The organism is Microcystis sp. MC19 (assembly GCF_003019735.1).
Taxonomy (GTDB): domain Bacteria; phylum Cyanobacteriota; class Cyanobacteriia; order Cyanobacteriales; family Microcystaceae; genus Microcystis.
Genome location: NZ_CP020664.1, coordinates 287,522 through 344,733 on the forward strand (window position 1 = coordinate 287,522; position 57,212 = coordinate 344,733).

55 protein-coding genes and 4 pseudogenes are annotated in these 57,212 nt (G+C 44.5%); 28 read left to right on the top strand and 31 right to left on the bottom strand.

The features are described 5' to 3' along the window. Window positions 1-91 precede the first annotated feature (91 nt). The 5 genes from crtD to B5D77_RS01455 all read right to left on the bottom strand — a co-directional run bounded on the left by crtD (window position 92) and on the right by B5D77_RS01455 (window position 4,428). Entirely contained in the window at window positions 92-1,600 is a 1,509-nt protein-coding gene (gene crtD / locus B5D77_RS01435; RefSeq protein WP_106908138.1) for a C-3',4' desaturase CrtD, read from the bottom strand. Window positions 1,601-1,806: 206 nt separating this feature from the next. Next, window positions 1,807-2,733 (bottom strand): homoserine kinase, encoded by a 927-nt coding sequence (thrB, locus tag B5D77_RS01440; RefSeq protein WP_008201489.1) that lies wholly within the window; start codon window positions 2,731-2,733, stop codon window positions 1,807-1,809. Between the two features lie 2 nt (window positions 2,734-2,735). After that, a complete protein-coding gene (locus tag B5D77_RS01445) occupies window positions 2,736-3,446 on the bottom strand; it encodes a superoxide dismutase (RefSeq protein WP_008201487.1) in 711 nt (236 codons plus the stop codon). Window positions 3,447-3,563: 117 nt separating this feature from the next. Then, window positions 3,564-4,238: a TIGR04283 family arsenosugar biosynthesis glycosyltransferase gene (locus B5D77_RS01450; RefSeq protein ID WP_008201485.1), complete on the bottom strand. Its 675-nt coding sequence runs from the start codon at window positions 4,236-4,238 to the stop codon at window positions 3,564-3,566. Continuing rightward, a complete protein-coding gene (locus tag B5D77_RS01455; protein ID WP_106908139.1) occupies window positions 4,225-4,428 on the bottom strand; it encodes a hypothetical protein in 204 nt (67 codons plus the stop codon). The genes B5D77_RS01450 and B5D77_RS01455 overlap by 14 nt, the downstream gene beginning before the upstream one ends. 41 nt (window positions 4,429-4,469) lie before the next feature. Here B5D77_RS01455 and B5D77_RS01460 point away from each other — a divergent pair, with 41 nt between their 5' ends. Further along, entirely contained in the window at window positions 4,470-4,886 is a 417-nt protein-coding gene (locus tag B5D77_RS01460; RefSeq protein ID WP_106908140.1) for a CoA-binding protein, read from the top strand. Window positions 4,887-4,933: 47 nt separating this feature from the next. On the opposite strand, the gene B5D77_RS01465 is transcribed toward B5D77_RS01460, so the two are convergent. Beyond that, a complete protein-coding gene (locus tag B5D77_RS01465) occupies window positions 4,934-6,787 on the bottom strand; it encodes an iron uptake porin (RefSeq protein ID WP_008201480.1) in 1,854 nt (617 codons plus the stop codon). A gap of 388 nt (window positions 6,788-7,175) precedes the next feature. Between B5D77_RS01465 and B5D77_RS01470 the strand changes: the two genes are divergently transcribed. Continuing rightward, window positions 7,176-7,562 carry a hypothetical protein gene (locus B5D77_RS01470; protein ID WP_008201472.1) on the top strand — a complete coding sequence of 129 codons (387 nt, stop codon included), beginning with the start codon at window positions 7,176-7,178 and terminating at the stop codon, window positions 7,560-7,562. A gap of 272 nt (window positions 7,563-7,834) precedes the next feature. On the opposite strand, the gene B5D77_RS01475 is transcribed toward B5D77_RS01470, so the two are convergent. Next, window positions 7,835-9,211 carry a cobyrinate a,c-diamide synthase gene (locus tag B5D77_RS01475; RefSeq protein ID WP_106908141.1) on the bottom strand — a complete coding sequence of 459 codons (1,377 nt, stop codon included), beginning with the start codon at window positions 9,209-9,211 and terminating at the stop codon, window positions 7,835-7,837. A gap of 756 nt (window positions 9,212-9,967) precedes the next feature. Here B5D77_RS01475 and pckA point away from each other — a divergent pair. Beyond that, entirely contained in the window at window positions 9,968-11,647 is a 1,680-nt protein-coding gene (gene pckA / locus B5D77_RS01480; RefSeq protein ID WP_008201466.1) for a phosphoenolpyruvate carboxykinase (ATP), read from the top strand. Window positions 11,648-11,962: 315 nt separating this feature from the next. Here the strand turns inward: pckA and B5D77_RS01485 are convergent, their stop codons facing one another. From B5D77_RS01485 to B5D77_RS01525, 8 genes are all read right to left on the bottom strand, one after another. Next, complete coding sequence (locus B5D77_RS01485; protein ID WP_008201464.1) at window positions 11,963-13,186, bottom strand: NAD(P)/FAD-dependent oxidoreductase; 1,224 nt, start codon at window positions 13,184-13,186, stop codon at window positions 11,963-11,965. 21 nt (window positions 13,187-13,207) lie between these two features. Continuing rightward, window positions 13,208-13,906 (bottom strand): urea ABC transporter ATP-binding subunit UrtE, encoded by a 699-nt coding sequence (urtE, locus tag B5D77_RS01490; protein ID WP_008201463.1) that lies wholly within the window; start codon window positions 13,904-13,906, stop codon window positions 13,208-13,210. 47 nt (window positions 13,907-13,953) lie between these two features. After that, window positions 13,954-14,700, bottom strand: a complete 747-nt coding sequence (gene urtD / locus B5D77_RS01495) for an urea ABC transporter ATP-binding protein UrtD (RefSeq protein WP_002777291.1) — start codon at window positions 14,698-14,700, stop codon at window positions 13,954-13,956. A gap of 163 nt (window positions 14,701-14,863) precedes the next feature. Then, window positions 14,864-16,018 (bottom strand): urea ABC transporter permease subunit UrtC, encoded by a 1,155-nt coding sequence (gene urtC, locus B5D77_RS01500; protein WP_106908142.1) that lies wholly within the window; start codon window positions 16,016-16,018, stop codon window positions 14,864-14,866. A 3-nt stretch (window positions 16,019-16,021) separates the two neighbouring features. Next, window positions 16,022-17,182, bottom strand: coding sequence for an urea ABC transporter permease subunit UrtB (urtB, locus tag B5D77_RS01505; RefSeq protein ID WP_106908143.1), 1,161 nt, complete (start codon window positions 17,180-17,182; stop codon window positions 16,022-16,024). A 94-nt stretch (window positions 17,183-17,276) separates the two neighbouring features. Next, window positions 17,277-18,593, bottom strand: a complete 1,317-nt coding sequence (gene urtA, locus B5D77_RS01510; protein ID WP_008201455.1) for an urea ABC transporter substrate-binding protein — start codon at window positions 18,591-18,593, stop codon at window positions 17,277-17,279. A gap of 358 nt (window positions 18,594-18,951) precedes the next feature. After that, window positions 18,952-19,227 (bottom strand): TMEM165/GDT1 family protein, encoded by a 276-nt coding sequence (locus tag B5D77_RS01520; protein WP_002732425.1) that lies wholly within the window; start codon window positions 19,225-19,227, stop codon window positions 18,952-18,954. A gap of 344 nt (window positions 19,228-19,571) precedes the next feature. Then, window positions 19,572-19,904 (bottom strand): TMEM165/GDT1 family protein, encoded by a 333-nt coding sequence (locus B5D77_RS01525; protein WP_008201452.1) that lies wholly within the window; start codon window positions 19,902-19,904, stop codon window positions 19,572-19,574. Between the two features lie 195 nt (window positions 19,905-20,099). Here B5D77_RS01525 and B5D77_RS01530 point away from each other — a divergent pair, with 195 nt between their 5' ends. Continuing rightward, window positions 20,100-20,705, top strand: coding sequence for a VWA domain-containing protein (locus tag B5D77_RS01530; protein ID WP_008201450.1), 606 nt, complete (start codon window positions 20,100-20,102; stop codon window positions 20,703-20,705). A 49-nt stretch (window positions 20,706-20,754) separates the two neighbouring features. On the opposite strand, the gene glgA is transcribed toward B5D77_RS01530, so the two are convergent. After that, complete coding sequence (gene glgA, locus B5D77_RS01535; protein WP_008201448.1) at window positions 20,755-22,182, bottom strand: glycogen synthase GlgA; 1,428 nt, start codon at window positions 22,180-22,182, stop codon at window positions 20,755-20,757. 584 nt (window positions 22,183-22,766) lie between these two features. Continuing rightward, the gene (locus tag B5D77_RS01540; RefSeq protein ID WP_002738864.1) at window positions 22,767-23,096 is read right to left on the bottom strand and encodes an NAD(P)H-quinone oxidoreductase subunit M; all 330 of its coding nucleotides are present in this window, start codon (window positions 23,094-23,096) and stop codon (window positions 22,767-22,769) included. A 101-nt stretch (window positions 23,097-23,197) separates the two neighbouring features. Between B5D77_RS01540 and B5D77_RS25625 the strand changes: the two genes are divergently transcribed. From B5D77_RS25625 to B5D77_RS27600, 8 genes are all read left to right on the top strand, one after another. Next, window positions 23,198-23,461 (top strand): isopentenyl pyrophosphate isomerase, encoded by a 264-nt coding sequence (locus B5D77_RS25625; protein ID WP_159036928.1) that lies wholly within the window; start codon window positions 23,198-23,200, stop codon window positions 23,459-23,461. Window positions 23,462-23,530: 69 nt separating this feature from the next. Continuing rightward, window positions 23,531-23,800, top strand: a complete 270-nt coding sequence (gene rpsO, locus B5D77_RS01555) for a 30S ribosomal protein S15 (protein ID WP_002738807.1) — start codon at window positions 23,531-23,533, stop codon at window positions 23,798-23,800. A 24-nt stretch (window positions 23,801-23,824) separates the two neighbouring features. Next, window positions 23,825-24,289, top strand: a complete 465-nt coding sequence (locus B5D77_RS01560; RefSeq protein WP_008201436.1) for a PAM68 family protein — start codon at window positions 23,825-23,827, stop codon at window positions 24,287-24,289. A gap of 58 nt (window positions 24,290-24,347) precedes the next feature. Then, entirely contained in the window at window positions 24,348-25,403 is a 1,056-nt protein-coding gene (gene aroF / locus B5D77_RS01565) for a 3-deoxy-7-phosphoheptulonate synthase (RefSeq protein WP_106908145.1), read from the top strand. Window positions 25,404-25,467: 64 nt separating this feature from the next. Next, a complete protein-coding gene (locus B5D77_RS01570; protein WP_106908146.1) occupies window positions 25,468-26,121 on the top strand; it encodes a Uma2 family endonuclease in 654 nt (217 codons plus the stop codon). Window positions 26,122-26,128: 7 nt separating this feature from the next. Then, a complete protein-coding gene (locus B5D77_RS01575) occupies window positions 26,129-26,785 on the top strand; it encodes a Uma2 family endonuclease (RefSeq protein ID WP_106908147.1) in 657 nt (218 codons plus the stop codon). Window positions 26,786-27,165: 380 nt separating this feature from the next. Beyond that, the gene (locus tag B5D77_RS01580; protein WP_106908148.1) at window positions 27,166-28,569 is read left to right on the top strand and encodes an SUMF1/EgtB/PvdO family nonheme iron enzyme; all 1,404 of its coding nucleotides are present in this window, start codon (window positions 27,166-27,168) and stop codon (window positions 28,567-28,569) included. A 144-nt stretch (window positions 28,570-28,713) separates the two neighbouring features. After that, window positions 28,714-28,845, top strand: a complete 132-nt coding sequence (locus tag B5D77_RS27600; protein ID WP_256386903.1) for a hypothetical protein — start codon at window positions 28,714-28,716, stop codon at window positions 28,843-28,845. A gap of 22 nt (window positions 28,846-28,867) precedes the next feature. Here the strand turns inward: B5D77_RS27600 and aspS are convergent, their stop codons facing one another. Continuing rightward, window positions 28,868-30,655, bottom strand: coding sequence for an aspartate--tRNA ligase (gene aspS / locus B5D77_RS01590; protein WP_106908149.1), 1,788 nt, complete (start codon window positions 30,653-30,655; stop codon window positions 28,868-28,870). A 202-nt stretch (window positions 30,656-30,857) separates the two neighbouring features. Between aspS and B5D77_RS01595 the strand changes: the two are divergent. From B5D77_RS01595 to B5D77_RS01610, 4 genes and pseudogenes are all read left to right on the top strand, one after another. Next, window positions 30,858-31,001, top strand: a pseudogene (locus B5D77_RS01595) (RNA-guided endonuclease TnpB family protein); the annotation flags it as partial. Window positions 31,002-31,038: 37 nt separating this feature from the next. Next, a complete protein-coding gene (locus B5D77_RS01600) occupies window positions 31,039-31,821 on the top strand; it encodes an aldolase/citrate lyase family protein (protein ID WP_106908150.1) in 783 nt (260 codons plus the stop codon). A gap of 133 nt (window positions 31,822-31,954) precedes the next feature. Further along, window positions 31,955-32,035, top strand: coding sequence for a DUF2281 domain-containing protein (locus B5D77_RS27895; protein ID WP_071821284.1), 81 nt, complete (start codon window positions 31,955-31,957; stop codon window positions 32,033-32,035). A gap of 66 nt (window positions 32,036-32,101) precedes the next feature. Then, window positions 32,102-32,677, top strand: coding sequence for a Uma2 family endonuclease (locus B5D77_RS01610; RefSeq protein WP_002783255.1), 576 nt, complete (start codon window positions 32,102-32,104; stop codon window positions 32,675-32,677). Between the two features lie 1,055 nt (window positions 32,678-33,732). Here the strand turns inward: B5D77_RS01610 and B5D77_RS01620 are convergent. Further along, on the bottom strand, window positions 33,733-34,560 hold the full coding sequence (locus B5D77_RS01620) for a DUF3598 family protein (protein ID WP_008201416.1): 828 nt from the start codon (window positions 34,558-34,560) through the stop codon (window positions 33,733-33,735). Between the two features lie 37 nt (window positions 34,561-34,597). Between B5D77_RS01620 and panD the strand changes: the two genes are divergently transcribed. Continuing rightward, window positions 34,598-35,017, top strand: a complete 420-nt coding sequence (panD, locus tag B5D77_RS01625) for an aspartate 1-decarboxylase (protein ID WP_106908152.1) — start codon at window positions 34,598-34,600, stop codon at window positions 35,015-35,017. Window positions 35,018-35,090: 73 nt separating this feature from the next. Next, window positions 35,091-36,278 carry a TRC40/GET3/ArsA family transport-energizing ATPase gene (locus B5D77_RS01630; protein WP_008201412.1) on the top strand — a complete coding sequence of 396 codons (1,188 nt, stop codon included), beginning with the start codon at window positions 35,091-35,093 and terminating at the stop codon, window positions 36,276-36,278. Between the two features lie 349 nt (window positions 36,279-36,627). Here the strand turns inward: B5D77_RS01630 and B5D77_RS01640 are convergent, their stop codons facing one another. Further along, the gene (locus B5D77_RS01640) at window positions 36,628-37,374 is read right to left on the bottom strand and encodes a cobalt-precorrin-6A reductase (protein ID WP_106908153.1); all 747 of its coding nucleotides are present in this window, start codon (window positions 37,372-37,374) and stop codon (window positions 36,628-36,630) included. 535 nt (window positions 37,375-37,909) lie between these two features. On the opposite strand from B5D77_RS01640, the gene B5D77_RS01645 reads away from it, so the two are divergent. Together B5D77_RS01645 and B5D77_RS01650 are read left to right on the top strand one after the other, a co-directional pair. Beyond that, the gene (locus B5D77_RS01645) at window positions 37,910-38,572 is read left to right on the top strand and encodes a choice-of-anchor R domain-containing protein (RefSeq protein ID WP_106908154.1); all 663 of its coding nucleotides are present in this window, start codon (window positions 37,910-37,912) and stop codon (window positions 38,570-38,572) included. A gap of 667 nt (window positions 38,573-39,239) precedes the next feature. Further along, the gene (locus tag B5D77_RS01650) at window positions 39,240-40,688 is read left to right on the top strand and encodes a family 10 glycosylhydrolase (protein WP_106908155.1); all 1,449 of its coding nucleotides are present in this window, start codon (window positions 39,240-39,242) and stop codon (window positions 40,686-40,688) included. A gap of 6 nt (window positions 40,689-40,694) precedes the next feature. Here the strand turns inward: B5D77_RS01650 and B5D77_RS01655 are convergent, their stop codons facing one another. From B5D77_RS01655 to B5D77_RS01675, 5 genes are all read right to left on the bottom strand, one after another. Next, complete coding sequence (locus tag B5D77_RS01655) at window positions 40,695-42,899, bottom strand: tyrosine-protein kinase domain-containing protein (protein ID WP_106908156.1); 2,205 nt, start codon at window positions 42,897-42,899, stop codon at window positions 40,695-40,697. 117 nt (window positions 42,900-43,016) lie between these two features. After that, window positions 43,017-44,231 carry a polysaccharide biosynthesis/export family protein gene (locus tag B5D77_RS01660; protein WP_106909938.1) on the bottom strand — a complete coding sequence of 405 codons (1,215 nt, stop codon included), beginning with the start codon at window positions 44,229-44,231 and terminating at the stop codon, window positions 43,017-43,019. A gap of 131 nt (window positions 44,232-44,362) precedes the next feature. After that, on the bottom strand, window positions 44,363-45,109 hold the full coding sequence (locus tag B5D77_RS01665; RefSeq protein ID WP_008201402.1) for a cyanoexosortase B system-associated protein: 747 nt from the start codon (window positions 45,107-45,109) through the stop codon (window positions 44,363-44,365). Continuing rightward, complete coding sequence (crtB, locus tag B5D77_RS01670; RefSeq protein WP_106908157.1) at window positions 45,102-46,007, bottom strand: cyanoexosortase B; 906 nt, start codon at window positions 46,005-46,007, stop codon at window positions 45,102-45,104. Before crtB ends, B5D77_RS01665 begins: the two co-directional genes overlap by 8 nt. 37 nt (window positions 46,008-46,044) lie before the next feature. After that, a complete protein-coding gene (locus tag B5D77_RS01675; protein WP_106908158.1) occupies window positions 46,045-47,184 on the bottom strand; it encodes a DegT/DnrJ/EryC1/StrS aminotransferase family protein in 1,140 nt (379 codons plus the stop codon). Between the two features lie 181 nt (window positions 47,185-47,365). Here B5D77_RS01675 and B5D77_RS01680 point away from each other — a divergent pair, with 181 nt between their 5' ends. Then, window positions 47,366-47,980, top strand: coding sequence for a molybdenum cofactor guanylyltransferase (locus B5D77_RS01680; RefSeq protein ID WP_106909939.1), 615 nt, complete (start codon window positions 47,366-47,368; stop codon window positions 47,978-47,980). Here the strand turns inward: B5D77_RS01680 and B5D77_RS01685 are convergent. Beyond that, entirely contained in the window at window positions 47,933-49,198 is a 1,266-nt protein-coding gene (locus B5D77_RS01685; RefSeq protein ID WP_106908159.1) for a J domain-containing protein, read from the bottom strand. The two genes, B5D77_RS01680 and B5D77_RS01685, sit on opposite strands and share 48 nt — an antisense overlap. Before the next feature lie 105 nt (window positions 49,199-49,303). Here B5D77_RS01685 and B5D77_RS01690 point away from each other — a divergent pair, with 105 nt between their 5' ends. Further along, window positions 49,304-49,855 (top strand): transcriptional repressor, encoded by a 552-nt coding sequence (locus B5D77_RS01690; protein ID WP_002737956.1) that lies wholly within the window; start codon window positions 49,304-49,306, stop codon window positions 49,853-49,855. A gap of 4 nt (window positions 49,856-49,859) precedes the next feature. Here B5D77_RS01690 and B5D77_RS01695 read toward each other — a convergent pair whose 3' ends face one another. The 4 genes from B5D77_RS01695 to B5D77_RS01710 all read right to left on the bottom strand — a co-directional run bounded on the left by B5D77_RS01695 (window position 49,860) and on the right by B5D77_RS01710 (window position 51,943). Next, window positions 49,860-50,282 (bottom strand): SufE family protein, encoded by a 423-nt coding sequence (locus B5D77_RS01695; protein WP_008201386.1) that lies wholly within the window; start codon window positions 50,280-50,282, stop codon window positions 49,860-49,862. A gap of 198 nt (window positions 50,283-50,480) precedes the next feature. Then, entirely contained in the window at window positions 50,481-50,828 is a 348-nt protein-coding gene (locus B5D77_RS01700; RefSeq protein ID WP_008201384.1) for a type II toxin-antitoxin system PemK/MazF family toxin, read from the bottom strand. Between the two features lie 3 nt (window positions 50,829-50,831). Next, window positions 50,832-51,047 (bottom strand): hypothetical protein, encoded by a 216-nt coding sequence (locus tag B5D77_RS01705; protein ID WP_002790182.1) that lies wholly within the window; start codon window positions 51,045-51,047, stop codon window positions 50,832-50,834. Between the two features lie 107 nt (window positions 51,048-51,154). Continuing rightward, on the bottom strand, window positions 51,155-51,943 hold the full coding sequence (locus B5D77_RS01710) for a PEP-CTERM sorting domain-containing protein (RefSeq protein ID WP_008201380.1): 789 nt from the start codon (window positions 51,941-51,943) through the stop codon (window positions 51,155-51,157). A gap of 199 nt (window positions 51,944-52,142) precedes the next feature. Here B5D77_RS01710 and B5D77_RS01715 point away from each other — a divergent pair, with 199 nt between their 5' ends. Both B5D77_RS01715 and B5D77_RS01720 read left to right on the top strand, forming a co-directional pair. After that, entirely contained in the window at window positions 52,143-52,832 is a 690-nt protein-coding gene (locus B5D77_RS01715) for a DUF3782 domain-containing protein (protein WP_106908160.1), read from the top strand. 23 nt (window positions 52,833-52,855) lie between these two features. Beyond that, window positions 52,856-53,689 carry a Uma2 family endonuclease gene (locus B5D77_RS01720; RefSeq protein WP_008201376.1) on the top strand — a complete coding sequence of 278 codons (834 nt, stop codon included), beginning with the start codon at window positions 52,856-52,858 and terminating at the stop codon, window positions 53,687-53,689. 28 nt (window positions 53,690-53,717) lie between these two features. Here the strand turns inward: B5D77_RS01720 and B5D77_RS01725 are convergent, their stop codons facing one another. Further along, on the bottom strand, window positions 53,718-53,945 hold the full coding sequence (locus tag B5D77_RS01725; protein ID WP_002737694.1) for a DNA-directed RNA polymerase subunit omega: 228 nt from the start codon (window positions 53,943-53,945) through the stop codon (window positions 53,718-53,720). Between the two features lie 226 nt (window positions 53,946-54,171). On the opposite strand from B5D77_RS01725, the pseudogene B5D77_RS01730 reads away from it, so the two are divergent. The 4 genes and pseudogenes from B5D77_RS01730 to B5D77_RS01745 all read left to right on the top strand — a co-directional run. Continuing rightward, window positions 54,172-54,423 (top strand): annotated as a pseudogene (locus tag B5D77_RS01730) (hypothetical protein); the annotation flags it as partial. Between the two features lie 10 nt (window positions 54,424-54,433). Then, window positions 54,434-55,300 (top strand): annotated as a pseudogene (locus B5D77_RS01735) (RNA-guided endonuclease InsQ/TnpB family protein); the annotation flags it as partial. Window positions 55,301-55,426: 126 nt separating this feature from the next. After that, window positions 55,427-56,518, top strand: coding sequence for an ISAs1 family transposase (locus tag B5D77_RS01740; RefSeq protein WP_106908162.1), 1,092 nt, complete (start codon window positions 55,427-55,429; stop codon window positions 56,516-56,518). A gap of 261 nt (window positions 56,519-56,779) precedes the next feature. Next, window positions 56,780-57,100: pseudogene (locus B5D77_RS01745) on the top strand (zinc ribbon domain-containing protein); the annotation flags it as partial. Window positions 57,101-57,212 lie beyond the last annotated feature (112 nt).

Consider the following 57,212-nt stretch of genomic DNA (forward strand, 5'->3'; position numbering starts at 1 on the left):
AGTTATCAGTATTCAGTTATCAGTATTCAGAAGATTGCTTTTATTTATTCTTCCCAATTCATAATTCATAATTCATAATTCATAATTACGGCTAACTAGAAGCTAATAATTGATTCTCAATCTGTCTAACTACCGTTAGTGCCGAATAGCTGACTCCGGCAGTGCCTTCTCCCGGATGGGTGGAATCTCCCACTAACCAAAGATGGGGGATCGGAGTGCGCGTCGCTACGCCAAAAGGGCCAAAAGTGGACAGTCTTTGACCAATACCGCCGACAATGCCCTGATTTCGCCCCGTAAACCGTTCAAAAGTGCGAGGTGTAGCTGATTCGATATGAACGATGTGATCAGGATTAAGATGGAAATAATTACCGAGACGCTCGATCGCCTCTTGGGTGTATGCTGCTTTTAATTGCTGATAATTATCTTCTCCTTTTCGCCACCAAAGACTGGTATCGGTGAAGGAAGAAGCAATAATCGTCGCTTTTCCCTCTGGGGCGCGGCCATCCCCTTCTTTACTCACGGAAACAAACAAAGAGTTATTTTCGCCGATTATGCCATCGTAATCGTAGAGGAATTGCAAATGGGGGGGACAATCGGGGGGAATAGCAGCGCGATCGACTCCTAAGTAAACCACAAAAGCAGCGGACGCGGGGGGAAGTTTTTCGATTCTCCGGTGATAAAGACTGGGAATGGCTTCGCGATCGATTAATTGTGGTAAATTTTGGATCGGGATATTAGCCACAATCTCATCGGCCATTTCTGGATATATTTGACCATTTTTTTGATTTCTGACGATAATTCCCGTGGCTTTTCCCTTTTCTGTCAGTATTTTTTCTACTGTGTGGCGCATTTGCAATTTACCGCCGTATTTTTCCAAAGCTGCTACTAGGCGATCGCTTAATACCTGCATACTACCCTGAAGGTGGGATAAGCCTTGGGGAGACTGAGAAACTGCCAAAGCGGTGGCGGCATAAAGTAAAGCGGTTTCATCGGCAGTAACTTGGGAATAAAGCTTTAACTGAAGATCAAGGAAGGTTTTTAGGCGTTTATCCCTCTCTAAGCCGTATAATCGCAGAGCATCTCCCACAGTCATCAAAGTAAAGGGGAAGGTAATGGCAGTATCTAAACGCAAAGCGGCGATTAATTGCCCTAAATCCCACCAGTTGCGCGGGGGTAAAACTGGATCGCGACTTTGAAAACGCCAACTTGCTTGAAAGAGTTTTTGTAATAATTGCCAAAAAGGTTCGCTGCCCGGAAATTGTTTTTGTCTTTCCTCTTGCCACTTGTGCCGATCGCGCCAGACATTTATCGGAGTGGTTTCCCCCGGCAGAAAAACGGCACAGGCAGGATCGCAGGGGACAGAATCGGGTAAATCTATCCCTAATTCGGCAAAAATGCGCTGATGAATGCCCCCTACTTCTAATCCTGCCACTTGAGTTGCCCCCACGTCAAAGGTAAAACCCCGACGGGAAAAAGTCGAGGCACAACCTCCGGGGACAACCGCCTGATCATATACTGTGACTTGATAACCTCGACGCGCCAATAATGCCGCCGCCGTTAGTCCGCCAATCCCTGCACCAATAACGGTAATTTGCGTCATTTTCTTAATAATTAGGGTTTGCTGAAAAAGTTTGTTGGTGGCGTTAGGAGTCAGGAGTCAGGAGTCAGGAGATAGGAGTCAGGAGTCAGGAGTCAGGAGGCAGGAGGCAGCTTTTTTCTCCCCACTTCCCCACTTCCCCACCTCCCCAATTCATAATTCATAATTCATAATTCCCACACCCCACTTCATAATTCATAATTCATAATTTATAATTCATAACAGTTTACCCGCGCCCCTAGGGTATCTAAAGCCAAAATTTTGGCGCTGGAGTTAATCCCCACTTCCTCCCAAGCATTGGTCATCTCTGTGGCTGTTTTTTGGGCATTGTCGGGGTTAGTTAAAGCCAATAGGCTCGGACCTGCGCCACTAATTACCATCCCGTAAGCACCCCCATTAATGGCGGCTTTTTTCACCTTTTCGTAACCCGGGATCAAAGATTGGCGATAGGGTTGATGCAGTTTATCCTCTAGGGCAATTCTCAGCCAATCGCCGTTACCCGTCTCCAATCCCCGCAATAATAAACCCAAGCGGGAAATATTGAAAATAGCCTCCTGACGGCTAATTTTTTCTGGTAAAACCGCCCTAGCTTTTTCCGTAGCCAGCTCAAAATCGGGAATCGCCAAGACGGGAATGAGATTTTTTTGCCAAAATACTTGACAAATAGCCCAATTTGTGCTATATCCTGCCGATAGCTGACAGTTGCCCCGCAAAGCTGGCACCACATTATCTGGATGTCCCTCCAATGCGATCGCTAATGCTTCGATTTCCCCCATAGATAAAGGATTTCCGGCGCATTGATTGGCGGCCAATAACCCACCGATAATAGCAGTGGCAGAACTACCTAAACCTCTAGCCAGAGGAACCCCTAAACCGATCTCGATGGCGATAGGGGGCGGATTCTGTCCTATTTTTTGATAAACTTGCAAAAAAGAAGTATAGATTAAATTATCAGCCCCTTGGCTAACTTTAGCTGATTCATTTCCCTTGACACTAATGCTGACAGGGTTAGCTGTCGTTGCCGGCAGCAGGGTAAAAGTAAACTGATTATATAGGGTTAAGGCCGCTCCGAGACAATCGAAGCCGGGCCCAATATTAGCAGTGGTAGCGGGAACTGTTACCGTAAAAGTTGTCATCGTTAAGCTTTTGCCTGAAGATAGCGGCGATTTACCTCCTCCCAGTTAACCACATTCCACCACTGTTTTAAATACTCAGCCCGTTGATTACGATATTTTAAGTAATAGGCGTGTTCCCAGACATCATTGCCCATAATTGGCTGTAATCCCTTCATTAGCGGGCTATCTTGGTTAGCAGTGCTGGTAATTTCTAGTTTTCCTGACTTATTTAAAACCAACCATGTCCAACCACTACCAAAAAGTTTAGTACCAGCTTGGTTGAAAGCGTTTTTAAATTCCTCGAAACTGCCAAATTTAGCGATTATTGCCGCTCCTATTTCTCCTGTTGGTTCGCCACCGCCATCGGGGGACATAATCTGCCAAAACATCGTATGATTAAGATCGCCGCCGCCATTATTGCGGATAGTGGTGCGAATATCGGCTGGCAAAGAGTCAAGTTTTGTAATTAATTCTACTACTGTTTTTTTCTGCAATTCTGGATATTTTGCCACTGCCGTGTTGAGATTATTAACGTAGGCTGCATGGTGTTTATCGTGATGAAATTGCATCGTTTCCTTATCAATATAAGGTTCTAGGGCATCATAGCTATAGGGTAGGGCAATAAGACTATAGGGACCGGTAGCGGCAAAAGCGGCACGGTTAAAACCGGCAAGAGTGGCTGTGCCAAGGGTGGCACCTAAAAGATAAAGAAATTGACGGCGATCAAGAGACATATTCTCAGAGCAGATGTTCCGATTATTAATTATCCTATCGATCGGTACTTCGGGAGACAAAAATTTTTATCGAGAGACTCCCAGAAGTAATCAGAATCTAGCGGCAGTTCTCCCTAATTACCATAAACGATAAAAACTTTTCAACAAACTAGGCGGAATTTTTAGATAATAACCAATAATAACTAATTGATTAACTAAGGTGGTTTTGCCAACTCCTAATTTTTGCCAACGTCTTGCCGAGGTAATCACCGGAGCAGCAACTATGGCTATTTTACCCCTTTTTTTCAATCTTTGTATTAATTCAAAATCTTCCATAATTGGCAACTCAGGAAAACCGCCTAAATCGGCAAAAATTGAGGCTTTTAAAAATATTCCTTGATCTCCGTAGGGAAGGGAAAGCCAGCGAGAACGCCAATTAACTAATTTTTCCACTAAACGCAGGTTTTTTTCCTCTCCATCAATTTTTAATTCAAAGGCTGCCGCTACTATCGCAGATTGGGATAAAGTATTGATAATTTGTTCTTGATAATTTTGGGGAAGTAAAGTATCTCCGTGCAGAAATAATAAAATATCTCCTTTCGCTATTTTTGCACCTATATTCATCTGAAAAGCACGACCTTTACCAGAAGAAATAATTACTTTTGCTCCCAATTGTTCGGCTATTTCTTTAGTTTTATCTGTACTTCCCCCATCGACAACAATAATTTCTACTCCTTCACCTATCTGTTTTAACGTTGCCGCAATTCTTAACTCCTCATTAAGAGTCGGAATGATAATACTAAGATAATTCATGAGGTTTTGTACTAACTAAAGTCAGAGGATTTAGGGGCGACCATCGGGTAAATTTGCCTACAGATACCGAGGGATTGATTGGGATGTTTAATAACTGTTTTTCCTGTAGAAAAGTTAAACATTGCTGCCAGTTCTCCACAGTGGCTAAAGCTGCCGTCAAAAGTCGATGCCAAATTAGGTTACACTTCATCTTTATGGGAAACGAAACTCTGTTCTAAGATAGGTGGGACAATGCCAAATATTAAAGGAGACGATGGTGCGCTCAAAACCATCTTCAGCAATAGTAAAATTATCGCAGTGGTCGGGCATTCTGAGAAATCGAGTCGCGCCAGCTATCAGGTAGCCAAATTCCTGCAAGCGGTGGGTTATCGAGTCTATCCGGTCAATCCGATGGTCAAGCAAATTGATGGTCAAAGTTGCTATCCTTCTCTAGAGGCTATCCCCGAACCCGTGGATATTGTTAACGTTTTTCGTCATCCTGATTATCTACCCGAAATTGTCGAGTCAGCTATTGCTGTTCAGGCTGCTACTCTTTGGACACAATTGAAAATTTATCACCCAGTTGCGGAAAAAAAAGCGATCGAGGCAGGTTTAAATGTGATTATGGATGCTTGTATCCAGATAGAATACCAGCGTTTATTTCCCTAAAACAAAACCCCACCGATGGTGGGGTTTCGGGTTTAATTTAGGAAATCCTAGAAGGTAAAGGTGCCGCGAAGGGTCCCAATCCACTCGTTACCAGTGCCTTTGAACTGTTCAGGTGCAGAAATCCAGATGACACCGGGGGTGATAGAAATATTGTCGGTGACTTGGTACTTGTAGAACAATTCAACGTGGTAGGGAACGATGTTAGATACTTTTAGCCCCATGTCTCGGAAGCTTAAGTGACCGATGTAGGGCTGCGCACCAGCAAATAGACCTAAGATATTTCCTTCTTTACCCAAGTCGGGGAAGGCAATACCAGCACCGTAGGTCCACACTTCCGCATCACCGAGACCGAGTAAGCGCACGGTGGAGTAGGAACCGAAAGCACTCAAGCTGGCGAAACCAATATCCACCGCACCGGTTAAACCGTAGCTATTGGATACTTTGGCTCCGAAGTTGAAGAAACCGACTTCATCCTGTAGGGTGACGCTACCCGGATCGTTGCCGTTGACGTTGAGCAGGGTATTTAACTGAGTTTGGGAAAGGTTAGCGGCGGAAGTACCCGTTACACCACGAGTACCACCGTTACCGAAGATAGCGGTGTCAGCACTTTGGTAAGCGTTAACGTAGGTAAAGCCAACGTTCAAGAAGTTGAAAAGATTGGCGTTAATCTGTGCTAAAGCGGCGTAGTCACCGTTAAAGAGACCGTTGCCCGGATTGGGGTCAGCAGGGGAAGTAGCACCACCGGCTAAGTAACCTAAAGATAGGGAAGTCGGACCGACAATGCTTTGGAGGAAGCCTAACTGTAGGCTAACACCGGCCCCAGAACCACCACCGATACGGTAGATGGGGTTTTCGGAAGCGAAGGTAGATAGCGCACCATTACCACCGTCGAAGTCTTCAAAGAAGGGATTAGTGGTGGGAACAAAGTCATTCCAAATACCACCCCAAGCGGCAACATAGGTATTGAAGCGACCAAAGTAACCTAAGTCAATCGGGGTATAGTAGGCCAACCAGTCGAGAACCACATCGCTACCGTTACCGGCCGCGGTCCAAGTTTGGAATAGGGAAGGGCTTTGCAGATTATCGAATCTGACGGAAGCGGGATCACCATTTTGTAGTGTGGTGGTCGATTTGTAATCAAATCCAAAGGGAGTGGCACTACCCGCCGCTAAACGAGTTTTCAATACGTCCTGACCGGTGAAGCTCGTGTTTAACAGCAAACGAGCGCGGTATTGCATGGCGGCCTGGGAAGCGGGGCTACCAGCACCGACCGTATCGGTAACGGCGAAGATGACTTCCCCGGCTAATTTGGTGGTGGTGGAGAATTGATTATTTTCGAGGAAAGAAACCCGGCTTTCTAAGTTGTCAACTCTAGCTCCTAAAGCTGCTAACTCGGCTTGGAACTCATCCATCAAGCGCTTGAGAGCATCTAAGTCTTCTTTGAGGACGTTGACACCATCTTGAATTAAACGTTCCATCACGTTTAAGCAAGCGTTTAAACCAGCCGCAAATTCCCAACGGGTTAAAGCTCGGTCGCCGCGGAAGGTGCGATCGGGATAACCGACAATACAACCATAGCGCTCCACAAGGCTTCTTAGGGCTTCATAGGCCCAAGCGGTGGGGGAAACATCCCGCAGTTGGTTAACGCTGGTGACTTGATCGATGCTGTTGCCCTGTACGGGAACCGTTTGACCTTCGTTACCGTACTGTTCGATCTGATTGAGTAATTCGCCAGTTCCTGCACCGTTGTCCTGAACTTGGGCGATTTCTAGACTGTTAAATTCGGCAGAAACACTGGTAGATTTGGCAGGATCGAAGCTGCTAGCATTGGCGGAAGCTACCAGGGTAGCCCCTAAAATCGCCGGGCTAACCAGCAATGATTTCCAGAACATTCTTAACATAATGGTTTTTTCCTCACACCTTATAGGTTGACTACACAGTTTGATGACGCATATAGCCTTTCTATTCTTCTGCCATTATACACAACTTAATTGCTTAGGGAAAGATGTGATCTCATTTTTTTCCCTTGACCAGTTGACAAAGTGGCCACCCTGTCGCTCCTGACGGCACTTAAACAAAAACTAAAGCAGGTTAGAATCCTTACAGGGAGAAAACTTAAGCTCCAATAACAGGCTCATCTAGAGGAGGTCGGACAAGGTTCTGTGATTTTGATAACGGCGACCGGACTGGGTTGTTGTCAGGTTAATTGATGATTTCTGTAGTGGCACTCCTATAAGAAGTGATGCCTAATGGGCAAAACTTAACGCCGACAAAAACAGGTACAAGACCATGAAAAAAAGAAAGATAGCCAATACACTGCGTAAAGCTTTACTAGAAGATGGCAAGATGGAACGCGCTCTCTATGAATACGAATTAGAAGAACACCTAGACTACTGGTACGAAGGTCTCAAGTCCGACCGTGATCAGTTTGTCTTTGCCGTCACGGAAAACTCAGGTGACGTGGCAATGGTATTGATTACGCCAGATAAAACTATCTACGTTAATGAGGAGGCGCGAGATAAACTCTCCGAATTCTGGATAAAAGCTTATAAGAATAATATGAATCGATTAATTCCCATGATGGCGGACAATTTGGCCAACGATATTATCTCGGTGACAGGCGTTAAAATGGTGTCCCCCAACCAGAAGCGGCGCTGGGTTAGTTTGCGCCCGTAGAGTTAAAGTGAAGAGATGACGGGAAACCCTGAAAAACTATCCGCCCTTACCAATTGCTCGGTAAGGGCGGTGTAGCGGGTCATCAGAATCGACACCAGACTGCCGGAAGGAACTCCAGCTAGTCTAAATCTTGTTTAGACGTGGGGGTCTAGAGAACAGCCCCGGCGCACAGCCGGCTATTGTCGATTAGGAGACCCATGCTTTTACTACTTTCTACCATCGACATCACCTCCTGTATCCCTGAACGGATTAATTATTGAATTTATCTGCAATCAGCTTAACGCAGCTGTTCGGAAAAAATCAAGGCCGGCAGCTAAAAATTTTTTCGGCAGGCCCAGATTAGCCCCAAAATGTAGGTGGAGATAGGAAGCGTGCAGATTCTTACCTTGCCACCCTTCGGCATTGATAGCACTTTTTGGGAATGCTTGCAGTTGATAAACCGGTGCGTCGCTCACCCCGCTCAATTGGGAGCGATGGAATTCATGGCCGCGCACTGGTTGACCCGGTTTGAGCAGGATCGTCTCCTGTTGGGCGATGGCTTGCCGATAACCTAGGGTTAACTTCGGGGACATTATAGCAGATTGGGGGATTATTTGCAACATATAATGGTTTTTTTGCTCAAAATCAATTATTTTGTCACATAAATACATTAATCCGCCACATTCGGCGTAGGTGGGCATTCCCGATGCGATCGCTTTTCTCACCTGGGTTAAGATAGGGGTGTTAGCGGCTAATTCCGGGGCAAAGATTTCGGGAAAACCGCCTCCAAAGTACAACCCTTGCAGGTTTTCGGGCAAATTTGCCCCTTGCAAGGGACTCCAAAAGATTAATTCCGCGCCTAAATTGGCTAAAATATCGAGATTATCGGGATAATAAAAGTTAAAAGCCTTATCTCTGGCAATACCGATACGGATAGGGGGAAAAAGCTTATTTGATTCTGTGGGACTTTTCGGGTTCTCTTGGGGAGAAATAGTCAGTAAAGGCAAGAGAATGTCCCAATTAAAGCAGTTTTGGGCAATAGAAGCCAGTTGATCTTGCAGTTCCCTGATTTCTCCTAGTTCATCCCTGGGAACTAATCCTAGGTGGCGATCAGGAATTGTCAGGGAATCTTGACGACGCAAAACCCCGACAATCGGCATATTGATGGATTCTAGGGCGGTTTGCAGTAATTGCAGGTGGCGATCGCTGCCAACCCGATTGAGGATAACTCCGGCTAGATGGAGATTTTTATCTAAAGATTGATAACCGCGGACAATAGCGGCGACAGAGGTAGATAAACGGCTGCAATCGATAACTAACAACAGAGGAAGCCCTAAAATACGGGCAATATGGGCGGTACTGGCATAGTCGGGAAATTGAGTATCGCTTAATTGAATACCATCAAATAACCCCATTACCCCTTCAATCAGAGCATAATCGACATTTTGACAGTGTTGGGCAAAACAGGTTTTTACATAGTCTTCAGAAGTTAAAACCGGATCGAGATTGCGACAGGGGCGACCGGTAAAATGAGTATGGAACATGGGATCGATATAATCGGGCCCGACTTTAAAAGATTGCACTCGATCGCCACGACTGATTAAATAGGCCAAGATTGCCAGAGTAATCGTCGTTTTACCGACTCCGCTTCTTTCTCCTGCGATGATCATTATTAGTTGTTTTTTTTCGAGATCGAGCTAGACTTAATTAACCTGTTAAGTAGTTGGACAAAAGTAAAGTTAACTGTGGGGTAAGGAGTCAGGAGTCAGGAGTCAGTAAGAATTGCGGCAATTTACATTTCTTAAGATAGACAACATAATTTATGTCCGACTACTTACACAATCAATTCTAGAGCTTGCCAACGGCTAATAGAGTTAATTTTGGCCACTAACTGGTTCCCGTGTCAATCGACTTTTTTTATTAGCGGTGAAATCAATTTGACGACGTTTATGATCTTTGGCATCATCTCTAGACGACCGGCTATTATTCCGGCGTTCCGACGTTCCCCAAAACCAGAGACTTCCTACCCCACCATTAAGATAACAGCTAGATTAGCTGACCAATTTTGTTTAGCTGTTAACTTTTGTAAAAAAAACATCGTCTGTATCCTATTGTACAGATAGACTAAAAATATCTAGAAAAAGCAGTTAGATCGGCAAGAGGGAAAAGGTAAAAACCCTGACTGGGAGATGAGGGTTAAATACGCAAATAAGCCTCAATTACCGCTCTAAAGTTGGCTTTACCGACAGCAAAAGACCAGATTAATCAGGCAAATATCGTCAAATAAACTAATCAATATAGCTTCTTAGGTGTCTGGGAGTGAAAAAGACAGAAAACGAGGGTTTTCTAGTTTCTATAACTGCACTAATCAGAGACCTAGAACTTAGCTCTAAACCGACAACTAAATTATCAGGAGAATTGGGGTTATGCCGACTCTACAAACGCTGACCAATGATAGTATCTCTTGTCCCTTGCCCGATCGCGTGGAGAATGTCAATTTCTACTACGAATTAGAAAATCAAATTCATCCCACCTACGGCCTCGAAAACCTAGGCATGAAAAATCTCGGTCGCGTTTATCGCAATCTTTCCGTACCGCAATTAGTCGAACAGGCGATCAAACGTCATGAGGGCGTTTTAGCAGATAATGGGGCTTTAGTGGTGGAAACGGGCAAATATACCGGTCGTTCCCCCAAAGATAAATTCATTGTCAAAGAAGCCACCAGCGAAGAGGAAATCGACTGGAATCAGCATAACGCCCCGATTAGCGAGGAAAAATTCCAGCAGTTATACCGAAAAGTCCTCGCCTATGTGCAGGGAAAAGACCTATATGTCTTCGATGGTTACGTCGGGTCCGATCCTAATTATCGCTTTGGCGTGCGCGTCGTCACCGAAATCGCCTATCATAATCTTTTTGCCCATCAGTTATTCCTCCGGCCCAGTGCGATCGAACTAGCCGCCCATCACACCGATTTTACCGTGATTGCCCTGCCGGGGTTACAGGCAGATCCCGAGGATGACGGACTGAACAGCGAAGCCTTTATCGTCCTCAACCTGGCAAAAAAAATCGTTCTCATCGGTGGCACTCGCTACGCTGGCGAAATCAAAAAATCCGTCTTCTCGATGATGAACTACCTGATGACCAAACAAGGGGTTTTACCGATGCACGGTGCCGCTAACATGGATAAACACGGTCATACAGCCCTCTTTTTCGGTCTCTCCGGTACGGGTAAAACCACCCTTTCCGCCGATCCTAAACGCAGCCTCATCGGTGACGATGAACACGGTTGGTCAGAGGACGGCATTTTTAACTTTGAAGGCGGTTGTTACGCTAAAACCATCCGTTTAAGTGCCGAATACGAACCGCAAATCTGGGCGGCGATTCGGTTTGGCACTATTCTCGAAAACGTGATCCTTTCCCCCGATAATCGCCTTCCCGACTATGATGATGGTCGTTTGACCGAAAACACCCGCGCCGCCTATCCCCTGCGTTATATCCCTAATTGTGCCGTATCCGGCATGGGAACCCACCCAAAAACGATTATCTTCTTAACTGCCGATGCTTTTGGGGTACTGCCACCAATCGCCAAATTAACCACGAACCAGGCGATGTATCATTTCCTCTCCGGTTATACTAGCAAATTAGCGGGAACGGAACGGGGAATCACCGCCCCACAGGTGACTTTTTCCAGTTGTTTCGGTCAATGTTTCTTCCCTCTGTCACCCCTCGTCTATGCCCAAATGTTAGGGCAACGTTTAGAACAACACCCCGAAACCTCCGTTTATCTGATTAATACCGGTTGGTCTGGCGGTCCCTACGGAGTCGGCGATCGCATTTCGATCAAACACACCCGCGCTATGGTTTCCGCCGCTTTAAATGGGGATTTAGAGGAAGTGGTTTTCCATCCTCATCCCATCTTTCAGGTTCTCGTCCCCGAAATTGTCCCAGGAGTTCCCAAAAAAATCCTCGACCCGCGACAAGCATGGCAAGATGGCGAATCCTACGACCTACAGGCCCGAGAATTGGCCCATCGTTTTGTGGAAAATTTCCGTCAATTTACCACTGCCTCCCAAGAAATAATTGCAGCCGGTCCAATTTGGGAATAACAGCATCAAGGAATCGGTTTTAACGAAGGCAGTATTCAGGAGTCAGGAGTCAGTATTCAGGAGTCAGGAGTCAGTATTCAGTTATCAGCTTCTGAAGGCAAGAGGCAACAGGCAAGAGGCAAAAGACAGAATCTGACAATTCTCCTACCTAAAAAGAAGGTTAGAAACTAAGCACATCAAAGCTTTTAGCTTAACCAATTAGGTCTTAGATTCGGACCTTGTTGTCAGATGTGAGTTTTCAGTTCACTGTTTACTGTTTACTGAAAAAAGGTTCCCCACTTCCCCACTTCCCCACTTCCCCCTCTCCAGCGCTCTCTACACCCTTCTATTGCCCATGGCTTGTCCGGCGAGATAACCAGTGGTCCAAGCGCTTTGAAAATTAAATCCCCCCGTGACTGCATCGATATCTAGTACCTCCCCGGCAAAATATAACCCCGGACAGATTTTACTTTCCATAGTTTTAAAATCCACTTCCTGAAGATTCACTCCCCCAGAGGTGACAAATTCCTCCTTAAACACCCCTTTTCCTTTGATTTGATATTCCCCTTGCTGTAATTCAATCATTAATCGATTGAGAGTATTTTTAGATAATTCGGCCCAGGGAGTTTCCGAGTTAACAGTCAAGTAACTTAATAAACTCTGCCAAAGACGCTTAGGTAACTGCTCAAAGGGACAATAATTAAAAAGTTTTCTTTTGGGATATTCACTTTTAGTTTGTAAGATAATTTCTCGCAATTTTTCAGGATGATAATCCCCTAACCAATTAATTATTAAAGGCATTCGGTAATGCTGCTCGTGAAGCACCCGCGCTCCCCAAGCAGAAAGTTTTAAAATAGCCGGGCCACTAACTCCCCAATGGGTAATTAACAAAGGTCCGATTTGTTCTAATTTACTTCCCCCAAGACGAACTCGCACTTTATCCACAGTAACCCCTAACAAATCTTGCAGACGAGGATCTGCAATTTGAAAGGTAAATAAAGAAGGGACAGGAGAGACTAGAGAATGACCTAAATCTTGAGCGGTGCGATAACCAAAATGACTACTTCCCGTAGCAATTAAAAGCTTATCTGCCCTAATTTGCTCATCTCTTTTTAATTCAATTAAAAAACTTTCTTCCTGTTTTTTTACCGATTTAACTGGGGAATTTAGCCTTAAATCAACCCCGGCAAAAGTCGCACTTTCCCGCAGACAATTAACAATAGTTTCAGAATTATCGGTGCTGGGAAACATTCGTCCATCCGCTTCTGTTTTTAGTTTTACCCCCCGCAATTCAAACCATTTAATAGTATCTTGGGGTTGAAACCGACTAAAAGCTCCCCGTAGTGCTTTGCCACCGCGAGGATAATAATTAACCAATTGGGAAACATCAAAACAATGATGGGTGACATTACAGCGTCCCCCTCCCGAAATCCGCACTTTCGCCAGAGGTTCTTTGGCAGCTTCTAGGATAGTAACGCCAGCTTTGGGGTTAGATTCTGCCGCTTTAATTGCGCCAAAAAATCCCGCTGCCCCGCCACCAATTACGACTATTTGAGTCATATATCAAGGAAAAAGTTAAGTTTAAACCGCCAAAAATCGCTGAATGACTTCTTGACTTAATTCACTTGTGAAACCGGAAGCAACAATTCCCCCTTTCTGCATGGCGTAATATCGATCAGCTTGGCGGACAAAATGCAGGTGTTGTTCTACTAATAAAACGGCGATTCCTTTGCTGGCAACAATGCGCCGTACCGCCGCTTCAATTTCGAGGATAATTGACGGTTGAATTCCTTCCGTGGGTTCATCTAAAATTAATAATTTTGGTTCCCCCACTAAGGCGCGAGCGATGGCTAATTGCTGTTGTTGTCCACCGCTTAAATCTCCTCCCATCCGCGATAACATGGTTTTTAAAACGGGAAATAAATCAAAGATTTCTTCGGGAATTGTGGCATTTTTTCTTTTTGTGGGTAAAGCTTCCAAACCGAGAATTAAATTCTCTTTTACCGTTAAACGGGGAATAATATCCCTACCCTGCGGCACATAACCCAGTCCTAATCTGGCTCTTTGATCTGAGGTTTTATTAATCAGGTTTTGTTGCTCATAATTAATTGCTCCCGCTCGCGGTTTGAGAATCCCCATCAAGGTTTTTAATAGGGTAGTTTTACCCACGCCATTACGTCCGATTAAACAGACCATTTCTCCCGCATTAATGTTAAGATCAACATCTCTTAAAATATGACTTTCTCCGTAGTAAACATTGAGATCAGATATGTGTAACATTGTCAACCCTTTTTAACTAATTTTAATCATTTTACTCATTTTACTCTTTATTCTTCCGAGGAACCTAGATAAACTTCAATAACTTTCGGATCATTTTGAATTTGCTCCATATTCCCCTCACAGAGAACAGTTCCTTGGTGTAAAACCGTGACTTTGCGGGCAATTTGCCGGACAAATTCCATATCGTGTTCAATGACAATAATTGAATGACTTTCCGCTAGATTTAACAACAAATTACCCACGTTTTCCGTTTCCTCATCGGTTAATCCTGCTACGGGTTCATCTACTAGCAGTAAATCTGGTGACTGGGCTACTAATTGACCAATTTCTAAGCGTTGTTTTTCGCCGTGGGACAGTAAAGAAGCGGGTAAATCAGCTTTAGCAGTTAACCCGATAGTTTCCAATAAACCAATAACTTTTCTGCTATCTTCTAGCGGAGGACGACCGAAAAGAGTTGAGAAAACATTTTTATTACGGTTGCTAACTAAATCGAGATTTTCTCGGACAGTTAGATTTAAATATACCCTAGGAGTTTGGAATTTGCGACCAATACCTAAACGAGCGATCGCAAATTCGGGAATTTTGCGGAGATCTCGACCTTTAAATAATACCCGTCCGATGGTGGGTTGCACTTTCCCCGTAATCACATCTAAAAAAGTGGTTTTTCCCGCACCATTGGGACCGATAATCACCCGCAATTCTCCCGTATCCATACTGAAATTAAGATTATTGAGAGCTTTAAAACCCCCAAAACTAACGGTAAGATTCTCGATTTCTAAGATTTTTCCAGTCATAATTTCTAAGAGGGAATTGGTAATTATGAATTATGAATTATGAATTGGGGAGCAGGGTGTAGGGTGTAGGGTGTGGGAAGAATAAATAAAAATAATCTCCTGACTCCTGACGACCCACTCCTGACGACCCACTCCTGACTCGGAGAATACTAACAGAATAAGGTCACTTATGCTCTAATTCTTCTCTTTCCAATTGCACTTCCGGAGCTTCCTCAATACTAGGATAGGTGATTAAAGTTTTGCGGAAACCAAAATGAGTCAGCAAACGTTTAATTCCACCGAGAAGACCATCGGGAAGCACTGTCACCACAATTAGGAATAGGGCCCCTTGGAAAAATACCCAGACTTCCGGAAATTGTTCGCTTAAAAAAGTTTGGGCCATGCGTACTAATAAAGTACCGACAACTGCCCCCACAAGGGTAGCACGTCCCCCCACAGCCACCCAAATCACCATTTCAATGGAAAAAGCCACATCCATAGAGTTAGGGGTGATAATTCCCGTTTGCACGGTATAAAGAGCGCCGGCAACACCAGCAATCGCCCCAGAAATGGCAAAAACTAACACCTTAAACCAAGTAGGATCATAACCGGAAAAACGGACACGCACCTCATCATCGCGAATGGCGACTAACAAGCGCCCAAATCTACCAGTAGTTAACCAACGACAGAGGAGATAAATAGCCAGTAAACAGACAATTGTGAGTAAATAAAAGGCCACTTGAACGGCATCGGAACCCACCAGCAACCCGAAAATTGTTTGGGTATCGGTTTTTAAGCCATTAGTGCCGTTAATTAACTTTTGTTGACCGTTAAAAAAGTTAAAAAATACCAGTAAAGCCGCTTGGGTCAAAATCGAGAAATAAACCCCTTTAATGCGATTGCGGAAGATTAAATAACCTAATAATCCCGCCATGATCGCCGGTACGATAATTAGGGCTATAATTGTCAAAGGTAGGGAATAAAAAGGTTGCCAAACAAAAGGTAATTCTGTCACCCCGTAGAGAGTAAAAAATTCGGGCAGTTGTCCCGGTGGTAACTGAAGATTTAGGTACATGGCCAAAGCGTAACCACCGAGGGCAAAAAAGATGCCATGACCGAGACTTAATAAACCCGTATAACCCCAGATTAAATCTATGCCCAAAGCGACAATAGCCAGGGAAAGAAATCGCCCCAATAAACGCAAACGGAAAGCCGACAAAGCTAAGGGCAGTAACACCGCAAAGATGACCACTAAACCAACAATAACAGCGATTTCCGTGATTAACTTTTTCTTTTCCCGTTGTCGGGATTCGTTTCTAGTGATGGTTTCGGTAATCATAATCTATAACTCGGCAGTACGTCCTTTAGGAGGGAAAATTCCCGCAGGTTTGAATTGCAAGAAAGCAATAATTAAAGCAAAAATCATCACTTTTGCCATGCTAGTGGTGGAGAAAAAGGTGAAGAAATCCGTTAGGGGTTTTAGTGCTTCTACGGAACCAAAAATCAGGGCAAAAGTTCCCGAACCAATTAAATAATTAGCCACACCAATCGCCATAGCCGCGATAATAGTTCCCAGGAGATTACCAACTCCCCCCACCACCACCACCATGAAGGTATCAACAATATAATTTTGTCCCACGTTTGGACCGACGGAACCCAAGAAACTAATCGCACAACCGGCAACTCCAGCTAATCCCGAACCGAGGGCAAAAGTCAAAGCATCCACTTGATTTGTCGGAATGCCTAAACAGGCACTCATCTGGCGATTTTGGGTGACGGCACGAATGCGTAAACCCCAAGAAGATTTATTTAAAAACCAATAAGTCCCTAACAAACAAAGGGCAGTTAAAATGATAATAAATAGACGGGTGTAGGGCATTTGAAACCCGGGTAAAGGTAAACCTCCCCGTAACCAAGCAGGAGCCGTGACATCGACGTTTCTGGCACTAAACCAGGGTCGAGCGAGAACCGGATTAAAAGATAAAAGATAGCCTAATAATCCAGCGATAGCTAGGGATAAAGGCAGGGTGATACCAATAGTTAAATTGCGAATTCTCTCCCAATCTAGGCGACGACTTAACACCGTCATCGCCCCAAAAAATAACAGACAGAAAACTATTAAACTAATTACTAATAAGCCGTTGACACTTCTGACAAATTGCTGCAGAATTAAGCTGACTCCCCAAGTGGCCAGCAGCGTTTCTAGGGGTCTGCCGTAGAGGAACCTAATCACCCCCCTTTCTAATAATAATCCCGCCAATCCCGACACTAAAAAAGCGATCGGTAGGGCGAATAAAACATAAGTATCAAAGAGGGGAGAACCGAAACCTTTAAAGATATTCTGCACCACAAAAGTAGTATAAGCCCCTAACATCATTAACTCACCGTGAGCGAGATTAATCACCCCCATCAGTCCGAAAACAATCGCTAGTCCTAAAGCGGCCAGCAATAGCACAGAACCGATGCTAATACCATTAAACAATCCTTCCAATAATGCTGACACTTTTCTTTATTCCTGTGCATTTTTAAGCTTTAAAAAGTGGGGTGAACAGTAATGCCCACCTCACTCTCGTTACTGTCTGGAAAAATTCCTAAAACTAGGATTTTTCCATTTTGAATTTACCGCCCTTGGCCGGATCCGTCCAGTCACAGGCAAAGCCCTTAGTTTCGGGGACAAATTGGTTCCAAGGTTGCGGATCCACTACCCCCGGAGTTGACCAAACGATGTCAAATAGACCATCATCTCTCACCTGACCAATGCGGACGGTTTTGGAGATATGATGATTGGGGAACATTTCCACCGGTCCTTCGGGAGCATCGAATTTTTGTCCCACGGCCGCGGCGCGAACTTTGTCGAGATCATCGGCGGTTGCCGCTTGTTCCACCGCTTGCTTCCAGAGATAGACCATGATGTAGGCCGCCTCCATCGGGTCGTTAGTGACGCGCTCCTGACCGAATTTAGCTCGAAAAGCCTCAACAAATTTTTTGTTAGCGGGGGTATCTACGGTTTGGAAATAGTTCCAACAAGCGTACTGACCGAGGAGATATTCCTTACCGATTTGTTTAACTTCTTCCTCAGCAACACTCACCGACATGACCGGATATTTATCGGGAGTTAAACCGGCCGCTTGCAGTTGTTTGAAGAAAGCCACGTTACTGTCACCGTTGAGGGTGTTGAAAATAACGCCACCATCGGGTAAAGCTTGCTTAATTTTGGTGATAATCGGGGTAACTTCCGTGTTACCTAGGGGTAGGTAGTCTTCGCCTACGGTTTCGCCGCCTTTCGCCTTTAACTGCTCTTTAATAATCGTGTTGGCGGTGCGGGGAAAAACGTAGTCGGAACCGACGAGGAAGAATTTTTTCCCTTTGTTTTCTAGTAACCAAGTGACTGCCGGCTCGATCTGTTGGTTAGGTGCAGCCCCAGTGTAGAAGATATTTCTAGAACACTCTTGACCCTCGTACTGGACAGGATACCAGAGCATATGGTTTTTGGCTTCAAACACGGGTAAAACCGCCTTACGACTGGCGGAAGTCCAACAACCGAAGACAGTCGCAACTTTGTCCTGATCGATCAGTTTGGTGGCTTTTTCGGCAAAAGTTGGCCAATCGGAAGCGCCATCTTCTACCACTGCCTCGATCTGTTTACCAAGAACACCGCCGGCGGCATTGATTTCCTCGATCGCCAGTTTTTCCGCATCAACTACGCTGGTTTCACTGATGGCCATGGTGCCACTGAGGGAGTGCAGAATACCCACCTTAATTGTCTCTCCAGAAGCCGGGGCGGGACTAGCAGCTGGGCTAGGACTAGCCGTGGGGGTTTGGCTTTGATTGCCACCGCAAGCTTTTAACAGAATACTGGTTCCCAGAGCGGCAGAACCGTACAGGAGAAATCTACGTCGTCCTAAATTTGACATAATGATCTTGAACTAACCTCGCTGACAATATTAGCTACTTCACACGGATGTTTTTGCTGAGGAGATTTTCGGGAATCTTTCTACAAATATCTGTGTGATATTACGGCTAGGTTAGCAGATTTTTTGTAATTTTCGCTACTTTTTGGATGTTTTTTGTAATTTTCGCTACTTTTTCAGGAAAAATTAATTATTTTTCTGGAATTTGCCTCAGTTTTTTAGCTATCAGGAGTCGGGAGACAGGAGGCAGGAGATAGGAGACAGGAGATTATTTCTATTTATTCTTCCGACACCCCACACCCCACACCCCACACCCCACACCCTGCCCCCACCGAAAAGCTTTTTGCCGCAAACCCAATTATCAATCCGAATCTGGCCAAAGCAGCCGGACAGCAAGCAGCGCAAAACCAATGGCCGCTATCGCTTTTAATATCTTAGCGGGGAATAACTGCGCCATACTGCCCCCCGCAAGGACTCCTAAGAAACTGGTGCAGATTAAGGCGGTAATTGAGCCAAAAAAGACAGCTTTAGGTGATTTGGAACTGCCACCGAGAGCGATCGCTACTAATTGACTTTTATCGCCGATTTCTGCTAAAAAAACCGTGATAAATGTCAGTCCGAATAATTGCCAATTCATAAATTAGACCTCTGGTAAAAATTAAAAATTGTCGTGGTTGGTTAGGAGTCAGTAGCCAGTAGTCAGGAGTCAGGAGAATTAGGAATGAAAAATAATCAATTAAATGCTCTATTTAGAGATTTTATGCAACTTAATCCTTATTTTTGACGTTTTTGGACTACCAAAAATCAATTATGCAAGACATTTATTTTAGAGATTGGGGTGACGGGGAGGTGGGGAAGTGGGGAAGTGGGGAAGTGGGGAAGTGGGGGAATGTCAACTAAAACCCTAAAACCCCAACACCCTATCACCCCAAAACCCTATCACCCTATCACCCTGTCTCCTGAATACTGATCACTGATGGCTTAGAGAATATCGCTGATGAGTAAACCAGTGATCAAAAGGAGAAGAATAGCGACACCGATATCTAAAGTTTTCGGGGAAAGACGTCGAGCAATCCAATAACCGATCAGGACACCGAGGAGACTGGTAGCGATTAAAGCGCTGGCTGCCCCGGCAAAAACCACCCAGGGGGATTGGGATTCGGCACTGATCAAAAGGGTGGCTAATTGGGTTTTATCGCCGATTTCAGCAAAAAATATGGTTAGGAAGGTGGAACTAAACACCGTCCAAAAACTCCAAGAAGGTGGCTGATCTGGCTTTTTTTCGGTTGAGGCGCTCGATTTGCTATCAGTCATCGGCTAAGGAAATAATTTTCATAGTTTTTTCATTTTAGCCCGACCGGTTTTCTGGCGATAGTTTCTGCTGTTGATTACGCTGTCTCCTTCCCCCAATAGTTAAAAAACCCTAGTCGATCGAGGTAGAGTTTCCATCCTAGAGTTTAATAACTATTAGACTAGGACGAGCGCAAATTGCTTGGAGGTATAGCCCCTATGGTAGAAAACAGAGATTATACTCTGATTATTGACAAAAGTGGCAGTATGTCCACTGCTGATAAACCCAGCGAGAAAACCCGTTGGCAAATTGCCCAAGAATCCACCCTCGCCTTGGCTAGAAAGTGCGAGGAAATCGATCCGGACGGCATCACTATCTATCTTTTTTCTGGACGTTTCCGACGCTATGATAATGTTACTTCCGATAAGGTGACACAAATTTATCAAGAAAATGAACCCATGGGGAGGACAGACCTAGCCGCTGTTCTCCAAGATGCCCTCAATAATTATTTTCAGCGCAAAACTGCTGGCAAAACTAAACCCAACGGAGAAACTATTCTGGTGATCACCGACGGAGAACCAGATGATCGCAAAGCGGTAATGCGTCAAATTATCGAAGCTTCTCGAAAACTCGATCGGGATGAAGAATTAGCCATTTCTCTGATTCAAGTGGGCCATGATCGACAAGCGACAGAATTTCTCAAAGCTTTAGACGATCAGCTAGAATCGGCAGGGGCCAAATTCGATATCGTTGACACGATTACTATCGATGATATGGAAGATATGACCCTAGCGGAAGTTCTTCTCAACGCCATTACCGATTAATTGCTGCTGGAGTAGGGGTGATATCTCTCCACCCCTACTCCAGGAGGATTTAACTGCTAGTCAGGGCAACAAATTTATCTTTTTCCTCATCGGATAATTGCTCCGATTGTCCGGTGATTTGTTTGTAGATTTTGAGATATTCCAAAGCGGATTTATACCAACTAAAATCCTGAGTCATGGCCCGTTGTTGTAGTTTTTGCCAATCCTGTTTATAACGGAAACTTTCCCAAGTCCGGATCATACAGGTAAACAGGTCTAAAGGTTCATAGCGATCGAAACTAAATCCTGTTCCTTTTTGCTGAATCGGGTCGTGAAAAGATACCGTATCGACTAAACCACCGGTGCGGCGTACCATGGGAATACAACCGTAACGCATGGCCATTAATTGGGAAATGCCGCAGGGTTCAAAACGGGAAGGCATTAACAAAGCATCGGCCCCCCCATAGATGCGACGAGAAAGAGCATCACTATAGAGAAGATGCAGGGACATTCGCCCCCGGAAACGGGAAGTCATCTCCCACAGTTGGGTTTCATAATAGCGATCGCCTGTACCCAAAATAATCAATTGAGCATCGGTATAGGTGAGAAAGCGATCTAAAATTTGCATCACTAGATCAATACCTTTTTGTTCCACCAAACGCGTCACCATCCCCATGACAAAGGCATTTCTGCTGACCTGTAGCCCCACTTCTTCTTGCAGGGCAATTTTATTGGCCAGACGTTTTTCGATGGTTTCTGGGGTAAAATTCTGCTTAAGATAAACATCTTTAGCCGGGTTATACACCTCCGTATCGATGCCGTTGACAATCCCCACCAGATTGCCGGAAATATAGGACAATAATCCCTCTAAATTTTCGCCATAAATGGGGGTCTGTATTTGACGGGCATAGGTGGGAGAGACAGTCGTGACGCGATTGGCAAATTGAACCGCCGCGGCCATGGTATTATCGCCCTGCATATACCAAGGACACCAAGTCATTTTTTCTAACGCCTCCCGCCAAGGCCCCTGGTAGGCGAGATTATGGATCGTAAAAACGGTGCTAATATCGGGGTCTTGGTGCATCCAGACGGGAATCATGCCCGTATGCCAATCATGACAGTGAATAACTTGCGGTTTCCAGTAGTTCCAAGCGAATTCCGCCGCACCATTCGCAAAAAGGGTAAATCTCCAGGCCTCATCTTCGCCTCCGTAGATATTGCGTCCAGAGAAAGCCAGATGACCAAAGAGGTAGAGGGGAATATCCGTATCGGGTAAAACCGTTTCATAGACTAAAAAATCCTGAAACATGGCGAATCCTGACCAAATAGGTTCGGAAGGGATGTCCATTTTTTCCTGGAGAAAACCGTAGTAGGGCAGAAAAATCCGCACGTCATGACCTAGCTGACGCAAGACTTTCGGTAATGCCCCAATTACGTCTCCCATTCCCCCAACTTTGGCAATTGGGGCGGCCTCGGCACCCACAAATAGAATTCGCATACTCTTCCCGCTTCACTTCACGACGACAAGAAATTTTAACAGATAAAACCCCCCCTAGCAGGATTTGCCAGCCGGTTATTATCGGATTAGCCTAGATTTTTCTTTCACCAACCAGAGAGCCAACGAGGGGCATAATTAGCTTTTTTGGAGATTATTAAGTTTTTTTAACCTTTTTTTGCCGCCTTTTTATTAGGTTTTAGCTGCTCGGCACCGGCCCTGTCTGCTATTGTCAATTTAACCGACATTTCGCCTATCTTCATATACTTTTATATATCTTTACATTCCCCAAACTGTTTTGACGAAAAACCTTCACTGTAGAAACTACTATTGAGAACATTTTCAATAATTGGTTTTTTCTGAGAAAAAAAATGACAATTCTTCACTTGAATAAAAATCAATTATTGTCGCTATATTCCTTACTGGCAAAGGATTGTAGGCTGTTAAGAAGTGCGGAAAGTGGCCCTTAAGGTACATTTCAATCAATCCGATTATTAGGGATGAGTGACGGGCAATTGTTCGCTTCATTGCCGCAATACAACTTCCCCACCCCCTAGGTCTCCGGGTGGGGACTGATGCGGGAGCGTTCACCCTAATTTCGGTAAACCCATACTATAGTTCTGCACTCTGGCGTTGAGATTATAGCTAATTTCGCCTTTTTGCAGGAGAGAACGGATAAAATGTTCCAAATCTGAACCGATGCGACGGAGATTATATTCGCTCAGTTCTTCCCCATTGTACGATTCTACCAATTCATCAAACTTACTATAAACCTTATTGAGAGCCACTTCTTCCCAATTAAATTCATTATCAGGATCCACATCAAGAGTCAAGACATTATTACTCTCGATTAATTGATTATTTTTTACTTCAGCCGTATAAATGCGAATATGACGGGTCGTAGATTTTAACAGCATGGAATCTTCAGGGTAAGTTAGACGCTATGTCTAAGATTTTGCCATGATTTGCGGCAATGGGGAATTGGGAATTATGAATTATGAATTATGAATTATGAATTATGAATTATGAAGTGGGGAAGTGGGGAAGTGGGGAAGTGGGGAAGTGGGGAAGTGGGGAAGTGGGGAAGTGGGGAAGTGGGGAAGTGGGGAAGTGGGGAAGTGGGGAAGTGGGGAAGTGGGGAAGTGGGGAAGTGGGGAAGTGGGGAAGTGGGGAAGTGGGGAAGTTGTCTCATCACCCCAAAACCCTATCACCCTATCATCCCAAAACCCTATCACCCCAAAACCCCATCACCCTATCACCCTATCTCCTGTCTCCCGAATAATGTTTACGGAGCGACCGGAAACGTGATACTATGATAGATTGCAGTGTTTAAGCAGAGATCACGAGTCCTATGGCCTTAACCCAGACCAAAAAACAAGAACTAATCAGCCAATATCAGGCCCACGAAACCGATACAGGATCATCGGAGTTACAGGTAGCTTTCCTAACCGAGAGAATCAACCAACTGACCGAACACCTGAAAGCTAACCCGAAAGACCATGCTTCTCGCCGGGGATTACTCCAGATGATCGGTCGTCGTCGGGGACTGTTAACCTATATTCAGAAGAAAGATCAACAACGTTATCAAACCCTGATCGGTCGTCTCGGAATTCGCCGTTAAGCTTACCCCCCTTGCATCCCTACCATGGCCTCTGAATCGAAATCGACGGAGAAAAAAGAGCGTCTTCCCTTTGAGCCGCGCCAAAATAAGCGAAAAACCCCGAAAATTGCCCCTAGTCCCGTGCCACCGCCGATAAAGACTCGCTCCGAGGAAACCAGCTTAAAGGCAATTCCCCAAGCGGTCAGTCAACGGATGGCCAAACGGATGGCGGTATTTTGTGGCATTCCGACAGTATTGGGGATAACTTCCTTTTTTGGCTTCTACTGGATTATTAGCCACAATCTTCTCGAAATCCCTTCCTACGTCGCCATGCTCGTCAGTTTAAGCCTATTTGGTCTAGGTTTTATCGGTCTGAGTTATGGCATCTTCTCCGCTTCTTGGGACGAGGATCGGGTGGGGGATTGGCTAGGATGGCAAGAATTTCAAGCTAATTTTGGCAGAACGATCGCTGCTTGGCGGTCCGGCAAAAAAGAAGTGGAAGAAAAATAGATAACCTCTAGAAATCGTCAACAATAGAGATTAAAGGAAAAAATAAAGGGTTAATGCCATGATTATTGTCATGAAAGTTGGTTCCCCGGAAATTGAAATAGAGCGCGTCAGTGCCGAATTCGAGGCATGGGGATTAAGTCCTGAAAAAATCGTCGGTAAGCATAAAGTTGTCATCGGTTTAGTCGGAGAAACCAGGGAATTAGACCCCCTACAAATCCAAGAATTAAGCCCTTGGATCGAAACCGTCCTGCGAGTCGAACAACCCTTCAAACGCGCCTCTTTAGAATACCGTCACGGGGAATACAGCGAGGTTTTAGTCCCCACTCCTAACGGTGTTATCCCCATCGGCAGAAATCATCCCGTTAGCATTGTCGCCGGCCCCTGTTCGGTGGAAAATGAGGCGATGATCGTGGAAACTGCCAAACGAGTGGCAGCAGCCGGAGCGCAATTCCTCCGGGGTGGTGCCTACAAACCCCGCACTTCTCCCTATGCTTTCCAAGGTCACGGGGAAAGCGCTTTAGAATTACTAGCGGCGGCTAGAGATGCCAGTGGTTTGGGTATTATCACGGAAGTAATGGACGCGGCGGATCTCGATAAGATTGTCGAAATAGCCGATGTGGTGCAAGTGGGGGCCCGCAATATGCAGAATTTTTCCCTCTTGAAAAAAGTTGGGGCGCAACCGAAACCAGTCCTACTCAAGCGCGGCATGGCGGCCACTATTGAAGATTGGTTGATGGCGGCAGAATATATCCTCGCGGCAGGAAATAGCAATGTTATTCTCTGCGAACGCGGTATCCGCACCTTTGACAGTAAATATACTCGCAATACCCTAGATTTATCCTGTATTCCCGTTTTAAGAACTTTAACTCACCTGCCGATCATGATCGATCCTAGCCACGGTACGGGTAAATGGGAATATGTACCGACCATGGCCATGGCTTCCCTGGCAGCTGGGGCCGATTCCTTGATGATCGAGGTACATCCTAACCCAGCCAAGGCCCTATCCGATGGGCCGCAATCCTTGACCCCCGACAGGTTCGACCAGTTAACGCGGGAGTTAGCGGTCATCGGTAAGACGATCGAGCGTTGGCCCCAGGTTCCAGCACTGGTTTAATAAGATAATAAGGGGGTGAATCAACCCCCTTTTTTGGGCATAAATTTCGCTTTTCGGGGCAGTTATGGTGACAGTTCCTCTGGAGTTAAATACTGGGCCAATTAGGGGCGAAAAACGGGTAGTTTTTAATCATCTCAGTTGGTTATCCTATCGGCAAATTTTTCAGGCCCTAGGGGAAAATAATCGCGCCCATTTATTTTATGATCGTGGCACTTTAGAGATTACTATGCCCCTAGAAGAACACGAGTTTTATCGAGAGTTAATCGGACGTTTTATCTATTTTTTGGTGTCCGAATTGGGTTTAAAAATTAAAAGTCTGGGTTCCACAACTCTAGCTAGGGAAGATTTAGAGCGAGGAGCAGAACCTGACAATGCCTACTATATTCAAAATCAAGCCAAAGTGCTAGGGAAAAGGATTAATTTAACTGAAGATCCGCCCCCAGATTTAGTAGTGGAAGTGGATATTACCCACACGGATATTAATAAATTAGCACTTTATGCCCGTTTGGGAGTGCCGGAATTATGGCGTTTTAATGGACAAATCTGGCGCATTTATCGGTTAGAAAAGGGGGTTTATCAGGAAGAAGAATTTAGTCCGACTTTTCCCCTAGTTCCCAAAACTAAACTCTATGAATTTTTAGCCACTGCTCAAGAGGATGAAGTTAAAGCAGAAAAGAATTTAAGAGCATGGGTTGTCAGTCAACTAGCTGAGAGTTGAGGTAATTATGGTGACAGTTCCTCTGGAGTTAAATACTGAGCAAATTAGGGGCGAAAAACGGGTATTTTTTAATCATCTCAGTTGGTTATCCTATCAGCAAATTTTACAGTCCCTAGGGGAAAATAATCGCGCCCATTTATTTTATGATCGTGGTACTTTAGAGATTACTATGCCCCTAGAAGAACACGAGTTTTACCGAGAATTAATCGGATTATTTATTCGGATTTTGGTGGTAGAATTGGGTTTAAAAATTAAAAGTCTGGGTTCCACAACTCTAGCTAGGGAAGATTTAGAACGGGGGGCAGAACCTGACAATGCTTACTATATTCAAAATCAAGCTAAAGTGCTAGGAAAAAGGATTAATTTAACTGAAGATCCGCCCCCAGATTTAGTGGTGGAAGTGGATATAACCCACACGGATATTAATAAATTAGAACTTTATGCCCGTTTGGGAGTGCCGGAATTATGGCGTTTTAATGGACAAATCTGGCGCATTTATCGGTTAGAAAAGGGGGTTTATCAGGAAGGAGAATTTAGTCCCACTTTTCCCCTAGTTCCGAAAACTAAACTCTATGAATTTTTAGCCACTGCTCAAGAGGATGAAGTTCAAGCAGAAAAGAATTTAAGAGCATGGGTTGTCAGTCAAATAGCTAAAAATAATTAACTAGGGTTTGCTGAAAAAGTTTGTTGGTGGGGTTAGGAGCCAGTCGTCAGGAGTCAGGAGACAGGAGAATTAAGAATGAGTAATAATCAATTAAATGGTTTATTTAGGGTTGGCTGAATAAATGTGAAATGTAGGCAAGGTAAGGGTTTTGTGGCTCTTCTCTTGAAACAGGTGCCAGATTTTGAGAGAATCGTCCTTCAAAACCTTGCGTCTTCATCGGCCCGCGTCCTGTAGGGGCGAAGCATTCGGGCAATAACCTATCGGTGAAACTGGAGATTTTCTATCCGAATGCTTCGCCCGTACTTTTTCAGCAAGCCCTATTTAGAGATTTTCTGCCAGTTAATCTGGCTCTCCCCTACTTGTGGTCATAAGAAAAAGTTATGAAAAAGTCAGAGATCCAAATTTTCCTAGCTCACGCTAGTGAGGACAAACCAGCAGTTTTGGCACTGCATGAGCGCCTTAAGCAAGCGGGATATAAACCTTGGTTGGATAAAAAAGACCTGATTCCGGGCCAGAACTGGCGTTCAGTCATCCCCAAGGCGATCGCAGATAGTCAACTGTTCATCGCTTGTCTCTCCCAACGCTCGATTGCTAAACAAGGATTCGTGCAGCGGGAATTTAAAATGGCCCTCAATCAATATGCTGACAGACCGCCGAATTCAATCTATCTCATTCCGCTGAGATTGGATGAATGCGATATCCCCGACCTGCGACAGGAGGAGTATGGGTTGAACCTGCGAGACCTCCACTGGCTTGATTATTGGGAAGAAGACGGATTTGAGCAACTAGAAAGAGCAATTACCCATCAGTTCAATCCTGAACCGGAAGAGCCAAAAAAACCCGTAATCGTTCCAGAAGAACCAAAACAACCGATAATCGTTCCAGAAGAGCCAAAAAAACCCGTAATCGTCACTCCACCGTTATCAGTATTTAACTTTGAGATCGTGGGAGTAAATGCTAAGGGTGAGCAAATCAAAAAAGAGTCGAAACAGTCCCAATATTTCAGGGAAGATTTGGGCAACGACATCACCTTAGAAATGGTTGCCATCCCCAGTGGCACATTCACGATGGGTTCACCAGCAAATGAGAAATATAGTTTTGATGATGAACGCCCTCAACATGAGGTTAACGTCCCCCCCTTTTTTATGGGTAAATATCCCATCACTCAGGCTCAGTGGAAAGCGATCGCCTCCCGTACCGACTTAAAAGTTGAAAAAGACCTTGATCTCAACTCAGCCTATTTTAAAGACCGCCCCAATAGCGATCGCCGTCCCGTGGAACAAGTCAACTGGTACGATGCGATCGAGTTCTGTGCGAGATTATCAAAACTAACGGTTCGGGAATACCGACTACCCAGTGAAGCGGAATGGGAGTACGCCTGTCGTGCTGGAACCACCACCCCATTTTACTTTGGGGAAACCATTACGGGGGAATTGGCTAACTACAATGCCAGTAATACCTACGCCGATGAACCGAACGGAGAATATCGAAACGAAACAACTCGCGTGGGACAATTTCCCCCAAACGCTTTCGGACTGTACGATATGCACGGCAATGTCTGGGAGTGGTGCGCCGATACTTGGCACAATAATTATGACGGTGCGCCGACGGATGGCAGTGTCTGGATAGAAAATGGTAATGATAATCCTTCTCCTCGGCGGGGCGGTTCCTGGGGCAGCATTCCTCTTAACTGCCGTTCTGCTTCCCGCGTCAACATCGACCGCCGCTTCCGCTACTTCAGTCTCGGTTTTCGGGTAGTCTGCGTATTCGGGAGAACTCTCTAACCCTTTTTCCTTTTTCCCCTTTTACCCTCATTCCCTATTTTTTCTTTTTTCTTTTCTTTCCCGCCCTTAGGCGGGTCGATTTTGTAGGGGCGAGCTCGACCCATTTGGTCGATTTTTGCTTAACAATTGTTAAGGATTGTTAAGATGCGCTTACCCTGCACTTTTCCCCTAGTTCCCCAAACTAAACTCTATAAATTTTTAGCCACTGCTAAAGAGGATGAAGTTAAAGCAGAAAAGAATTTAAGAGCATGGTGTCAACAGACTTTTAAAAATTAGGTGGGCATTGCCCACCCTAATCTTAGGATGGCGGTTTGTAGGTAGAAGCAACGGATAATTCTTTTAATTGCTTCGCTGCCACTGTTGAAGGTGCAGAAGTGAGTAAACAACTAGCTTGCTGGGTTTTCGGGAAAGCAATCACATCGCGAATTGATTCTTCCCCCGCTAACAACATCACCAAGCGATCTAAACCGTAGGCGATGCCACCGTGGGGAGGGGTTCCGTATTCAAAAGCTTCTAACAAAAAGCCGAATTTATTATAGGCTTCCTCTGGGGATAGACCGATGGTGGCGAAGACTTTTTCCTGTACTTCCCGTTGATAGATCCGCAAACTGCCGCCACCGATTTCAATACCATTAAAAATCATATCGTAGGCTAGGGCGCGAGCGTGGGCTAGATCGTCTAAATCTTCGGGATTAGGGGCAGTAAAGGGGTGATGCAATGCTTCTAGGCGTTTTTCCTCGGCGTTGTATTCAAACATCGGGAAATCCGTCACCCAGAGGAGGTTGATTTTCTCCGGATCAATTAATCCCAATTGTTCCCCTAAAACTAAGCGTAGGCGGGATAGGGATTTATTGACTGTATCGGTATCTCCTGCCCCAAATAAGAGCAGATGCCCCGGTTTTGCGCCAGTCTTCTCGATTAAAGCCTGTTTTTGTGCCTCTGTTAGGTTATCTTTAATCGCACCAATGGTATCAAAATCGTAGTCCTCGCGCACGCGGATGTAGGCGATTCCCTTCGCCCCCGCATCGGTGGCTTCTTTGAATAAATCCCCACCCGGTTTGATTCTGACGTTGGAAATCGCCTCGTTACCGTTGGGAATCGGTAAAACTTTCACCGTCCCACCACTAGCGATCGCACCTGAAAACACCTTAAATCCCGAATCGGCAAAAATCTCCGCCACATTGACCAATTCCAAGCCAAAACGGGTATCAGGGCGATCGACCCCATAGCGATCCATAGCCTCAGAATATGTTAAACGGGGCAGGGGCAGGCTTATATCGATATTTTTGACTTTTTTGAAGATATGAGCGATTAAAGCCTCATTGAGGGCTAAAATCTCGCTTAAGGAGAGAAAACTCATCTCCATATCCAACTGAGTAAATTCCGGTTGACGATCGGCACGCAGATCTTCATCGCGGAAACAGCGAGCGATTTGATAGTAGCGATCCATTCCCGACACCATTAATAATTGCTTAAATAGTTGCGGTGATTGGGGTAAAGCGTACCATTGGCCAGGGTTGACACGGGAAGGAACCAGATAATCCCGCGCCCCTTCGGGAGTCGATCGAGTTAAAATTGGTGTTTCCACTTCGATAAAATGCTGTTCATCTTCGAGAAAACGGCGCATTTCCTTGACAACTTGGTGACGTAGTTGTAAATTATGACTCATACGCTCCCGGCGTAGGTCTAGATAACGGTATCGCAAGCGCACATCTTCCCGGACCGATTCACTTTCGGAACTGGAGACGACAAAAGGCAGTTGTTTAGTAACCCCGTTGAGAATCTCGATGCTAGTGGCGTAAATTTCGATTTCTCCGGTGGCAATGCGCGGGTTAAGGGATTCGGGCGGCCGTTGACTGACTGTTCCCGTCACCTTGATGACATACTCGTTTCTGACGGTTTCAGCGATGGGGTAGGAAGCGGGGGTTCGTTGGGGATCGCTGACGATCTGGACAATACCACTGCGATCCCGTAGATCAATAAAAATAACGCCACCGTGATCGCGACGGCGATCGACCCAACCGAAGAGGGTGACACTTTTTTCAATTTCGATCGCGCTAAGGTCGCCACAGTAGTGAGTTCGCATAGTCTAACTAGAGAATTACTTATATTACGAATGTAGTATAGAAAGGATGTGGCCAGAAAAAAATCAGACGGCCTTGTTCATTATGCCGGTATTTTGTCGCTCTTGTCCCCTTGTTTAGGGTATTTTTATGGTTTCCTCGTCCTTAGCTATTAGCTTTTGGCAGATCGGCTATAATCAACAAGGCTCATCTAGCAGTTACCGAAAATTTGGGTTAAGTACCGTAGGGCATACGGGAACTTTCGGGCTAGATCCGATAAACGCTTGGGGAGAGAATACCTCTACTTTTTCAGAAGCGATTCTGTCTAAGCAAGTGATCTCGGTGAACCAAGAATCCCCACACCTTTAGGCAACGGGAGTGTCAACGATTTTCAACGATTAAAAACATGAATTGCTTAGAAAAAAAAATGGTGGAACTGTTAAGAGAACTCAGGGAAGATCACCATGTTTCAGGGGTAAAAGCGGAATTCGAGACGGAAGGAACCCGACTGACGGAAGCGATGCGGTTGAAAGAAATTAGTCTGAAAGCGGGGGTGGATTTTAATCTGAAAATCGCCGGTTGCGAAGCGATCAGAGATATCTTTGATGGGGTTAATTTAGGAGTTGATCGCTTAATTGCTCCCATGGTAGAAACAGCCTACGCTTTACAAAAATATCTGCGGGCAGCCAGGAGGGTTTTAGCTGACCAAGGGGTGGAAGATGTGGAGCTATTAGTTAATATCGAAACGATTACTGCCTGTGAGAATTTTCAGGAAATGTTGGCGATTCCAGAGATAAAATCTCTCCATGGTATCGTCATCGGACGGATGGATTTAGCCTGTTCTTTGGGATTAACCCGTCAGGATGTGAATAGCAAGCAAGTTTTGGATCTGGCTTTACCTTTGGCAAAAAAAGCTAAGGCTGCTGGTTTGACTGTTGCTATTGGGGGTGCGGTGTCACTAGATTCTTTACCGTTTTTCAAAATGTTCTGCCAAGGACATTTTGACCGCTTCGAGACGCGCAAAGTTATCTTTGATTGTCCCCAAGCTTTGGATAATTTCAGTTTAGCTTTGCCAAAAGCGATCGAGTTTGAATTACTCTGGCTAGAGAATAAGAAAAATTATTATGGTGCTATTGTTCGTGAAGATGACCAGCGTTTAGAAATCTTGCATAATTTACTTTTTGGTTAAAGATATTGGACTGATTATGAATAAATTCTCTTAATTATTTTACAATGGTAACTAGGAAGCAATTTAACCCACTTTTGCGGTTTCTTTTTCTGAGGATTTAGATGATCCATAAATCTTACCAACAGTTTCGACAATGCCAGATTCTCTAAAGCACGAACTTCTGCACTATGCCAAGTATCTCATAGAAAACCACTCAAAAGAATATATGGAATGAACGTCTTTCTGTAACCATAAACTACTTTGATAATGGAAAACACCTCAAGAGCGGAGAAATCAATCAATGTTTACCACAATAGAAGATAAACAATCCCTTTCCCTCGAAGCATTTCTTGTCCTTCCAGAAACTAAGCCTGCTAGAGAATATTATCATGGAATTGTCACTCAAAAACCTATGCCCAAAGGAAAACACAGCATCTTACAATTTGAGTTAGCCTCTGCCATTAATCAACAGACTAAACCTCTAAAATTAGCTTATGCTCTACCTGAATTACGTTGTACTTTTGCAGAACGTTCAATTGTGCCAGATATTGCGGTGATTCGTTGGGAGAATTTGCCACGAGATCTAGATGGAGAAATGGCTGATAAATTTTTAAGTTATCCCGATTGGATTATTGAAATTATGTCTCCCGAACAATCTGTTACCTTAGTGATGGAAAAGATTATTTTCTGTTTACAACAAGGAACAGAATTAGGTTGGTTGATTGATCCTTCAGCAAAGTCAGTCACCGTTTTTCAAACAGGATTACCGAAAGTACATATTGCAACCGCAGGCAATAATCAGCCTTTAGCGGTGATTAAAGGATTAGAAAGTTGGCTAATATCAGCAGTGGATATTTTTGCTTGGCTAAAGGTTTAATTTGTTCTAAGTAGGTGGGTGGAATTAAATAAGTACCTAGAACGTAGGTTGGGTTGAAGCATGAAACCCAACGCCCGCATCGGTTACGCTACCGCTAACCCATCCTACAAATAATTGTGCCTCGCTACTTATCAGCATCGTTTGGTTTATCAGGTTCTTCTCCCCTCTCTCATACAGTCTTAACCAGTAATTTAGATAAGCTAAGACGCATTTAAAGCACTTATTCTTAAGATTAGCCGAATCTCCCCCAATCCCTTTACTGTTGCCTCTTGCCTCTTGCCTCTTGCCTCGTCTCAACAAGCAATTTAAATGCTTAACAGCTTAGTTAACAGCTTACCCGCAGACTTTCCTCGCAGCATATCTGGTACATTTTGTCAAAAAAACTTTTTCGTTTTAACATAAGTACACATATTTTTGGCAAAAGATCTTTTTCGTCAAAGGAGCAATTGGCAAGTTTTTACCGGGGACTAATTAGTAATCCTAGACGTGGTAAGGGTTTCAAGGCACAAGGACTAAAAATGCACAGAGTAACCCAATTCTTGGATTTTAGCAGCGGGCTGTAACTAAGTACCTAAGCAAAATTAATTACACATATCTAACCACCTCTTGCCTCTTGTCTCTTGCCTCTTGCCTATCTTCACTAGGAAATTAATTTTGCACGACTACTTATTGCAATCTCGTTGACAAATAGGAATTTTTCTCAATTATTTTTTAAGAAAAGTAAAGATTAAGGAATGTAAATTTAAATCTTCTCAAGTATATTGGGATTTTGATAAATTTTGCTTATATAAAGCAGCCCTTAGCATTCAGCTTCTGAGAGCAGTTATCGGCTCTCCCAGGTTTGCTGGGTAAAATGTATGCTAGGATACAGTCTTGCGGACGAGTGAGTGGAACGAACCACAGAGACACAAAGGACACAAAGATCGAGCGCTACTATATAAGTTAAACTTATCACACAAAAAATCCAGTTATAATTCATCTTTAGGAGAAACCCGATATTTTTCAGTGTAATTAGTGAATTTTCTTTTTATTATCAATCTAGCTGGGGCTGACGGCTAATAGCTTTCTTTTTCCTCCGTCACCAGAGTAATACCTGTCCATTCTCCCTTATCATCATAAGAACGAATTAAGCGCTGTCTTTGAGTAGGAGAAAGTAACCAACCAGCCTCTAAAACAAAAGGATGACCGGCAGTAATTTTCAGAGGTGTATTACAGGAAGCACCATCCGGCAGTAGCAGAATTTGCACTGGCAGCGGACTATTTTCAAACAACAATCTTTGTCCCTCAATCCGAGCGCTAGAAGTAATTTGATTATCGCCAAAAGTCAAAGTTTGCGAGAGATAATTATCCCCCTGACGCTCGATCGATACATGGGTAGAATAGGCAGGAGAATTATAAAAATCGCGTCCCGTTGTCACCGCTTGTCCTCGCCATTGACCCAGTAATTGCTCCACCGTTAACATCGGTCTTTCTGGGGAGCTAGAATCGGTCAACTTTTCCCGAATTAAAGTCAAGCGATCGAACTCACAGCGCTCATTAAATAACTGTACGATTCTTAATCGTCTTTCCCCAGAGATTAACCCAAATTCTGCTCCGAATTGTGAGGAAAAACTACTAAAATATAGAGAACCCTGACAAAAAGCTCCCGTCTGGCTAAATAGAATACCCTGATGGAGAGAACTATACTCTAAAATCAAATCTTCTGGCGCTCGATCGCTGTAGAGACGGCGGACCAATTGACGAATCGAGCGATTATTATTAATGCCTTGCAAAGATACCAAAGTCGGGGTATCTTCGAGCAGATCGCCTTGGGGAGACAGACGGGTAAAAGAACCTTGCCATTGACCGAGATTTTTGAGTAAACATTCCCACTGGGAGAGCATAATAATTGAAGTAATTGGGGGAAATAGGACAAAATACATGGGAACAATTCGATTAATGCACGCCAAACTCCATCAAGTGCGCGTCAGCGAGGCTAACGTCGATTATGTCGGCAGTATCACTATCGATCAAGAATTGATCGAGCGGGTCGGTATTTTGCCCCTTGAAGAGGTGGATGTGGTCAATCTTAGCAATGGTAAGCGCTTTTCTACCTACGTTTTTCCCGGCCACACCGGGGAAATTTGCCCTAACGGTGGTGCAGCTCTGCTCTGTCAACCCGGAGATATTTTGATTATCTATGCCTACGAACAACGTCCGAGGCAAGAAGTTCTCGAAAAGGGTCATTTTGCCAAAGTTCTCGTCGCTGATGCCGAAAATCGCTGTCAGCAATTTTTTGAACAGAGCCTAATTCCCCGGGGTGATGGTCAGGGAGTGGAATTCTATAGCCAAGAATGCTGATTCTTGTCCTAAATTTGTTAACTTTCCCGTCATAATAAGAATAAGTAATGTAAATTTTCTTAAATCAACCCCCATGCGTGTAATTCTCATGACCGGTAAAGGAGGCGTGGGTAAAACCTCCGTCGCCGCCGCTACAGGACTCCGCTGCGCCGAACTTGGCTATAAAACCCTAGTTCTCAGCACCGATCCCGCTCACTCTCTCGCTGACAGTTTCGATCTCGAATTAGGTCACGATCCTCGGTTGGTACGTCCCCATCTCTGGGGGGCAGAATTAGACGCACTAATGGAATTAGAAGGCAACTGGGGCGCGGTAAAACGTTATATCACCCAGGTATTGCAAGCTAGGGGTTTGGATGGAGTGCAAGCGGAAGAATTAGCGATTTTACCCGGAATGGATGAGATTTTCGGCTTAGTTCGCATGAAGCGCCACTACGATGAGGGTACTTATGATGTGTTGATTATCGATTCCGCACCCACGGGGACAGCTTTACGATTGCTGAGTTTGCCAGAAGTGGGCGGTTGGTACATGAGAAGATTTTACAAACCTTTACAGGGAATGTCGGTGGCATTGCGACCACTGGTGGAACCTTTATTTCGACCGATCGTCGGTTTTTCCCTACCGGACAAGGAGGTTATGGATGCTCCCTACGAGTTTTATGAGCAGATCGAGGCTTTAGAAAAGGTTTTGACCGATAATACTCAAACCTCGGTACGTTTGGTGACAAACCCCGAAAAAATGGTGATTAAGGAGTCTTTACGCGCCCATGCCTACCTAAGTCTCTATAATGTTTCCACCGATTTGATTATTGCTAATCGGATTATTCCCGACAAAGTAACCGATCCTTTCTTTGCTCGTTGGAAAGAAAATCAACAGGGTTATAAACAGGAAATTTACGATAATTTTCATCCTTTACCGGTTAAGGAAGTTCCTCTCTACTCCGAAGAAATGTGTGGTTTACCCGCTTTGGAAAGACTGAAAGAAACTCTTTTTGCTGGGGAAGATCCGACTAAGGTTTATTACCAAGAAAACACCATTCGGGTAGTTCAACAGGAAAATAAATACAGTCTGGAATTATATTTACCAGGTATACCCAAGGAACAAATACAGCTAAATAAAACTGGAGACGAGTTAAATATTCGCATCGGTAATCACCGTCGCAATTTAGTCTTACCCCAAGCTTTAGCAGCCCTGAAACCTTCTGGAGCAAAAATGGAAGATGATTACCTGAAAATCTCTTTTAGCAACGTGGTGAAAGTGTAATTTTCCTAGATTGGGTGGGAAGCTTTTCAGTGATCAGTGATCAGTGATCAGTAATCAGTGAACTGAAAAATAACATCTGATAACTGATAGCTGTTTCCCATCGACCGTCTCGACTGGGAAATTAATTTTGCACCACTACTTAGGGTTTGCGGCAAAAAGTAGGGGCGAAGCATTCGGATAGAAAATCTACGGTTTCAGCGATAGGTTATTGCCCGAATGCTTCGCCCTGACAGGACTTGAAAATCTGGCAGCTGCTTCGCCAAACAGGCCCACAAACCCCTTACCTCGTCTATATTTCACATTTATTCAGCCAACCTTACCGATGATTTTCCCAGAAAAATCAAGAGAGTCATATTTTTTCTAACCATGCCAGGACACTTTCAACATCTGCCACTTTTTCTCCTTCAGGTACGGGTGGACGTTGTACCATGACCACGGTTATTCCCAACTCTCTAGCGGCGATAATTTTGGCGTAGGTGGCATCACCGCCGCTATTTTTACTCACGATCGCCCCAATCTTATATTCTTGTAAAAGAGAGCGCTCTGACTGCAAAGAAAAAGGCCCCCGTTCCAACAATAATTTTCCAACCGGTACGATGGCATCTGCTTCTGGAGGGTCAATCATCCGCATCAAAAACCAGATATTTTTTAGATGTGCATAACTTGCCAGTTCTTGCCGACCAATAGTGAGAAATATCCGCGGCGCTAACCCGGGTAAAATATTCGCTGCCGCTTGATTGTTTTCTACTTCAATCCAATTATCTCCAGATACTTTTTCCCAAGCTGGACGACTTAAGATTAATCGAGGAATACCACAATCCGAGGCGGCTTGAGCGGCATTAAAGGAAATTTGCGCGGCAAAGGGATGGGTGGCATCAATTAAACAATCAATGCTTTCTTGCCGCAGATAATTGGCTAACCCGGTGGCACCACCAAACCCCCCCCGGCGAGAGGGAGTTGTGAGGGTAATCGGTTCTCTCGTGCGACCGGCAAAGGAAGCGATGGCATCTATACCCGGAATTGCCGCAATTTTAGCCGCTAATGCCGCCGCTTCCCCCGTTCCCCCTAAAATCAGCACTCTTTTATTTTTAGTCATCCAGATAATTGCCAAAAGGTTAACTAATTTTCCATCTTCTCACCGGCTCTCTTGGGTGGGTAAAGGAAGGAACCACAAAGACACAAAGAAAGATCGCTCCCATATAAGTAGCTGGTTATAATTAGGGCTTGCTGAATAAAGCTAAAAACCTTGTTGGATAAGACTTTTAGACCTTTTGTCAATCAAAAAGTACCGGATATGGGAGTGATCGGGGGGAAATTTAGGCACTTTTTCCCTGAAAATTAGGTAATTGACCGCCTGAAAATGGGTAAAACCCTACACCCCACACCCCACACCCCACACCCTGCCCCCACCAACAAACTTTTTGCCGCAAACCCTACTTATCATCTACCTATCTTAAAAACTTGACATTTCTACCTAAATTCTATATTCTGCGGACGAGGCCGTACAACCTAGCGAGTTAATCTGCGCTAAGTTACTACAAACCTTTTTTCCGAGCAGATGCTCAGAAGATAGACCATCAATCAAGACCAATTTCAACCTTCTTAACCTTAAATTGGAAAAATGACCAAAAATCAGCAAATTCTGGCAAAAATCGGGGGGGGGTAGCCTTGCTCTCCTTCTTTCCCTAGGTTTAGGACAACAAGCTTCTGCTGTCACCCTCGTTGAGAACTTATCTCAAGGAAATAATGGCGTAGGTGTTGCACAGCTTGCTAATTGGCAAGGAGCAAGCTTTACAACTGGCAGTAGCAGTTATAACCTTAATTCTGCTACTCTTTTGTTCGGAGAAAACACCGCCGATCCCAACTTGTTTCTTCGTATCTATAGCAACAGCAGTGGAGTCCCTGGCACTCAGCTAACCAGTTTTACTAACCCGGCTTCCATTACTACCACTCTCGCCAATAACACCTTTACCCTGGCTACTCCGTACACATTAGCCGCTAATACCACTTACTGGTTAGTCAGTGGTATTTCAAGTGGTACTGGGTCTTATCGTTGGGGGTATACCTCATCTCCCGCTCAAACAGGACTCCCTGGCTGGACGATTGGTAATGGTTACGTTCAGAGTACCAATCAAGGGGGAAGTTGGAGTTCTTTTCCTACTGATGGCCCTTACCAATTTAGCCTTGAGGGGACTACTCCTCCTCCCACTAGCGTCCCTGAACCGGGTTCCGTGGTTGCCTTGTTAGGATTGGGAGGATTAGGGTTAGCTTCTAGCCTGAAGAAACGGAAATAGGAACAGTAGGGTGGGGGCGACTCGATTCTCTTGTCTCGTGCCAAGGTTCCACCTGGCAATAGGAAAAGTCAGCGTCTCCCTCCCTTCCCTGATAGGTTATAGCATTTTTCTTTATTCGTGGCAGACATCCTACTCCCCTCTCCCACCCCCGACCCCCCCGATGTCGGCGGGGCAGGGGGGTGAGGGCAATTAAGGGACTTGCGCTTTGATAATGTACCTTTTGGGCGAACGCAGTTCGCCCCTACATTGTGGACAAAATCCGTTACTGTAGGGGCGCAAGGAACTTGCGCCCTCCGATAGATCAGGTTTGCTGATCACCCTAAGTAGGGGGAGAGCCTTCGAGATGTTATCGCAACCGAATCGGCGGTTAGGACATTGACAATCTCCGAAACCCTCTCATACCAAATCCTGTCTCCTGTCTCTTAACCCCACCAACAAACTTTTTGCCGCAAACCCTACTTAAGTAGGTGGGTGGAATTAAATATAAAATAAACGTAGGTTGGGTTGAAGCATGAAACCCAACGCCCGCATGGGTTACGCTACCGCTAACCCATCCTACAAATAATTGTGCCTACCTACTTAAGACTTTTGCTATAGTTCTAGAAGAGGGCTAAAAAAATAGCAAACTAAGGAAATTTCTCCTTTGCTAGTTTTGCCGTGAACAACTATGTTAAAAAAAGTCAATTATCTGCGATCGCTATCCTGTTTTCTCGCTATAATCCTCTGGAGTAGTACCCTAGGGATTAACCCTAGCCTCGCGGTCAATGATAATTGTCAACTGTCCGAATCGGAAATCAAACAACAAGAAAATCTGCGTCAAACTTCCCCCCAAGAATATGACATTTTATTGCAGAAATATGCTGCACAATTGCGCTTTTGTCGTTCCCGACACTGGTTACAGGAACAGGCAATCTGGTTACGTCTCTACTCCTGTGATACCCGCCCCGGATCGATAGAAAGTATTCTCGATCGCATCGTGGCCAAAGGTTATAATATAGTTTATCTGGAAGTTTTCGCCGATGGTCAAGTCCTATTACCTCCTAACAATAATCCCACGGTTTGGGACAGCGTGATTAAAAATCCCAGTGCCGGAAATGTGGATTTATTAGCACAGGTGATCGAACAGGGACATAAACGCGGTTTAAAGGTTTATGCTTGGTTATTTAGCCTCAATTTTGGCTATGCTTATAGCTTAAAACCCGAGCGACAGGAGGTGTTAGCACGCAATGGTAAAGGACAGGATAGCACCTCTTTTGTCGATGATCAATCCCAAACTTTTGTCGATCCCTACAGCAATCAAGCGCGACAGGATTATTTAATTCTCCTAGAAGCGATTTTACAACGTCGTCCCGATGGAGTTTTATTTGATTATATTCGCTATCCGAGAGGAACTGGAGTCGATTCCGTGGCTGATAATGTCCAAGATTTATGGATTTTTAGTCCGGCATCCCGACAAGCTTTAATTAATCGAGGATTGAATAATAAGGGCAAATTTTTAATTGATCGCTATCTGACTCGTGGTCAAATTTCCCCTGATGATATCGTCGAAGCAGATCGCCTTTATCCCCAAGAAACTGACCCTCTTTGGCAGGGTAGAATCCCCTTAGAAGAGGAGATGAAACAATCAGTTAAAAGTCGTTTTGATCGCCTCAAATTAGAACTTTGGTTCCTAGCGGTTGCCCATGCTGCCCAGGGTGTCATTGATTATATTAGTTATTTTTCTGCCCTAGTAGAACGTCAGGGAATTCCCGCCGGGGCAGTGTTTTTTCCTGATGGAAATCGTCTTGTGGGTAATCAAGGTTTTGATTCCCGTTTACAAGCTTGGGATAGTTTTCCCGCTTCCCTAGAATGGCATCCCATGTCCTACGCTAATTGTAACGATACCACCTGTGTGGTTAATCAGATCAAAAGAGTAGTGGCAAGCAGGGGAAATCAAACTGCTGTTATCCCAGCTTTAGCGGGTTTATGGGGACAACCCTATAACAATCGTCCCTCCTTAGAAGTGCAAATGGAAGCGATTCGCATAGCCTTTCCCAGCATAGATAGTATCAGTCATTTTGCTTTTTCTTGGCAAGAACCACAATTCGATCGAGCCAGAAGATTTTGTCAAAAGTAACCGCATTTACACCTCCACTTTTACTTCCTCTGTCTCTGTTTGTTCCTGTAGTGGGGTAACTATCAAAGGCGGCAGTTCCGGTTCGGCGGTGTTGAGAGTTGGTGTAATATCGACGTAGTTAATCACCGCCCCTAAAATTTTCACTTCCGCTTCTGTTAACTGGTCAGTTGCTTCACTCAAGAGACTAGAACGAGTTATCGCCTGGCGAGTTACTAGAATAATCCCGTCCGCTAGTTCTTCTAAGAGAAGGGCATCATTACAGCTAGACAGAGAAGGAGTATCGACAATCACCAGATCGAAACGGCCGCGAGAATCCTTGAGAATTAATTGTAATTCGCTCGATTCAATGATAGCTGCCGCTTGTTTTTGCGGACCGGGACTAGGCAAAATCGAAAGGTTTTCAATATTTGGGGCCAGCCGGATCGATTTACTTTTTGCCCCGTAGTAAAGTAGGGGTTCTCGGAAAGAATTGGGATCGGGAGTGACCCCGATTTTTTCAGCGTTGGAAAGACTTCTCAGATCTCCTTCGACTAACAGAGTCCGTCGGCCTGCTAAAGCGGCCGCGATGGCCAGATTATAGGCAGTGGCGGTTTTCCCCTCTCCGCCGGTAATACTGGTGACAATAACTACTTTCACCGTTTCGCCGCCGCCCACAAGTCGCAGGGTACTGCGTAAACGTTCGTAGTAGGGGAGATAATTGACATTAGCATCGGCGAGAATCGGATCGATTTCATCGCCCTCTAAATTGCGGACAATGGGCAACTGTCCCAAGAGGAGGATATCCCGGCTAACCAAAGCTTCCCGCAATTCTTGGGGACTGTGCAGGCGATCATCGATCACTGCTAACAGAAGGATCGTACCCAATCCAGCTAAAGTTCCCAAACCAGCCCCCGCTAAGAGAATCAAGAGACGATTTTTGCGATTAAACACCTGTTCGATCGCTTGAGCCACCGGTGGTTGGGCGACGGTGAGACTACCCACAGTTTCCGCTTCTGCGGCCTGAGCATCCACCAGAGCATTGAGGATATTCTCGTAGATACCCCGTTGAAAGGCGACGGCTTGGGTTAAACGAGCTTGCTGTAGCTGTTTATCGGGGAATTTCTCGTATTGGGAGCGTAATTGCTGTTCCTGAGTCACTAAGGATTCTAATTGTTTCATTAAACCCTCGCGCTGGGTTTGCAGGGTAACTAATTGAGCCGCTAGTTGTTGACGGGTGGCATCGAGATTACTTTGCTGACGGATGCGACTGCTGGGAAGAGCGGTAAGAACGCCATCTTTTCCGATTACCTCGGCGGCTCTTTTTTGTAGGAGAGATTCGTTAACTTGCTGTTGTTTGCGTAATTTAACTACGGTGGGATGTTCGGGACGTAAATCCTTCTCTAGTCGCTCCAATTGGCTTTCCGTACCCAAGATCTGGGCTCGGATACTGGCAATAATCGGGTCGGCACTCAGGGCCGAGGAGGTGTAAGCTTGATCGGGGGTTAAATCGAGTTGTTTACTCAGACTATTAATCTGTCCTTGAATGCCTTGCAGTTCTAGACGAATTTCTCGCTGTTGCTGTTGACTACCGGTGATAGCGGTGAATAAACTCCCATCTTGAATCGCCAATAAATCTGAACCCTGGGTGCTAATGTAGCGATAAAACTTTTCTTCGGCTCTGGTTAAATCTTTTTGGACTTCGTTAAGTCGGACACTGAGCGCCTCTATGCGGGCCCGTAACTGGGAAGTATTCAGCCAGCGACTGTATTCCACCATTTCCTTCATCAAGGTTTCCAGAATTAACTCTGCCTTGGACTGGGAGTCGGACGTTAACTCTAAAAGTATCTCTTGGGGTTGGTCGCTATTATTTTTTTGTCCCTCTCCTTCACCGGGGAAGGTGATTTTTAAATCTTGATCGCGAATTTTAATGATCTGTTCTTGATTAAATTGTAATTTTTTGGCCGCATTGACTAATACCCGGGGAGACAGCAGTAAATCGCGATCAATCGCCCGCCCTTGTTCTTGCAGTTGGGTTCCTGTAGTGGTAAAAGCTGGCGGCGGCACCCGGTAGGCCAATTGTCCCAGCGCCCGATAAAAGGTGGGGGGTTTCTCAGGATCGGGTAGGAGAGCAAAGATCACAGAACCGCCTAAACAGACCAGGAAGACGAATATTCCTACAAATTTGTTCTGATCTAGCGAGATGAGAAATCGTTTAATAATTGGTACAGCCATAACTTTTTAATCTATTCCCAGATTCTTTACATTCTAACGGTCAAGAGTTATTCTCGGCCTTGAAATCCTAGCCTATGAAGTTGTCTTCAGGAGCGAAGGGAGCGAGTTGCCCCTCAATTATTGGAAGTTATCGAATTGATTGCTAATGTCGAGAATTGTATTGGTAAAACTGGTAATATCCCGGATGGGTTGGGTGACAATATTAAAAGCAGCGAAAATTTCCCCTAAGAGGGTGCGGGTGACGATAATTACGTCTTGATCTTCTAAGGGAACATTTTGGGAGATATCTCCCCTAACTGCCGCTATCGGACTCAACGTTTGACTAACAATTCCCCCTTTGGCACTGTCAAAACGGAGCAGGGACACTTCATTGACATTAATCCGCAGGCGATCGGAAACTGGCAAACTAGCCACCACATCGAGGAAGGTACTGCCATTAGGAATCGAAACATTTCTCAGGGCAATGCCCGAAGGAAGTAAGGGAGCTAAAACCCTGATTGTGATATTCTGCTGGGTGAGAGTGGTTCTCGCCACCAGTGTGCGATTATATCCCGTTTCTTGGCCCACTTCTAACTTGGAAACAATCACGGCATCGCCTCCTTGCAGAGGCAGATCTGGCAAGCGGTCCCCTTTAATCAAGGGAGTATAAAGGTCAAGTTTCTCCTCTAATACTGTACCATCGACTAAAACCCGACGGACAAGGATCGAACGCAGATCAGCCCTGGGGGTGCCACCCCCCGCCGCCAAAAGTACCTGCGCTAGGGGAGTATTAGGAGCAACACTATAAAACCCCGGTCGCTGTACCTCTCCTAGAATGGTTAACTGGACGGGACGGGCAGTGGTTAAAACCGCAATCACTTCTGGTTCCTCCCGCAAGTATTTTCGCCCCAATTCCAGGCGGATTTTAGTTTGCACTTCGTCTAAAGTCAAGCCCAGCACGGGAATACGCCCTAAAATCGGTACCAGAAAATTACCATCGGGATCCACAGGACCTGCAGAATTAAATTCGGGAAAATCGGGAACCGAGACGCTGATTTGATCGCCGATATCGAGTCGATAGGCCTGAATTGGTCGGGATTGGGGATTATTGGGAGAGTAAACCGGTGGACTGTAGCCGCTAGGGGGAATCGTGTTTTCGGGAAAGGTGGGATTAGGGGGTTGGGGCGGCAAAAATTCCAACCCGGCCCCCGGTTGAGTCTGGGGTATGGACAAAGGACCCTGGGCCTTGAGGCTCTCGGAGTGAATTATCCACAAGAACCCTGTCAGACCCAACCCTGATAGGGCCATGGCCCCGGTTCTGAATAAACTAACTGGCAAAAACTTGTCGAGCATCGGTGGAATCATAGAGACATATCAATTTATTTTCTGGGAGTTATCTAGTGGGAGAGGAACAAAGAAGCTATCAAGGGCTAGAAAAGTGCCTTGAGCTAGCTTCTTGGAAGAGATGGTTGGCAGCGGCCAAATTACTTTTCTTTTGTGGACTGAGGGACAGAAGTTAATTGACTTAAGACATTTTGTTCTAAGTTACTTTGTACTTCCCTAGCGAGATTGAGAGCAAAGGGAGTGAGAGTTTGCAGTTCTTTGGTCGGGTCTAAGGGAATCAGTAAGGAAACGGCTATCCAGGGTACTCTTTGTCTTTTCAATTGCGCCCATTGGTCAAGCCAATACCAAACAGAGGGATCGTAATGACCACCACCTAGCCAAGCATACCACTGCACCACGGCAAAGGTGTTTTGTGTCCAAGCCCGATAGAATCTAGCCGTGGCCTTTCCTCCCGACCTGGTGGGAATTAATAGCTCGGTTGTTTCCCCCTGATTCCAACGACTAATCGAACTGATATCCGACCATTCTAATCCGGGTTGATTTTTATAGTAGATCTGTGGCTTTAAAAGCAGGGTGATCCTCTTGCCCTCAGAACTTTCCAGCACTTGTACCGACCATTTTCCCTCACCGATTTCCCCTTGGCTCTGGTTGATGGTTTTCAGGTCAGACAACTCGATTCCCGATTTTTGTAAGGCCTGCATTTTCTGAATATTACCGATTCTCGGTTGCTCCACCCAAGACCAATGGCCAGAAATTAAATTGGGCAAGATACCCCCTAAAATCAAAATCACCAGCAGGCACAACAGGAGTAGATAATTACCCGGTAGCTTTTTTTTGATTTTATCTAACACTAAAGTTACCTCGGCTGGAATTTTTTGACTAATCACCCTTGTTACCTTCCTCTTGAGCTAGGGACTGTTTCCTGACCGCCTCGCGATACTGCATAATTTGGAAGACGAAAAGGACGAGTAATAACATAAAGACGGAGTATAAATCACCCCCCCAGCCATCGTGGAGTAACACAAAGTTTTCCTTTTGCCCCGTGCCGTTAAACCAGGCTAAAAGCGAGTTACGAACGATATTGGCCCCGACACTAATTGCAAAGGCACTGAGGAGCATAAAGCGCGTTTTACGACCGTTTTCGATGGTATCTGTCCAATGGAGCAGCAGCAGCGTGACGTAAAGACTGGTAAATAACATTTTCAGCCCCGCACAGTAGGGGGCGACCTCCACCATCCTACCTTCTACCGCTACATGGATACCGTCAACGGAGACATCTAAGCCCGCTTGCTGGAGAATAAAACCAGCGCAAGCGGCAATAAAAATCTGTAGGGGTAGGGTATAGGGAGTGATCAGGTAGGGGATAGGATTAGGAGTCGCTAAAGCTGTTAAAAGTAGAGGAAATCCCTGTAATTTAAAACCTTCCCTTCCTTTTAACCAGAGACAGATGCCCGCTAACATAATCGGGAAAGACATACTAACCCAAACAGAGGAACTGAGGAGATAAAAAATCGCTCCTAGGGTTAACAAAAACGCTCCGAGGGGATGGGAGCGATCTTCGAGGCGCTGCCATTTTTTACGATTCTGCCAGACAATATAGACTGCGTAGGGAAGGCCGATCAAGCCGTGGCTAAAGTATTCATGTTCGACGCTGATCGATTTATTCAGCCAACCATCGTACCAATGAAAGATCACCGGACCATAGATAACCGCCAAGAAACCGATAATCAGCCAAGATAGCCGATTTTTGTGGGAGACGGGAGATAGGGAAGGACTAATACCCATAGGAAGGAGCGATTTAGTGACAAATTCTGAATTTATGTTAGCCGATCATCGAAGTAATCTGTTCAACTACGATTGCAATTTGCTTCTGGCTGATGCCAGGGTACATGGGGAGAGATAAAATTTCTTCACAGAGAATCTCTGCCTTAGGAAAGTCTCCCTGTTGATAACCCAGGTAGCGATAAGCTGGTTGCAGATGACAAGGAATCGGATAATGAATGCCGGTTTGAATACCGACGGCAGTTAATTGTTCTTGTAGTTGTTGGCGATCAACGGGACAATGGGGGAGAATGCGAATAACGTAGAGATGATAGACATGACCGGTTTCGGTTTCGTCTCTTATGGGTAAAATGCCTTTATCGGCTAAAGGAGCCAAAAGCTGGTCGTATTGTCTTGCCGCTCGCTGACGGGCCTGATTCCATCTGTCCAGATGGGGTAATTTAACGTTTAAAATGGCGGCTTGTATGCTATCTAAACGGCTATTAGTGCCGATATCGGTGTGGAAATACTTGCTCGGTGCGCCATAATTTCTTAAACTGCGGGCTTTTTGGCTAATTTCAGGATCATTGCTCACTAACATTCCGCCATTGCCAAAAGCACCTAAATTTTTACTGGGATAAAAACTAAACCCCGCCGCCACACCGACGCTGCCGGCGCGATAACCTTCTCTACTGGCTAAATGGGCCTGGGCCGCATCTTCAAAGATAATCAGATTATGGCTGCGGGCAAAATCCTGTAATTGTTGGGGTGATACCATCTGTCCGTACAGGTGTACGGGAAGAATGGCGCGGGTATTGGCAGTAATTCTTTGGGCAGCCGCCGCGAGGTCAATTAAGGCCGTATCGAGGAGACAATCAACTAAAACCGGTTTAGCTCCCGCTTGAATAACAGCCATGAGGGTGGCGACAAAGGTATTAGCGGGGACTAGCACTTCATCCCCGGCACCGATGCCGTAAGCTTGTAAAGCAAGGGCAAGAGCGGCAGTGCCAGAAGCTACTCCCACAGCATACTCGACTCCGCAAGCTTGGGCGAAGGCGGTTTCAAATTCGGCTAAAGCTTGGCCTAAAACAAAATCTCCTCGGTCGATAACTGTTTGGATGGCCTCGGCAATTTTTGCCTGTAGGGGCTGATTTTGCCAAGTCAAATCCACAAAGGGAACTTTGATTAAATTGGAATTCATCTAGTGCTTGTTTATGGATATCTTATAAATGTCAACAGACTAGCATAGATTGGAGCAAGTTGGCTAGATTAGTAGGCTCTCTTGTCCTTTATCTGATAGATAGATGGTCTTCACTGATCGAGTCTGTCTTTTTCTTTGTGTTCTTTGTGCCTCTGTGGTTTATCCTTTAGAACTGGTTATTATGAGTGATTTTCCCGCTTTAACGGCGTTAATTCTGGCCGGTGGCGAAAGTTCCCGTATGGGACGAGATAAAGCTTTGTTATCTTTTCTGGGTCTCTCTTTTCTGGAGAATATCTGTTTAGTTGCCCAAGATTGTGCCGTACAGGTGTCTGTGATCACGCCTTGGCCGGAACGTTACCAGCTGATCATTCCCCAGTACTGCCGAATAATCAAGGAACCTCTCCCTACTAGGGGGCCGTTATTAGCCTTTGCCTTGGGATTAACTTTTGTGTCAACCGATTGGGTTTTATTGCTCCCCTGCGATTTACCTTTACTAAGGTCTTCAATTATTCAAGAATGGTCAAGATTATTAGCCACTGTACCAGAAAATGCCATCGGTTTGGTTCCCCGCTACGGCAATCGTTGGGAACCTCTCTGTGCTTTTTATCATCGTCGTTGTTTAGCATCTTTGCAGACTTATATTAAGCAGGGGGGAACTTCTTTTCAAAAGTGGTTAAATGCCGCTGTGGTGGAGGAATTAATCATCGATAATTCTGAGATTTTATTTAACTGTAATACCCCAGAAGATTTAGAGATAATAATAAACTACCCAGATATTAACCGTAAGAAAACTTAGCACAAAAGGGAGTAAAAGTAAAGAGATCTGCGAAGAAATATTGGATAAATGGCGATAACTATAGTAGAGTATTCCAGTTAGATAACCGCCCGTTATACCGATAATTGCGCCAATAATATCACCATTTATGGATAAATAGGAAGTGAGCCAAATGACGAAGGAAAAGGGCAAAATTATTAAGCCACCTAAAAATATATCGCCAGTAAAACCACCATATTTATTACTTAATTTTCTGCCCAAACAACTAGATAAAGTCAGAATAATAAAAGGAAATACTGCCCAGCCTAGTAACAGTAAAAACTCAGATTTAACTGTCCAGTTTTGCCAAGTCAAAGCGATAAAAAAACTGCTGATTATTGCCGCCAATACCCCTGTAGCTAAAGCCTGATTACGGTTGAGCTTTAAAAAAGCCTCTGCCAGACCTGTCTTGGGTTTGAGCAAAGATGAGCAAGAGATTTTCAGCAAATTAACAACAATAAAAAGAGTTTTTGACCACTTGATTGATTGCCGTTGTCGATAACTTTTATGAGCATCTCTTAATTTATTTTCAATGGCATGATAGCGGCGAAAATTTCCCTGTTGCTTAAATTTTTTTGCCGCTATTTGAAAATCTTTTCGTGCTGCTGGCAGTTCCGAGAGTTCCTCTAGAGCCAATCCTCTTTGATAATAGAATTGGGGATTATTTGGGTCAATAGCGATTGCTTTGCCATAAGCTTCTAGGGAAGATTGGGTGTAACCGAGTCGTTGACGGGATAAACCGAGGTAATAGTAAGCTTGGGAACAATCGGGTTTTAACTGCAAAACTTGCCGACAATCGCTTAAAACTTGCCGATCCTGCTGATTATAGTAGTAAACTTCCGCCCGTTGCAGATAGGCCTGCCAAAATTGCGGATTAATTGCGATTGCTTGCTGGTAAAATGCGATCGCAAGTTGATAATTTTTCTCTTGAGCGTAGCGCCATCCCTGTTGATAAAAATCGTCGGCACTGCGGTTAAAAGTGGGTATTTCTGGGGATAAACTGCGGTCATACTCTTTTCTTTTCTCTTTATCGCTCAAAACCCGATAAGCTTGTTCAATTTCCCGAAATTTTGTCACTGCCTCTGGATCATTGGGATTATAATCGGGGTGATATTGCCGGGCCAGACGACGAAAAGCGGCTTTTATCTGATTATTGCTGGCATTACGGGGAATTTGGAGGATTTCATAGTAATTTTTCATACTTGAACGCGGGGGGAATTTTCAACTACTTAAAACTGTTGCCAATGGCTCGCCGAAACGACTATCATTGTCAATTAAATAGCTTTTATTGAGAGTTGATCGCTTATGTCTGCCTACACTGCTTCCTCCCTGAAAGCGGAACTCAACGCGCGGGGGTGGCGCTTAACTCCCCAGCGAGAGAAAATTCTGCACGTTTTCCAGAATTTACCGAAAGGCAATCATCTCAGTGCTGAGGAATTGCAGGAATTACTGGACAAACGGGGGGAGGGAATTAGTTTATCGACAATTTACCGCAGTGTTAAACTGATGTCGCGGATGGGAATTTTGCGGGAGTTAGAATTGGCCGAGGGTCATAAACACTACGAACTCAATCAACCCTATCCCCACCACCATCATCATTTGGTCTGTATTCAGTGTAATAAAACCATCGAATTTAACAATGATTCCATTCTCAAACACAGTCTCAAACAGTGTGAGAAAGAGGGTTTTCAGTTAATTGACTGTCAGTTAACGGTGATGGCCATCTGTCCGGAAGCTTTGCGGATGGGTTGGCCGTCGGGAATACCGAGTAATTGGGGTTGCACCCGTTCGCTGGTGGATACTCGTTTCCAAAACTGCGAGATTCCCGAATCAAAGGAACCGGAACCAGAAAACTAGACATCTAAGCGGACATTCCCAACTGAAAACCGAGAGCCTTTTTCTGCATTAATTGGAAAATATTATAAAATCCGTTGGAGCGGGAAGGGGTAAGGCTGACTTTTAAACCGGTTTCTTCGATAAAATCCGGGGTGACTTGCAGGATTTCCGAGGGAGTCAGTCCATTTAACCCCTCGATTAACAAAGCCACTAAACCCTTGACTAATTGCGCGTCGGAATCCCCTTTGTACCAAACCTGGCCATTTTCGAGGTCGGCAGTGATATAAACTTGGGATACACAGCCATGAACTTTATTAGCGGGTATTTTGGCAGATTCTGGTATTGGTTCTAGTTTTTTAGCAAAAGCTAGTAATTGTTCGTATTTTTGCTTAGGATCGGTACGACGTTTGAGGCGTTCGACGATGCGATCGAGATTAGACGGGAGCATATTGCGAGTTAAAATAAGAAAAAATTAGCCAATAGCTTTTTTATATTAGCATTCTCGCGGAAGTTGCGCGCTGTGGTTATCGCTGCCAGGACTACCTTGGTCAGAGCGCCTCGAGGCTATCTGCTAGAATTGGCATCAATGAAATACCACGCTTGCAGGAGCTATGGATAAACGCCGTACCAAAAATATAAAATCTCCTTACAATCCTAGGCAATATCGGACTGCCGTTTCAATTTCTTGCATTTTTTCTTCGGATAGTTTCCCAACTGGTGCCGAGGGGAAGCGATTTTTATCAATTGAACGAATTTGAAAACCAAGAAAGACTGTTTCTAAAGGAAGCCCACTTTCATCAGTCGAAACGCGAACATTAGTCGGATAATCTTGGCGAATATTTTCTCCTTTCGTCCCCACCACTACCATCACCACTAAGGGTAACTGATTGATCACATCAATAGATGATACTAAAACTGGTCTAGTTCCTGCTTGCTCTTTTCCTTGAATCGGATTAAGATTAACGAAATAAATTTCACCTCTTGCGATAGTCATTTTCTACAAACCGTCCATTTCAGAGACCATAAACTCCTGATTAATGGTAGCGATTTCTCCTAAAATATCCTGATCATCTGCCATTATTTGCAATTGCTCTTCATCAATTAATTGAGTTTCTATTGTCAATTTTACTTTAGTATTCGGCTTAAGATTAAAGGTTTCAGTAGGATAAAAAGCTTCTCCATTGAAAATAGCAGTAATTTTTTGATTCATCATTTCTGTACCAACATAAATCAAGCTTCTCTTACTTGATGATACCAAATAAAGTATCGAAAACCTCCGCTTCGAGAGAGGAAACCCTCGCCTCCTCTCCCTTGTAGGTATTACTTCCGCGCTTTGCGGACGGTACCCCCTAGCATTAATCCGCCCAAGGTGATAAAACCGAGAAGGCTAGAAGGTTCTGGAGTGGTCGCGGTCGGGGTGGGAACCGTCAGCACCGAAGAGATTCCGTACAAAGGGCGGAATGCTACCGGACCGTTAAACCCTGGACCAAAATCGCTCCCATAACGAATCCAAGTTACGTTCGTTCCATAGCTCGATCCGATAGTTACTGGTACCGACCCAAGTGGACCTAAATTAGGTTCCGACCAAGCAACTCCCGAAGATAAAGTCCCCGTCCACACATCACCGAATAAATAATGACCAGATTGCGACATCGAAATACCACCATCATGACAAATGATGCCAGCCGCCGGTATATGGGGACAGATATCGCCATCCCACAGGTCGGAGTTACCGAAGGCGATCAGTTTGCCATCTAGACCATAGATAGGGACACTCGTGTCAACTGTATTGGTTGAGGTATTGTTGATCGCATTCACACTAGCTGTCGAACCGATCACCTTCCAAGTAATACTAGCAGGGTCGATTCCTACATTCGTAAAAGCGTCATTTAATATTGTTGAGGTGTGCGCCTCATTGTCAACAAAGGTATTGTAGGTATTTATGTCAGTGCTTGTTGCTTGAATCGTGCCATCCGTAACAAATACCAAGCGATACTGATTACCAGGACTAAGACCAGAAGGAATCAGTTGAAAAGCTTCTGCAATGCCAGAGATGCCCAGATTCGCAAAGGCAACCCCAGATAAAATGCCCATAATCGTTAGTTTCATCTAAAATCAAGCTCTTTGAGCGTTGTAAGGATTATGCAAGTTTTGGAACCAAGTAAATTCCAGAAAAACAGTACCCCCCCGCACATTTGTCAAGTCTTTTAAATAATTCTTAATATTTCTTTCCGTTTTGCTCTCTGGCTCTCGTCCGGCTTTTCGACAGAATCGCTAAAATGATCAGGGGTGTTTTAGAGGCAAGTCTATGAGTGAACCAGTAACTCTTGAGGATATTTACCAGCTATTCCGCGCTTCCGCCGAGGAATATGATCGCCGGGCTGCCCAATCCAAGGCGGAATATGATCGCCGGGCTGCCCAATCCAAGGCAGAATACGAGCGCCGGGTTGCCGAATCCAAGGCGGAATATGATCGCCATAGAGTCGAAATAGAGAACCTCCTGGCGGAATCTAAACTAGAAAGCGATCGCTCGATGGCCGAACTGAAACGGACGGTTGAACGAACCAGCAAAGCGGTAGATAGTCTCACCACTCGCTGGGGTCGATTTGTGGAAGAATTGGTAGAACCGGCGGTTTTAAGGCTTTTTCAGGAAAAAGGCATTGATATTAAAGAAGTTTATCCCCGCGCTAGAGTCAAGCGTCAGGGCATCGCCATGGAAATTGATATTCTAGCGGTAGATGATACCGATCTCGTGGTGGTGGAATGTAAATCTAGATTATCTAAAGATGATGTGGATGAATTTATCGAAAAATTGAGCCGCTTTAAAATCGCTTTTACCCATTATCAAAACTATCAAGCTTACGGTGCGGTGGCGGGAATTGAAATCAACGAGGGGATCGATCGATACGCATATAAAAAAGGTCTATTTGTGATTAAACCCTCCGGGGATACAGTGGCCATTATTAATGATGCCGACTTTCAACCGAATACTTGGTAATTTCCCTAGTCAAAACAATCGCTATGGTTAACCTTTCCTACAATAAAAATCGCCTTCTTCCCAGTGCCGAAGAATTACCCTGTTCTGACGAAACAGCCGTGGATAACCAGTTACAGAACGATATTCCCAATCTATTACTCAGTTTACTAGCATTTATTTGGGCGGAGCGGGATGATTGGTATTTTGGTGTCGATATGGGAGTTTATTACAATCCCGACGAACCGGCAATCATACCGGATGGATTTTTAGCCATTGGAGTCAAACACGATACCGGCGAAAGGGGAAGATTAAGCTATGTTCTCTGGGAAGAAGCTTATATTATGCCGATATTGGCCCTAGAAGTGATTTCTGAGAAATATAATGGGGAATATGAGGGAAAGTTAGCGGATTATCAAACCCTAGGAATTCTCTATTACGTCATTTATAATCCCTTAAGCGGTAGAAGGGGAAGGTTTAAAAATAGAGAGAGATTAGCGGTTTATAAGCTGATAGCGGGGAAATACGAGCTTTTAGAGCCTGAAAATAATCGGGTATGGTTGCCAGAAATCGGCTTAGCCTTGGGATATGAACAGGGAGAACATATCGCTTGGGTTCGAGAATGGCTGTATTGGTACGATCGATCGGGAAATCGCTATTTAACCGCCGAGGAAAGGGCGAGGGCAGCAGCGGCAATCGCCGAGCAAGCAAGTTTGATCGCCCAACAAGAACGTTTGAATGCCCAGCAAGAACGTTTAGCCAAAGAGGAAGCAGAAGCGATCGCCGAGCAAGAACGTTTAGCCAAAGAGGAAGCGGAACAAAAAGCCCAACGACTAGCGGAAAGACTAAGAGCGCTGGGGATCAACCCCGATGAAATGTAAGGGTGGGTTCCCCGGCAATTTTAGGGGATTAATCGCGTAATAATTCCGGTTCGGTTAATTCGTCGGTCATTTCCATCAGGGCCCGTTGGACGGGTTTAATCATCGGGTCATCGATATTTTCTACGGTATCGTAGCGGACGCGTTTGGCCCGTCTAGCCACTTGCACGACGATGGAGTAACGATTGCTGGCCACATTCATCAGTTTATCGGTGAGATAAATCATCTCGGAGGAGTCAAATTTAAACCGTTTGGACATAGTTATATTTAGCCTTATCTGGTGAATTTGGCACTTGTCACTGATTTTAGTGATAAGTTTTATTACTCATTCCACCTTACCATATTTTGTCAACCTGAAGTATAGGGTGATCTTTGATCTTGATCGAATTTTGTCAACTACTTTTTACAAAACTTAAATCAATTTTATACAAGTTTAAAAATATACAAATAAAGAGATAATTTTTGAAATAAATAAACCCAAAAAAGGTATCTCAACCATGGCTTTTAACCTCAACGGTTTCAACTTTAACCAGTCGATTATCGATTCCCAGGGACGTGCGGTCGCAACGCGCTCGCTACGCGAGACCGCAACTTGGGCGGATGTGATCAACTGCGCTAACATTGGTTTTGAAGTAATGCACGAACGCAACGCTCATCGAAAATTTGGGTCTGAAACCCCGTCGTTCTACGACGGCTTTGCTGTTAAATATGAGCATCGTTTACGAAATATATGCTAAAATGTGAGACATGGAAAAAGCCTATTCTTACCGATTTTACCCCACACCCGAACAAGAGTCGCTATTGCGGCGCACTTTGGGCTGTGTAAGATTAGTTTACAACAAAGCTCTCCACGAACGAACACAAGCTTGGTATGAAAGACAAGAAAGAGTAGGCTACGCTCAAACTTCTTCAATGCTAACCGAGTGGAAAAAGCAAGAAGAATTAGACTTTCTCAATGAAGTAAGCTGTGTACCTTTACAACAAGGGTTAAGACACCTACAAACAGCTTTTACTAACTTCTTTGCTGGTCGTACTAAGTATCCTAACTTTAAGAAAAAACATCAGGGAGGAAGTGCCGAATTTACCAAATCTGCTTTTAAGTTCAAAGACAAACAAATCTATTTAGCCAAATGCACAGAACCCTTACCTATTCGATGGTCAAGACAAATACCAGAAGCTTGTGACCCAAGTACAGTAACAGTCAGATTACATCCCTCTGGGCGTTGGCATATTTCAATTAGATTTGATGACCCAACAATTAAGCCTCTACCAGTAACAGATAAAGCCATTGGAATTGACTTAGGAATTAGTAGCCTCGTGATTACCAGCAATGGCGATAAAGTATCTAATCCTAAGCATTTTAAGAAACATTATCGGAGACTGCGAAAAGCGCAAAAAAATCTGTCTAGAAAACAGAAAGACTCAAAAAATCGGGAAAAAGCAAGAATCAAAGTAGCCAGAATTCACGCTCAAATCACCGATAGTAGAAAAGACCATTTACATAAGCTAACCACTCAATTAGTTCGGGAAAATCAAACGATTGTGGTTGAGAATTTAGCCGTCAAGAATATGGTCAAAAACCCGAAATTATCTCAGGCAATATCTGATGTAAGCTGCCCCCCCTTGCCCCCCCGACCCCCCCGATGTCGGTAGGGCTGTTTCATTCTCCCATCAGAATATCAAAAGTAAAAGCGATAACTATCAGGTAAAATGAGAAGTGACCGCCAACTTTTGAAATATATGTTGAGCTTAATACAAAAACTGAAACAAGTCAAGGACTTTAGGAAAGATCAAGGAAAAAGACACCCTTTATGGATAGTATTAGTAGTAATAATACTGGGAACAATGCTAGGATACTCAGGTTATAGAGAGCTAGGAGAGTTTGCTAAAAATAATCGGCACAGGCTCAGTCAAGAATTTAACATAATTCCAGAAAGAGTCCCATCCTATTCAACAATTAGAAGGGTAATGATGGGAGTTGAGTGGCAGATTTTGTTAAAAATGTTTAATGAATGGGCATTAGAAGAATATGGACAAAGAGATGATATAAATTGGCTAGGGATGGATGGAAAAAGTCTCAAAAACACCCTAAAGAATCCTAATGATGAACAACAAAATTTTATTATGTTTGTTTCATTGTTTAGTCAAGAAAGTGGCTTAGTATTACACTTAAAAAGAATCGAAAACAAAAAAGGGTCTGAAATCGAGGAAGGTCAAGCTATAATTGAAGATTGCTCTCTCCAAAATAAAGTTTTTACTGGCGATGCTTTACATTGTCAGAAAAAAACAATCAGCTTAATAGCCAAGAGTAAAAATGATTATGTTATCACCGTTAAAGGAAATCAGAAAAATCTTTATCAGCGAATACAAGACCTAAGTAATTCCTCAAAGGCAGAAAGTTGCTTTCTTGAACAAGACAATGGTCATGGTCGAAAAATATCAAGAAAAATAGAAGTTTTTAAAGTGAGTAAAAATGAAAGACAAGGGTTTGAAAATCTACGAAGAGTTATTAAAGTAGAAAGAAGGGGTAGTCGCGGGGATAAAACGTATGAAGAAACAGCTTACTATATCAGTAGCCTAACTGAATCCGCTCAAGTATTTGCTAAAATTATTCGAGGACACTGGAAAATAGAAAATCAGTTACATTGGGTAAAAGATGTAATTTTTGAGGAAGATAAAAGCGAGATAAGTGATTTTCAAGCGGCCAGCAATTGGTCAATTCTCACAACCATAGGATTGAATCTTTTCAGAGGTTTGGGTTTTCTCTCAATAACAGAGGGACAGAGGTGGTTAGCTGAACGTTGGGAAAAACTGATAGTTTTATCGACGTAAGAAGCAGAAAAATTAGCTAAATTAACAGGATGTACTCTCAGACAATTTCAAGAGAGATAAGCTTTTAGTGTCTTGGGAACAAGCTTTATCAATTTATTCATAATAAATATTGGCAGGGGATTAAAGATTAGTTATTGTGACTAACTCTTTTGATTAGAAAAAGATAAATTTGAGAATTTTCAGTCAAATTTATTGACTCAAAATCAGCTGTACTTAATTTAAATGAAACAACCCTACCCGATGTCGGGGGGGCAGGGGGGGTGGGGGTTGGGGGGGCGACAATTAGCCTATAAATGCCGTTGGTATGGGAGAAATTACATCGAAATAGATAGATGGTTTCCTAGCTCTAAAAGGTGTAGTAATTGCGGGTATATTGCTGAGAAAATGCCGTTAAATGTTCGAGAATGGGACTGTCCAGACTGTGGGACACACCATGACCGAGATATTAACGCCAGTAAAAATATTTTGGCCGCAGGGCTTGCGGTGTCAGTCTGTAGAGCGACCTGATGACCAGAACAGAGTAAATCTGTTAAGGCAGGTGCGGAACCCCGCAAGGGAAAGAAGCAGAAACCTAAATCGTGAGGTTTGGGAATCGCCGTCCGTTTTACGGCGGTGAGGATGTCAAAACTTCCCCCTCGATTTAGCTTCCGGTAATGCCATCCCTATGGCCTTGACGACACCGGCGATCGGTGGT

Excerpts from the sequence above, each read along its gene's own strand:
- crtD (WP_106908138.1), bottom strand. The coding sequence starts at position 1,600 with ATGACGCAAATTACCGTTATTGGTGCAGGGATTGGCGGACTAACGGCG.
- thrB (WP_008201489.1), bottom strand. The coding sequence starts at position 2,733 with ATGACAACTTTTACGGTAACAGTTCCCGCTACCACTGCTAATATTGGG.
- B5D77_RS01445 (WP_008201487.1), bottom strand. The coding sequence starts at position 3,446 with ATGTCTCTTGATCGCCGTCAATTTCTTTATCTTTTAGGTGCCACCCTT.
- B5D77_RS01450 (WP_008201485.1), bottom strand. The coding sequence starts at position 4,238 with ATGAATTATCTTAGTATTATCATTCCGACTCTTAATGAGGAGTTAAGA.
- B5D77_RS01455 (WP_106908139.1), bottom strand. The coding sequence starts at position 4,428 with ATGAAGTGTAACCTAATTTGGCATCGACTTTTGACGGCAGCTTTAGCC.
- B5D77_RS01460 (WP_106908140.1), top strand. The coding sequence starts at position 4,470 with ATGCCAAATATTAAAGGAGACGATGGTGCGCTCAAAACCATCTTCAGC.
- B5D77_RS01465 (WP_008201480.1), bottom strand. The coding sequence starts at position 6,787 with ATGTTAAGAATGTTCTGGAAATCATTGCTGGTTAGCCCGGCGATTTTA.
- B5D77_RS01470 (WP_008201472.1), top strand. The coding sequence starts at position 7,176 with ATGAAAAAAAGAAAGATAGCCAATACACTGCGTAAAGCTTTACTAGAA.
- B5D77_RS01475 (WP_106908141.1), bottom strand. The coding sequence starts at position 9,211 with ATGATCATCGCAGGAGAAAGAAGCGGAGTCGGTAAAACGACGATTACT.
- pckA (WP_008201466.1), top strand. The coding sequence starts at position 9,968 with ATGCCGACTCTACAAACGCTGACCAATGATAGTATCTCTTGTCCCTTG.
- B5D77_RS01485 (WP_008201464.1), bottom strand. The coding sequence starts at position 13,186 with ATGACTCAAATAGTCGTAATTGGTGGCGGGGCAGCGGGATTTTTTGGC.
- urtE (WP_008201463.1), bottom strand. The coding sequence starts at position 13,906 with ATGTTACACATATCTGATCTCAATGTTTACTACGGAGAAAGTCATATT.
- urtD (WP_002777291.1), bottom strand. The coding sequence starts at position 14,700 with ATGACTGGAAAAATCTTAGAAATCGAGAATCTTACCGTTAGTTTTGGG.
- urtC (WP_106908142.1), bottom strand. The coding sequence starts at position 16,018 with ATGATTACCGAAACCATCACTAGAAACGAATCCCGACAACGGGAAAAG.
- urtA (WP_008201455.1), bottom strand. The coding sequence starts at position 18,593 with ATGTCAAATTTAGGACGACGTAGATTTCTCCTGTACGGTTCTGCCGCT.
- B5D77_RS01520 (WP_002732425.1), bottom strand. The coding sequence starts at position 19,227 with ATGAATTGGCAATTATTCGGACTGACATTTATCACGGTTTTTTTAGCA.
- B5D77_RS01525 (WP_008201452.1), bottom strand. The coding sequence starts at position 19,904 with ATGACTGATAGCAAATCGAGCGCCTCAACCGAAAAAAAGCCAGATCAG.
- B5D77_RS01530 (WP_008201450.1), top strand. The coding sequence starts at position 20,100 with ATGGTAGAAAACAGAGATTATACTCTGATTATTGACAAAAGTGGCAGT.
- glgA (WP_008201448.1), bottom strand. The coding sequence starts at position 22,182 with ATGCGAATTCTATTTGTGGGTGCCGAGGCCGCCCCAATTGCCAAAGTT.
- B5D77_RS01540 (WP_002738864.1), bottom strand. The coding sequence starts at position 23,096 with ATGCTGTTAAAATCTACGACCCGTCATATTCGCATTTATACGGCTGAA.
- B5D77_RS25625 (WP_159036928.1), top strand. The coding sequence starts at position 23,198 with ATGAATTATGAAGTGGGGAAGTGGGGAAGTGGGGAAGTGGGGAAGTGG.
- rpsO (WP_002738807.1), top strand. The coding sequence starts at position 23,531 with ATGGCCTTAACCCAGACCAAAAAACAAGAACTAATCAGCCAATATCAG.
- B5D77_RS01560 (WP_008201436.1), top strand. The coding sequence starts at position 23,825 with ATGGCCTCTGAATCGAAATCGACGGAGAAAAAAGAGCGTCTTCCCTTT.
- aroF (WP_106908145.1), top strand. The coding sequence starts at position 24,348 with ATGATTATTGTCATGAAAGTTGGTTCCCCGGAAATTGAAATAGAGCGC.
- B5D77_RS01570 (WP_106908146.1), top strand. The coding sequence starts at position 25,468 with ATGGTGACAGTTCCTCTGGAGTTAAATACTGGGCCAATTAGGGGCGAA.
- B5D77_RS01575 (WP_106908147.1), top strand. The coding sequence starts at position 26,129 with ATGGTGACAGTTCCTCTGGAGTTAAATACTGAGCAAATTAGGGGCGAA.
- B5D77_RS01580 (WP_106908148.1), top strand. The coding sequence starts at position 27,166 with ATGAAAAAGTCAGAGATCCAAATTTTCCTAGCTCACGCTAGTGAGGAC.
- B5D77_RS27600 (WP_256386903.1), top strand. The coding sequence starts at position 28,714 with ATGCGCTTACCCTGCACTTTTCCCCTAGTTCCCCAAACTAAACTCTAT.
- aspS (WP_106908149.1), bottom strand. The coding sequence starts at position 30,655 with ATGCGAACTCACTACTGTGGCGACCTTAGCGCGATCGAAATTGAAAAA.
- B5D77_RS01600 (WP_106908150.1), top strand. The coding sequence starts at position 31,039 with ATGAATTGCTTAGAAAAAAAAATGGTGGAACTGTTAAGAGAACTCAGG.
- B5D77_RS27895 (WP_071821284.1), top strand. The coding sequence starts at position 31,955 with ATGCCAGATTCTCTAAAGCACGAACTTCTGCACTATGCCAAGTATCTC.
- B5D77_RS01610 (WP_002783255.1), top strand. The coding sequence starts at position 32,102 with ATGTTTACCACAATAGAAGATAAACAATCCCTTTCCCTCGAAGCATTT.
- B5D77_RS01620 (WP_008201416.1), bottom strand. The coding sequence starts at position 34,560 with ATGCTCTCCCAGTGGGAATGTTTACTCAAAAATCTCGGTCAATGGCAA.
- panD (WP_106908152.1), top strand. The coding sequence starts at position 34,598 with ATGGGAACAATTCGATTAATGCACGCCAAACTCCATCAAGTGCGCGTC.
- B5D77_RS01630 (WP_008201412.1), top strand. The coding sequence starts at position 35,091 with ATGCGTGTAATTCTCATGACCGGTAAAGGAGGCGTGGGTAAAACCTCC.
- B5D77_RS01640 (WP_106908153.1), bottom strand. The coding sequence starts at position 37,374 with ATGACTAAAAATAAAAGAGTGCTGATTTTAGGGGGAACGGGGGAAGCG.
- B5D77_RS01650 (WP_106908155.1), top strand. The coding sequence starts at position 39,240 with ATGTTAAAAAAAGTCAATTATCTGCGATCGCTATCCTGTTTTCTCGCT.
- B5D77_RS01655 (WP_106908156.1), bottom strand. The coding sequence starts at position 42,899 with ATGGCTGTACCAATTATTAAACGATTTCTCATCTCGCTAGATCAGAAC.
- B5D77_RS01660 (WP_106909938.1), bottom strand. The coding sequence starts at position 44,231 with ATGCTCGACAAGTTTTTGCCAGTTAGTTTATTCAGAACCGGGGCCATG.
- crtB (WP_106908157.1), bottom strand. The coding sequence starts at position 46,007 with ATGGGTATTAGTCCTTCCCTATCTCCCGTCTCCCACAAAAATCGGCTA.
- B5D77_RS01675 (WP_106908158.1), bottom strand. The coding sequence starts at position 47,184 with ATGAATTCCAATTTAATCAAAGTTCCCTTTGTGGATTTGACTTGGCAA.
- B5D77_RS01680 (WP_106909939.1), top strand. The coding sequence starts at position 47,366 with ATGAGTGATTTTCCCGCTTTAACGGCGTTAATTCTGGCCGGTGGCGAA.
- B5D77_RS01685 (WP_106908159.1), bottom strand. The coding sequence starts at position 49,198 with ATGAAAAATTACTATGAAATCCTCCAAATTCCCCGTAATGCCAGCAAT.
- B5D77_RS01690 (WP_002737956.1), top strand. The coding sequence starts at position 49,304 with ATGTCTGCCTACACTGCTTCCTCCCTGAAAGCGGAACTCAACGCGCGG.
- B5D77_RS01695 (WP_008201386.1), bottom strand. The coding sequence starts at position 50,282 with ATGCTCCCGTCTAATCTCGATCGCATCGTCGAACGCCTCAAACGTCGT.
- B5D77_RS01700 (WP_008201384.1), bottom strand. The coding sequence starts at position 50,828 with ATGACTATCGCAAGAGGTGAAATTTATTTCGTTAATCTTAATCCGATT.
- B5D77_RS01705 (WP_002790182.1), bottom strand. The coding sequence starts at position 51,047 with ATGATGAATCAAAAAATTACTGCTATTTTCAATGGAGAAGCTTTTTAT.
- B5D77_RS01710 (WP_008201380.1), bottom strand. The coding sequence starts at position 51,943 with ATGAAACTAACGATTATGGGCATTTTATCTGGGGTTGCCTTTGCGAAT.
- B5D77_RS01715 (WP_106908160.1), top strand. The coding sequence starts at position 52,143 with ATGAGTGAACCAGTAACTCTTGAGGATATTTACCAGCTATTCCGCGCT.
- B5D77_RS01720 (WP_008201376.1), top strand. The coding sequence starts at position 52,856 with ATGGTTAACCTTTCCTACAATAAAAATCGCCTTCTTCCCAGTGCCGAA.
- B5D77_RS01725 (WP_002737694.1), bottom strand. The coding sequence starts at position 53,945 with ATGTCCAAACGGTTTAAATTTGACTCCTCCGAGATGATTTATCTCACC.
- B5D77_RS01740 (WP_106908162.1), top strand. The coding sequence starts at position 55,427 with ATGTTGAGCTTAATACAAAAACTGAAACAAGTCAAGGACTTTAGGAAA.